Origin of the sequence: Pacificoceanicola niger (assembly GCF_048553275.1) — a bacterium.
Taxonomy (GTDB): Bacteria; Pseudomonadota; Alphaproteobacteria; order Rhodobacterales; family Rhodobacteraceae; genus Pacificoceanicola.
The window spans coordinates 110,235-167,905 of record NZ_JBLZMW010000009.1 but is presented as its reverse complement, the minus strand read 5'-3'; the positions used below and the strand labels follow the sequence as shown (position 1 = coordinate 167,905).

Annotated in this window: 50 protein-coding genes (2 of these 50 cut by a window edge); 30 read left to right on the top strand and 20 right to left on the bottom strand. The window is 63.7% G+C overall.

Translation table 11 applies throughout. The features are described from left to right. From ACN2XU_RS13305 to ACN2XU_RS13260, 10 genes are all read left to right on the top strand, one after another. Nucleotides 1–293, top strand: partial view of an L-serine ammonia-lyase gene (locus tag ACN2XU_RS13305; protein WP_419410933.1) — the end only. The gene continues 1,081 nt to the left of window position 1, outside the view; the window shows 293 of its 1,374 coding nt (coding positions 1,082–1,374); the start codon falls outside the window, past its left edge; its stop codon occupies nucleotides 291–293. A gap of 167 nt (nucleotides 294–460) precedes the next feature. Beyond that, complete coding sequence (locus tag ACN2XU_RS13300) at nucleotides 461–1,645, top strand: BaiN/RdsA family NAD(P)/FAD-dependent oxidoreductase (protein WP_419410932.1); 1,185 nt, start codon at nucleotides 461–463, stop codon at nucleotides 1,643–1,645. Nucleotides 1,646–1,743: 98 nt separating this feature from the next. After that, nucleotides 1,744–2,364, top strand: coding sequence for a cell wall hydrolase (locus tag ACN2XU_RS13295; RefSeq protein WP_419410931.1), 621 nt, complete (start codon nucleotides 1,744–1,746; stop codon nucleotides 2,362–2,364). Between the two features lie 101 nt (nucleotides 2,365–2,465). Next, nucleotides 2,466–3,410 (top strand): dihydroneopterin aldolase, encoded by a 945-nt coding sequence (locus ACN2XU_RS13290; protein ID WP_419410930.1) that lies wholly within the window; start codon nucleotides 2,466–2,468, stop codon nucleotides 3,408–3,410. A 78-nt stretch (nucleotides 3,411–3,488) separates the two neighbouring features. After that, on the top strand, nucleotides 3,489–4,505 hold the full coding sequence (gene folP, locus ACN2XU_RS13285) for a dihydropteroate synthase (protein ID WP_419410929.1): 1,017 nt from the start codon (nucleotides 3,489–3,491) through the stop codon (nucleotides 4,503–4,505). Nucleotides 4,506–4,508: 3 nt separating this feature from the next. Further along, nucleotides 4,509–5,855 carry a phosphoglucosamine mutase gene (glmM, locus tag ACN2XU_RS13280; RefSeq protein ID WP_419410928.1) on the top strand — a complete coding sequence of 449 codons (1,347 nt, stop codon included), beginning with the start codon at nucleotides 4,509–4,511 and terminating at the stop codon, nucleotides 5,853–5,855. Nucleotides 5,856–6,392: 537 nt separating this feature from the next. Then, nucleotides 6,393–8,018, top strand: a complete 1,626-nt coding sequence (locus tag ACN2XU_RS13275; RefSeq protein WP_419410927.1) for an alpha-D-glucose phosphate-specific phosphoglucomutase — start codon at nucleotides 6,393–6,395, stop codon at nucleotides 8,016–8,018. Nucleotides 8,019–8,033: 15 nt separating this feature from the next. Further along, nucleotides 8,034–8,927 carry a DMT family transporter gene (locus ACN2XU_RS13270; RefSeq protein WP_419410926.1) on the top strand — a complete coding sequence of 298 codons (894 nt, stop codon included), beginning with the start codon at nucleotides 8,034–8,036 and terminating at the stop codon, nucleotides 8,925–8,927. Between the two features lie 104 nt (nucleotides 8,928–9,031). Continuing rightward, nucleotides 9,032–10,306 (top strand): phosphopyruvate hydratase, encoded by a 1,275-nt coding sequence (eno, locus tag ACN2XU_RS13265; protein WP_419410925.1) that lies wholly within the window; start codon nucleotides 9,032–9,034, stop codon nucleotides 10,304–10,306. 163 nt (nucleotides 10,307–10,469) lie between these two features. Further along, the gene (locus ACN2XU_RS13260; protein ID WP_419410924.1) at nucleotides 10,470–11,771 is read left to right on the top strand and encodes a sensor histidine kinase; all 1,302 of its coding nucleotides are present in this window, start codon (nucleotides 10,470–10,472) and stop codon (nucleotides 11,769–11,771) included. Nucleotides 11,772–11,795: 24 nt separating this feature from the next. Here the strand turns inward: ACN2XU_RS13260 and ccmE are convergent, their stop codons facing one another. Continuing rightward, entirely contained in the window at nucleotides 11,796–12,245 is a 450-nt protein-coding gene (gene ccmE / locus ACN2XU_RS13255) for a cytochrome c maturation protein CcmE (protein ID WP_419410923.1), read from the bottom strand. Between the two features lie 213 nt (nucleotides 12,246–12,458). After that, nucleotides 12,459–13,487: an N-acetyl-gamma-glutamyl-phosphate reductase gene (gene argC, locus ACN2XU_RS13250; RefSeq protein ID WP_419410922.1), complete on the bottom strand. Its 1,029-nt coding sequence runs from the start codon at nucleotides 13,485–13,487 to the stop codon at nucleotides 12,459–12,461. A 232-nt stretch (nucleotides 13,488–13,719) separates the two neighbouring features. On the opposite strand from argC, the gene ACN2XU_RS13245 reads away from it, so the two are divergent. Beyond that, complete coding sequence (locus ACN2XU_RS13245) at nucleotides 13,720–14,454, top strand: hypothetical protein (protein WP_419410921.1); 735 nt, start codon at nucleotides 13,720–13,722, stop codon at nucleotides 14,452–14,454. A 48-nt stretch (nucleotides 14,455–14,502) separates the two neighbouring features. Here ACN2XU_RS13245 and ACN2XU_RS13240 read toward each other — a convergent pair whose 3' ends face one another. From ACN2XU_RS13240 to ACN2XU_RS13215, 6 genes are all read right to left on the bottom strand, one after another. Continuing rightward, nucleotides 14,503–15,081 carry a PqiC family protein gene (locus ACN2XU_RS13240; protein ID WP_419410920.1) on the bottom strand — a complete coding sequence of 193 codons (579 nt, stop codon included), beginning with the start codon at nucleotides 15,079–15,081 and terminating at the stop codon, nucleotides 14,503–14,505. Between the two features lie 4 nt (nucleotides 15,082–15,085). Beyond that, entirely contained in the window at nucleotides 15,086–17,524 is a 2,439-nt protein-coding gene (locus tag ACN2XU_RS13235) for an MlaD family protein (RefSeq protein WP_419410919.1), read from the bottom strand. Beyond that, complete coding sequence (locus ACN2XU_RS13230; RefSeq protein ID WP_419410918.1) at nucleotides 17,521–18,180, bottom strand: paraquat-inducible protein A; 660 nt, start codon at nucleotides 18,178–18,180, stop codon at nucleotides 17,521–17,523. Before ACN2XU_RS13230 ends, ACN2XU_RS13235 begins: the two co-directional genes overlap by 4 nt. Beyond that, the gene (locus ACN2XU_RS13225) at nucleotides 18,177–18,809 is read right to left on the bottom strand and encodes a paraquat-inducible protein A (RefSeq protein ID WP_419410917.1); all 633 of its coding nucleotides are present in this window, start codon (nucleotides 18,807–18,809) and stop codon (nucleotides 18,177–18,179) included. Before ACN2XU_RS13225 ends, ACN2XU_RS13230 begins: the two co-directional genes overlap by 4 nt. Before the next feature lie 156 nt (nucleotides 18,810–18,965). Next, nucleotides 18,966–19,778: a glutamate racemase gene (locus ACN2XU_RS13220; RefSeq protein WP_419410916.1), complete on the bottom strand. Its 813-nt coding sequence runs from the start codon at nucleotides 19,776–19,778 to the stop codon at nucleotides 18,966–18,968. A 36-nt stretch (nucleotides 19,779–19,814) separates the two neighbouring features. Beyond that, a complete protein-coding gene (locus tag ACN2XU_RS13215) occupies nucleotides 19,815–20,720 on the bottom strand; it encodes a lysophospholipid acyltransferase family protein (protein ID WP_419410915.1) in 906 nt (301 codons plus the stop codon). Between the two features lie 179 nt (nucleotides 20,721–20,899). Here ACN2XU_RS13215 and ACN2XU_RS13210 point away from each other — a divergent pair, with 179 nt between their 5' ends. Continuing rightward, the gene (locus tag ACN2XU_RS13210) at nucleotides 20,900–22,519 is read left to right on the top strand and encodes a hypothetical protein (protein ID WP_419410914.1); all 1,620 of its coding nucleotides are present in this window, start codon (nucleotides 20,900–20,902) and stop codon (nucleotides 22,517–22,519) included. A 54-nt stretch (nucleotides 22,520–22,573) separates the two neighbouring features. On the opposite strand, the gene ACN2XU_RS13205 is transcribed toward ACN2XU_RS13210, so the two are convergent. Beyond that, nucleotides 22,574–25,993, bottom strand: coding sequence for an indolepyruvate ferredoxin oxidoreductase family protein (locus ACN2XU_RS13205; RefSeq protein ID WP_419410913.1), 3,420 nt, complete (start codon nucleotides 25,991–25,993; stop codon nucleotides 22,574–22,576). Nucleotides 25,994–26,159: 166 nt separating this feature from the next. Here ACN2XU_RS13205 and ACN2XU_RS13200 point away from each other — a divergent pair, with 166 nt between their 5' ends. Then, nucleotides 26,160–27,065: a LysR family transcriptional regulator gene (locus tag ACN2XU_RS13200; protein WP_419410912.1), complete on the top strand. Its 906-nt coding sequence runs from the start codon at nucleotides 26,160–26,162 to the stop codon at nucleotides 27,063–27,065. A 247-nt stretch (nucleotides 27,066–27,312) separates the two neighbouring features. Continuing rightward, a complete protein-coding gene (locus ACN2XU_RS13195) occupies nucleotides 27,313–27,864 on the top strand; it encodes a DUF6151 family protein (protein ID WP_419410911.1) in 552 nt (183 codons plus the stop codon). A 21-nt stretch (nucleotides 27,865–27,885) separates the two neighbouring features. Here ACN2XU_RS13195 and ACN2XU_RS13190 read toward each other — a convergent pair whose 3' ends face one another. From ACN2XU_RS13190 to ACN2XU_RS13180, 3 genes are read right to left on the bottom strand one after another with little or no spacing between them, the layout of a single operon-like run. Then, nucleotides 27,886–28,638, bottom strand: a complete 753-nt coding sequence (locus ACN2XU_RS13190; protein WP_419410910.1) for a maleate cis-trans isomerase family protein — start codon at nucleotides 28,636–28,638, stop codon at nucleotides 27,886–27,888. After that, on the bottom strand, nucleotides 28,635–29,771 hold the full coding sequence (locus tag ACN2XU_RS13185) for a M24 family metallopeptidase (RefSeq protein ID WP_419410909.1): 1,137 nt from the start codon (nucleotides 29,769–29,771) through the stop codon (nucleotides 28,635–28,637). The genes ACN2XU_RS13190 and ACN2XU_RS13185 overlap by 4 nt, the downstream gene beginning before the upstream one ends. Further along, a complete protein-coding gene (locus ACN2XU_RS13180; protein WP_419410908.1) occupies nucleotides 29,768–30,808 on the bottom strand; it encodes a pyridoxal-phosphate dependent enzyme in 1,041 nt (346 codons plus the stop codon). Before ACN2XU_RS13180 ends, ACN2XU_RS13185 begins: the two co-directional genes overlap by 4 nt. Nucleotides 30,809–30,959: 151 nt before the next feature. Between ACN2XU_RS13180 and purL the strand changes: the two genes are divergently transcribed. From purL to ACN2XU_RS13165, 3 genes are all read left to right on the top strand, one after another. Next, nucleotides 30,960–33,119, top strand: a complete 2,160-nt coding sequence (gene purL, locus ACN2XU_RS13175; RefSeq protein WP_419410907.1) for a phosphoribosylformylglycinamidine synthase subunit PurL — start codon at nucleotides 30,960–30,962, stop codon at nucleotides 33,117–33,119. A 149-nt stretch (nucleotides 33,120–33,268) separates the two neighbouring features. Beyond that, on the top strand, nucleotides 33,269–33,754 hold the full coding sequence (locus ACN2XU_RS13170; RefSeq protein WP_419410906.1) for a DUF6653 family protein: 486 nt from the start codon (nucleotides 33,269–33,271) through the stop codon (nucleotides 33,752–33,754). Between the two features lie 45 nt (nucleotides 33,755–33,799). Further along, nucleotides 33,800–34,486 (top strand): M48 family metallopeptidase, encoded by a 687-nt coding sequence (locus tag ACN2XU_RS13165; protein WP_419410905.1) that lies wholly within the window; start codon nucleotides 33,800–33,802, stop codon nucleotides 34,484–34,486. A gap of 132 nt (nucleotides 34,487–34,618) precedes the next feature. Here ACN2XU_RS13165 and ACN2XU_RS13160 read toward each other — a convergent pair whose 3' ends face one another. Further along, on the bottom strand, nucleotides 34,619–35,761 hold the full coding sequence (locus ACN2XU_RS13160; protein ID WP_419410904.1) for a YhaZ family DNA alkylation repair protein: 1,143 nt from the start codon (nucleotides 35,759–35,761) through the stop codon (nucleotides 34,619–34,621). Between the two features lies 1 nt (nucleotide 35,762). After that, a complete protein-coding gene (locus ACN2XU_RS13155) occupies nucleotides 35,763–36,542 on the bottom strand; it encodes an SDR family oxidoreductase (RefSeq protein ID WP_419410903.1) in 780 nt (259 codons plus the stop codon). A gap of 171 nt (nucleotides 36,543–36,713) precedes the next feature. Between ACN2XU_RS13155 and ACN2XU_RS13150 the strand changes: the two genes are divergently transcribed. Further along, the gene (locus ACN2XU_RS13150) at nucleotides 36,714–37,727 is read left to right on the top strand and encodes a Hint domain-containing protein (protein WP_419410902.1); all 1,014 of its coding nucleotides are present in this window, start codon (nucleotides 36,714–36,716) and stop codon (nucleotides 37,725–37,727) included. Nucleotides 37,728–37,732: 5 nt separating this feature from the next. Here ACN2XU_RS13150 and ACN2XU_RS13145 read toward each other — a convergent pair whose 3' ends face one another. After that, nucleotides 37,733–37,987, bottom strand: a complete 255-nt coding sequence (locus ACN2XU_RS13145) for a DUF7218 family protein (protein WP_419410901.1) — start codon at nucleotides 37,985–37,987, stop codon at nucleotides 37,733–37,735. 146 nt (nucleotides 37,988–38,133) lie between these two features. On the opposite strand from ACN2XU_RS13145, the gene ACN2XU_RS13140 reads away from it, so the two are divergent. Beyond that, complete coding sequence (locus ACN2XU_RS13140; RefSeq protein ID WP_419410900.1) at nucleotides 38,134–39,213, top strand: transglutaminase-like domain-containing protein; 1,080 nt, start codon at nucleotides 38,134–38,136, stop codon at nucleotides 39,211–39,213. On the opposite strand, the gene ACN2XU_RS13135 is transcribed toward ACN2XU_RS13140, so the two are convergent. Together ACN2XU_RS13135 and ACN2XU_RS13130 are read right to left on the bottom strand one after the other, a co-directional pair. Next, entirely contained in the window at nucleotides 39,180–40,049 is an 870-nt protein-coding gene (locus tag ACN2XU_RS13135; protein WP_419410899.1) for an ATP-grasp domain-containing protein, read from the bottom strand. The two genes, ACN2XU_RS13140 and ACN2XU_RS13135, sit on opposite strands and share 34 nt — an antisense overlap. Nucleotides 40,050–40,370: 321 nt before the next feature. Continuing rightward, nucleotides 40,371–40,958 (bottom strand): hypothetical protein, encoded by a 588-nt coding sequence (locus ACN2XU_RS13130; RefSeq protein ID WP_419410898.1) that lies wholly within the window; start codon nucleotides 40,956–40,958, stop codon nucleotides 40,371–40,373. A gap of 178 nt (nucleotides 40,959–41,136) precedes the next feature. On the opposite strand from ACN2XU_RS13130, the gene ACN2XU_RS13125 reads away from it, so the two are divergent. Then, complete coding sequence (locus tag ACN2XU_RS13125; protein WP_419410897.1) at nucleotides 41,137–42,747, top strand: peptide chain release factor 3; 1,611 nt, start codon at nucleotides 41,137–41,139, stop codon at nucleotides 42,745–42,747. Between the two features lie 147 nt (nucleotides 42,748–42,894). Next, a complete protein-coding gene (locus ACN2XU_RS13120) occupies nucleotides 42,895–43,575 on the top strand; it encodes a VPLPA-CTERM sorting domain-containing protein (RefSeq protein WP_419410896.1) in 681 nt (226 codons plus the stop codon). Between the two features lie 185 nt (nucleotides 43,576–43,760). On the opposite strand, the gene ACN2XU_RS13115 is transcribed toward ACN2XU_RS13120, so the two are convergent. From ACN2XU_RS13115 to ACN2XU_RS13105, 3 genes are all read right to left on the bottom strand, one after another. Further along, nucleotides 43,761–45,560 (bottom strand): OmpA family protein, encoded by a 1,800-nt coding sequence (locus ACN2XU_RS13115; RefSeq protein WP_419410895.1) that lies wholly within the window; start codon nucleotides 45,558–45,560, stop codon nucleotides 43,761–43,763. Between the two features lie 123 nt (nucleotides 45,561–45,683). Further along, nucleotides 45,684–46,934, bottom strand: coding sequence for a vWA domain-containing protein (locus ACN2XU_RS13110; RefSeq protein ID WP_419410894.1), 1,251 nt, complete (start codon nucleotides 46,932–46,934; stop codon nucleotides 45,684–45,686). Between the two features lie 71 nt (nucleotides 46,935–47,005). Continuing rightward, complete coding sequence (locus ACN2XU_RS13105) at nucleotides 47,006–47,917, bottom strand: AAA family ATPase (RefSeq protein WP_419410893.1); 912 nt, start codon at nucleotides 47,915–47,917, stop codon at nucleotides 47,006–47,008. Between the two features lie 211 nt (nucleotides 47,918–48,128). Between ACN2XU_RS13105 and ACN2XU_RS13100 the strand changes: the two genes are divergently transcribed. The 9 genes from ACN2XU_RS13100 to ACN2XU_RS13060 all read left to right on the top strand — a co-directional run. Continuing rightward, complete coding sequence (locus ACN2XU_RS13100; RefSeq protein ID WP_419410892.1) at nucleotides 48,129–49,160, top strand: glycosyltransferase family 2 protein; 1,032 nt, start codon at nucleotides 48,129–48,131, stop codon at nucleotides 49,158–49,160. Beyond that, a complete protein-coding gene (locus ACN2XU_RS13095) occupies nucleotides 49,157–49,795 on the top strand; it encodes a hypothetical protein (protein WP_419410891.1) in 639 nt (212 codons plus the stop codon). The genes ACN2XU_RS13100 and ACN2XU_RS13095 overlap by 4 nt, the downstream gene beginning before the upstream one ends. Beyond that, nucleotides 49,795–52,131: a glycosyltransferase family 2 protein gene (locus ACN2XU_RS13090; protein WP_419410890.1), complete on the top strand. Its 2,337-nt coding sequence runs from the start codon at nucleotides 49,795–49,797 to the stop codon at nucleotides 52,129–52,131. Before ACN2XU_RS13095 ends, ACN2XU_RS13090 begins: the two co-directional genes overlap by 1 nt. A gap of 3 nt (nucleotides 52,132–52,134) precedes the next feature. Then, on the top strand, nucleotides 52,135–52,836 hold the full coding sequence (locus ACN2XU_RS13085; protein ID WP_419410889.1) for an FkbM family methyltransferase: 702 nt from the start codon (nucleotides 52,135–52,137) through the stop codon (nucleotides 52,834–52,836). Between the two features lie 4 nt (nucleotides 52,837–52,840). Then, entirely contained in the window at nucleotides 52,841–53,905 is a 1,065-nt protein-coding gene (locus ACN2XU_RS13080) for a glycosyltransferase family 2 protein (protein ID WP_419410888.1), read from the top strand. Nucleotides 53,906–54,061: 156 nt separating this feature from the next. Continuing rightward, nucleotides 54,062–54,952: a phosphoadenosine phosphosulfate reductase gene (locus tag ACN2XU_RS13075; protein ID WP_419410887.1), complete on the top strand. Its 891-nt coding sequence runs from the start codon at nucleotides 54,062–54,064 to the stop codon at nucleotides 54,950–54,952. 130 nt (nucleotides 54,953–55,082) lie between these two features. After that, the gene (pyrC, locus tag ACN2XU_RS13070; protein ID WP_419410886.1) at nucleotides 55,083–56,117 is read left to right on the top strand and encodes a dihydroorotase; all 1,035 of its coding nucleotides are present in this window, start codon (nucleotides 55,083–55,085) and stop codon (nucleotides 56,115–56,117) included. Between the two features lie 97 nt (nucleotides 56,118–56,214). After that, the gene (locus tag ACN2XU_RS13065; protein WP_419410885.1) at nucleotides 56,215–56,886 is read left to right on the top strand and encodes an orotate phosphoribosyltransferase; all 672 of its coding nucleotides are present in this window, start codon (nucleotides 56,215–56,217) and stop codon (nucleotides 56,884–56,886) included. A 195-nt stretch (nucleotides 56,887–57,081) separates the two neighbouring features. After that, nucleotides 57,082–57,671: the start of a replicative DNA helicase gene (locus ACN2XU_RS13060; RefSeq protein WP_419410884.1), read on the top strand. The gene runs 895 nt beyond the window's last position; only the first 590 of its 1,485 coding nucleotides appear in the window; it begins with the start codon at nucleotides 57,082–57,084; its stop codon lies beyond the right edge, outside the window.

The following is a 57,671-nucleotide window of genomic DNA, read 5'->3' as shown; positions in this document are numbered from 1 at the left end:
TGGGCGGCACCCCACAGCAGATTGAAAACGCAGCGGAAATCGCACTGGAGCATCACCTTGGCATGACCTGCGACCCGGTCAAGGGCTTGGTGCAGGTGCCCTGTATCGAGCGCAACGGCCTTGGCGCGATCAAGGCCGTCTCCGCCGCCAGCCTCGCCCTGCGCGGCGACGGTCAGCACTTCGTCCCGCTCGACAGCGCCATCGAGACCATGCGCCAGACCGGCCGCGACATGCACGAAAACTACAAGGAAACCTCGCTGGGCGGGCTGGCGGTGAACATTCCCAACTGCTGAGCCGCGCAGGGCACGCGGGCAAACACCCCGGTCTTGGATGCCTGGACAAGGAAGACTCCCGACGCCGCGCCGCCCGGCCCTCCGTCCCGGCGGCCGGACCGCGGCACCACCACCGAAGCCCGTGCAAGCCTCTTGCGCGGACAGAGCAAAAGTGACACCCCGCGATCATGCATGTGAACACGCTCATACTCGGTGCCGGGGCGGCGGGCCTCATGGCGGCGGCCCATGCCGGGCCGGACACGCTGCTGATCGACCACGCCAAGACTCCGGGTGAGAAAATCCGCATCTCCGGCGGTGGGCGCTGCAATTTCACCAACATGCACTGCGACGCGGGCGCCTTCCTCGGGGAAAACCCGCATTTTCACAAATCCGCCCTCGCCCGCTACACGCAATGGGATTTCCTCGATCTCGTCGGCAGGCACGGCATCGCCTGGCATGAGAAAACCCTGGGCCAGCTCTTTTGCGACGGGAAAGCGACGCAGATCGTCGCCATGCTCCGCCACGAGATGGACAAGGCGGGGGCCACGCTCTGGCTGCAGACCGCGCTCAAGGGCCTGACCCACGGCGATGGTCGCTTTCGCGCCGCGCTCGACCGCGAGGGGCGGCGCGAGACCGTCACCGCGACAAACCTGATCGTCGCCACCGGCGGCAAATCCATCCCGAAGATGGGCGCAACCGGCCTTGCCTATGACATCGCGCGCCAGTTCGGCCATGCGGTCACCGACACCCGCCCCGCGCTGGTGCCGCTAACCTTTGACAAGACTCGCTTTTCCCCGATTTCCGGCGTCTCGCTGCCGGTCCGCGCCTTCAATGACCGCACCGGCTTTGACGAGGCGCTGCTGTTCACCCATCGCGGCCTGTCGGGGCCCGCGATCCTGCAACTTTCGTCCTACTGGCGCGAGGGCGAGGAGATCGCGCTCGATCTCGCCCCCGGTCAGGATCTCGAAAGCCACCTCAAGGCGCAGCGCGGCGCGCAGGGCCGCCGCGCCCTGACCACCGAGCTTGCCGCCCTGCTGCCCGCGCGGCTTGTCGGGTTGCTGGCTGGGGAAATGGATCTCACCGGCAATCTCGCCGACCTGCCCGACCGCCGGATCACGGCCCTCAGCGAGACGCTGCACGGCTGGACGCTCAAGCCCACCGGCTCCGAAGGCTACCGCACCGCCGAAGTCACGCTGGGCGGCGTCGCCACCAACGACATCAGCTCCAAATCCATGATGTCGGACAGCGTTCCGGGGCTCTATTTCATCGGCGAGGCGCTCGACGTGACCGGCTGGCTCGGCGGTTACAACTTCCAATGGGCATGGTCCTCGGCCGTCGCCGCTGGCCGACACATTGACGCACGGGTAACCTAAAAAATCGCTCAAACTTTACGCAAAATGAGTCTTCGGCTATAGGGCACGAGTTCCGGACCGCGCGTCCGGGGCGTGAAACAGTGACGAGAGACTAGCCGATGTGGCGCGCGATAACCCTGGCACTACTCCTAGCGATTCCCGCGATTCCCGCGACCGCCGAGATGAACACCACCGCCAAGCGTCTTTACCTGCTTGAGCAAAAGGCCCTTGGCCGTGCCGGTTCCGCGCATCTGAGCCAACTCGTGACCCCCGCATCGCTTGACATGGGCACCGGGGCGAAGTCCATCAGCTATTCCAACGACTGGCTTGCCCGCCAGCCGCGGGCCCAGGGCGGGCCGGAATGGCGCTGCCTCTCCGAGGCGCTCTACTTCGAAGCGCGCGGCGAGACCGCCAAGGGGCTTTTTGGCGTCGCCGAGGTCATCCTCAACCGTGTCGACAGCCCGCGCTATCCCAATTCGGTCTGCGCTGTCATCAATCAGGGCACCGGGCGCAAATTCGCCTGCCAGTTCACCTACACCTGCGACGGCCACCCCGAACACATCAACGAACCGGCCGCATGGGACCGCGTCGGCAAGGTCGCCAAGCTGATGCTCGAAGGCGGGCCGCGCACGCTGACCCAGGGCGCAACCTTCTACCACACCACCGCCGTGCGTCCGAGCTGGGCAAAAAAGTTCCGCAAGACCGCAAAGATCGGCGTTCACCTGTTCTATCGCCGCTGATTGGTCGTTAAGACGCCATGAATGGACGCCCTTCGCCGGGCGGACGGACCTCGGGTCGTGTTTGAAACGCCCAGACCGTCGCAGACCACCGGGAGTTCTTCATGGCCGATGACATCCGCCTCGCCTTCGCGCATCCATCCGAACGCGCCATCGCCACCGCCGGGGACGATCCGCGCGACCGCATCAGCCTGCGCGATCACATCGTCGCGGCAGAGATAGGCGCGTTTCAGGCCGAACGCGGCACCACACAGCGCCTGCGCTTCAACGTCGTGGTCGAGGTCAGCCCGCTGACCGGCACGATCGAGGACGATGTCGACCGCATCCTCTCCTACGACCGCGTCACCGAAGCCATCGCCTACGAACTGGCCGCAGAGCGCCTCAACCTGCTCGAAACCCTGGCCGAACGCGTCGCCGAGCGCATCTTGCTCGAACCCCAGGCCGCCCGCGTCTTCCTGCGCATCGAGAAACTCGACCGGGGGCCCGGCGCCCTCGGGGTCGAAATCGCCCGCACCCGCCGCGACTTCGGCGAGCACCTGAACACGCTGGCGGACGGCGCCGCACAGGAGCGCCCGCACCCGCGCATCGTCTATATCTCCAACGCCGCCATGGCCCACCCGGAGCTCGGCGCCTGGATCGACACCCTCGCCGCGCGCCGCGCGCCGGTGATCTTCTGTGTTGGCCGTCCCGACTTGCCCGCGCCGCAGACCGGCCACACCATGACCCAGCGCCGCATCGACCTGCTGGCCATCGAACAAAATGGCTGGATGCTCGCCGCGCGCGATCACCGCTGCAAGGTCGTGGCCACGCGCACCGAACTCGACTGGGCGATGAAGAACGGCCAGATTTGCGTCTGGGCCCCGTCCAAGATCGTGCTCGACGCCACCGCAGGCCCCAAGGCCCAGCCACGCGACAGCGTCGCCCTCGCCGCCTGGTTCGCCGGTGAAATGGAAGCCTGCGAGCTGGTCGTCATCGGCGAAGCCCTGCCGGACGGCGGCGGCCTGCCCATGCGCGCCGTTGCGCCGGGCGCGCAAATCTTCGAAAACTGATCCGGTGCCGCGGCATTCGGGGGGCGGCACGCGGCATTCCCGCTTGCCAACCCGAGGTCAATAGGCCAGTCAACCGCCATGTGTACAGACTATTTTCGTCCGTTGATCCGCTTTGAAACGCCGCGCCCGGAGGGCGCGCTGGCTGTTGCGGGCGGGCCGGGCTGGTTCACCCATGCCGCCCACCACACCCGTGACGGCGCGGTCACGCAAATCCCCCTCGCTCAGGTCCCGCAGGACTGGCGCGACCGGATCGCCGCCCCGCGCGCCGCGATCGCCGGAATGGTCTTCGACAGGCCGCGCCTGATGGGCATCCTCAACGTGACCCCGGACAGCTTCTCCGATGGCGGCCAGCACAACATCGCCGCGCGTGCGCTCAATCATGCCCTGTGCATGGCAGACGCTGGCGCGGACATCATCGACATCGGCGGCGAAAGCACCCGCCCCGGCTCCGTCACCGTGCCCGACGAGGCCGAGATCGCCCGCGTCGAACCGGTCATCCGGGCGCTGCGCCACGAAATCAGCGTGCCGATGTCCATAGACACCCGCAAGACCGCCGTGGCAGAGGCCGCCGTGACCGCCGGCGCATCGCTGGTCAACGATGTCTCGGGGTTCACATACGATCCGGCGCTGGCGCATTATTGCAAGGATCACGCCCTGCCGATCTGTGTCATGCACGCGCAGGGCGATCCCGAAACCATGCACCACAATCCGCGCTACGAGGATGTGCTGCTCGATGTCTATGACTTCCTCGCCGCGCAGGTGGCCATGCTTGAGGAAATCGGCATCCCGCGCAGCCGCATCCTCGTCGATCCCGGCATCGGCTTTGGCAAGACCCTGCAGCACAACCTGACCCTTCTGCGCAATCTGGCGCTCTTCCACGGCATCGGCTGCCCGGTCCTGCTCGGCGCGTCCCGCAAGGGCTTCATCGGCAAGATCAGCGGCAGCAGCCCGGCCGCCGCCCGTATGCCCGGCTCCGTTGCCGTGGCGCTGGCCGGAGCGGCACAGGGTGTACAACTCATCCGGGTGCATGACGTGACCGAAACCGCGCAGGCGCTGAGCCTCTGGCGCGCCATCACCCTTGGCTACGAGGATTAGACCATGACACGCAAACTCTTCGGCACCGATGGCGTGCGCGGCACCGCCAACACCTACCCGATGACCCCGGAAATGGCGCTGATGCTCGGTGCCGCCGTGGGCCGCCACTTCCGCCGCGAACACCAGGGCGTGCACCGCGTTGTGATCGGCAAGGATACCCGCCTCAGCGGCTACATGTTCGAAAACGCCCTCACCGCCGGGCTCACCTCCACCGGCATGAACGTGCTGCTGCTCGGCCCGGTGCCAACGCCCGCCGTCGGCCTGTTGACGCCCTCCATGCGCGCCGATCTCGGCATCATGATCTCCGCCTCGCACAACCCCGCCGATGACAACGGCATCAAGTTTTTCGGCCCCGACGGCTTCAAGCTCTCGGACGAGGTCGAAGCCCGCATCGAGGCGCTGGTGACCGAGGGCCCGCGCCCCGCCGCGCCGCAGAACATCGGCCGCGCCAAACGCATCGACGATGGCCGCTTCCGCTATCAGGAGCGGGTGAAATCCACCCTGCCGCACGGCATGCGCCTTGATGGCGTCAAGGTCGTCATCGACTGCGCCAACGGGGCCGCCTACAAGACCGCGCCGGAGGTGCTCTGGGAGCTTGGCGCCGATGTCATCCCGGTCGGCACCGCGCCCAATGGTCTGAACATCAACGCCGAGTGCGGCTCGACCAAGCCGCAGATCGCCGCCGAAACCGTGGTGGCCCATGGTGCGGATGTGGGGATCTGTCTCGATGGCGATGCCGACCGCATCATCCTGATCGACGAGACCGGCAAGGTCGCCGATGGCGATCAGATCATGGCGCTGATGGCCGCCCGCTGGGCCGAGGAAGACCGTCTCAAGGGCGGCGCCCTCGTCGCCACCGTGATGTCCAACCTCGGGCTGGAACGGTTTCTGGACGATCGCGGCCTGCGGCTCGAACGCACGAAGGTGGGCGATCGTTACGTGGTCGAGGCGATGCGCGCCCATGGCTACAACCTCGGCGGCGAGCAGTCCGGCCACATCGTCATGACCGATTACGCCACCACCGGCGATGGCCTCATGGCCGGCCTTCAATTCCTCGCCGAGATGGTCCGCACCGGGAAACCGGCCTCCGAGCTGACCCGCAGCTTCGAGCCGGTGCCGCAACTCTTGAAAAACGTGCGTTATGCGAAGGGCAAGGCACCGCTTGAAACCCTCGCCGTGCAACAGGCCATCGCCTCCGCCGAGGCCGACCTGAAAGGCCACGGTCGCCTGCTGATCCGCAAATCCGGCACCGAGCCGCTGATCCGGGTTATGGCCGAATGCGAGGACGAGGCCCTGCTGAGCCGCGTCGTTGACGGCATCGTGGCAGAAGTCAAAGCGGTCGCGGGGTAAAGGCCGAAAAAGCTCCGACTTTTTCGGCCGGTGGCAAAGTCGCAGTTTTTCCCGCAAAACTGTCGACGCCACACCCCTAACATTCCAGGCTCAGCCCCCCGGCTTTTTCGGCGGGTGGCAAAGTCGCAGTTTTGCCCGCAAAACTGTCGACACCATACAGACGTCAATCCGGTCGCAGCCCGCGAAAAACGAACCCGTTAACCACTTTTCCGCACAAATTCGTTGAATTCCGTGACGGAGCCCCATTCCCGAAAATCCAAAACCGGGTCTTGTACCAAACCCGCGCCGAATCGTACCAAACGCAGGTTAATGCGCCTGCGGAAGAGGTAAACAAACGTCACAGCCTTGCGCCTTGATCCGCGTGGGCCACAACACCTGCCCCGCGCACCGCAGCCTGAGCACCGTTAACCCCGTCGCGCGCTGCATTAACCCGCCCGGCCCTGGCCGCGGGTTAACGCGGGGCCGCGCAGGCCGCTTGCACCCCGCTCCGATCCACGCGATACCTTAGGGAACGTTAGCGGAAGCAGGGCCCTTGCCATGACCATCCAGACCGTCGCCACGACGCCAATCGAAGGCCAGAAGCCCGGCACATCGGGTCTTCGCAAGCAGACGAAAACTTTCCAAGAGCCTCATTTCCTTGAAAATTTCATTCAGTCGATCTGGACGGGCATTGGCGGCGTCGCGGACAAGACGCTGGTGCTTGGCGGCGACGGGCGCCACTTCAACGCCGAGGCCGCACAGGTTGTCCTGCGCATGGCCGCCGCCTCCGGCGCGGCGCGGGTGATCGTCGGTCAGAACGCCCTGCTCTCCACCCCCGCCGCCTCCAACCTCATCCGCAAACGTGGCGCAAACGGCGGCATCATCCTTTCCGCCAGCCACAACCCCGGCGGCCCGGATGGCGATTTCGGAGTCAAGTACAACACGGCAAACGGCGGCCCCGCGCCCGAGACCGTGACCGAAAAAATCTTTGCCGCGACGAAGGTTATCACCGAATACGCGATCTATGAGACGCAGGACGCCGACCTGTCCACGCTGGGCGAGCAGACCATGGGCGACATGGTGATCGAGGTCGTCGACCCCGTCGCCGACTACGCCGCGCTCATGGCGGAGATCTTCGACTTCGACGCTCTGAAAGCCCTCTTCGCCTCCGGCTTCCGCATGCGGTTCGACGCCATGCACGCCATCACCGGCCCCTACGCCCACGCCATCCTCGAAGACACGCTCGGCGCGGAAAAAGGCACTGTGATCAATGGCATACCCTCCACCGACTTTGGCAAGGGCCATCCGGACCCCAACCCGATCTGGGCCAAGCCGCTGATGGATGAGATGATGGGGGCGAGCGCCCCGGATTTCGGTGCCGCCTCCGACGGCGACGGCGACCGCAACATGATCGTCGGCAAGGGGCAGTACGTCACCCCCTCCGACAGCCTCGCCGTGCTCGCCGCCAACGCAACGCTGATCCCGGCCTATTCCGGCGGGCTGAAGGGCGTCGCGCGCTCCATGCCGACTAGTCTGGCGGTAGATCGCGTTGCGGCGTCCCTTGGCATCGACTGCTTCGAGACGCCGACGGGATGGAAGTTCTTCGGCAACCTGCTGGACGCGGGACGTTGCACCCTTTGCGGTGAGGAAAGCGCCGGAACCGGCTCCGACCATGTGCGCGAAAAGGATGGCCTCTGGGCGGTGCTCTTCTGGCTCAACATCCTGGCAAAGCGCAAGATTTCCGTCAAAGACCTGATGGTGGAGCATTGGCGGGCCTATGGCCGCAACTACTATTCCCGCCATGATTACGAGGGCGTCGACGCCGCAGGCGCCAATGCGCTGATGGACGATCTGCGCGCCCGCCTCCCGGACCTGCCCGGCACCGACGTTGCCGGTATGACCATCGCTTCGGCTGATGATTTTGCCTACGACGATCCGATCGACGGATCGCGCACCGAAAAGCAGGGCATCCGCATCGGCTTCGAAGGCGGCGCGCGGCTGGTGCTGCGCTTGTCCGGGACGGGCACGGTGGGCGCAACGCTGCGGGTCTATCTTGAAAACCTGGAAACCGAGGCGCTCGACAAGGATGCCCAAGAGGCCCTCGCGCCGGTCATCGCCGCCGCCGAAGCCCTCGCCGGGATCAAGGCGGGCACCGGACGTGACGCCCCCGACGTGATCACGTAAGGCACTCACCCCCCCTTGGACACAATACGCGCTATCTTATTGATGATCCTGTCCATGGCGCTGCTGGCCGGGACAGACACCTTCATCAAACTTGCCACCGCCACGGCCTCCATCGGACAGACCCTGCTCGGGCTGACCATTGGTGGCACGCTTTTGTTCCTCGCACTCGCGCGCATTCGGCGCGTGCCGATCTTTACCCGCGACGCGCTGCTGCCGATGATCATGCTGCGCAATCTCTTCGAGATCATCGCCGCCGTGGGCATGGTCGTCGGGGTCGCCAACACCGCCCTGCCGGTCTTTGCCGCGATCATTCAGGCCGGTCCGCTGATCGTGACCATGGGCGCTGCGCTGTTTCTCAAGGAAGAGGTCGGCCCGCGCCGCTGGGCTGCGGTCATCGTCGGGCTGACAGGCATGATGGTCGTGATCCGGCCATGGGACGCGTCATTCACGGGGTGGGAGCTGTTCGCCGTCCTGGGCATCGCGGCCCTCTCTGCGCGGGATCTGATCACACGGCTGTCGCCGCCGCATATCACCGCGCTGTCGATCTCGACATGGGGCTTCGCGGCCACGCTCCTGCCCGGCATCGTGCTGCTTGCCATCGCGGACAGGCCGCTCGTGACCGATGCGAAAACCCTCGGCTATATTTTTGGCGCCGTGCTTGTCACCACCTCCGGCTACCTCGCCATCACCACCGCGATGCGCCTGGCTCCGGCCTCTGTCGTCTCGCCTTTCCGTTACACGCGGCTGATCTTTGCGACGATTCTCAGCATCGTCGTTTTCGACGTCTGGCCCGATGGCTGGACGCTACTCGGCGGCGCGATGATCCTTGGCGCAGGGCTATACAGCTTCTTGCGCGAGCGGCGCCTGGCTCGGGAAGCCCTCGCGGCACCGGTTGCCGCTAACGGTTAGCGCAACCCCTGAAAACAAGGGTCCGTTAGCGATAACGGAAAACTTTACATTCGCTCAGCGGCTGGTATGACTTGCGGCAAACGTATCGCCAAAGGGGGCCTCCCATGAGCACCATCATCGACATCCACGCCCGCGAAATCCTCGACAGCCGTGGCAACCCCACCGTCGAAGTCGACGTCACTCTCGAAGACGGCACCCTTGGCCGCGCTGCCGTGCCCTCGGGCGCCTCGACCGGTGTACACGAGGCGGTCGAGCGTCGCGATGGCGACAAAACCCGCTACATGGGCAAAGGTGTGCTCGAAGCGGTGGCAGCGGTGAATGGTGAAATCGCGGAGGCCATCGTTGGCTTCGATGCCACCGAGCAGGTCGCCATCGACCTCGCCATGATCGAGCTTGACGGCACCGACAACAAGGGCCGCCTTGGCGCCAATGCCATTCTTGGCGTCTCGCTTGCCGTGGCCAAGGCCGCAGCCGAGTACACCGGCCAGCCGCTGTTCCGTTATGTCGGCGGCACTTCCGCCTGTGTCCTGCCGGTTCCGATGATGAACATCATCAACGGCGGCGAGCATGCGGACAACCCGATCGACATCCAGGAATTCATGATCATGCCGGTGAGCGCGGAGAACATCCGCGAGGCCGTGCGCATGGGCTCCGAAGTGTTCCACACCTTGAAGAAAGAGCTCTCCGCCGCAGGCATGTCCACCGGGCTTGGCGATGAGGGCGGCTTTGCTCCCGAACTGGGCAGCACCCGCGACGCGCTGGATTTCATCATCAAATCCATCGAGAAAGCCGGCTACAAGGCTGGCGAGGACATCTATCTCGCACTCGATTGCGCGGCCACCGAGTACTTCAAGGACGGCAAGTACGAGATGAAGGGCGAAGGCAAAAGCCTCAGCTCTGCCGAAAACGTCGACTACCTGGCCGCGCTCTGCGACGATTACCCGATCATTTCCATCGAGGACGGCTGTGCCGAGGACGACTGGGACGGCTGGAAGCTGCTCACCGATAAGCTTGGTGACAAGATCCAGCTCGTCGGCGACGATCTCTTCGTCACCAACCCCGCGCGCCTCGCCATGGGCATCGAAAAGGGCTGCGCCAACTCCATGCTGGTCAAGGTGAACCAGATCGGTTCGCTGACCGAAACGCTGCGCGCCGTCGAAATGGCCCACCGCGCCCGCATGACCAACGTCATGTCCCACCGCTCGGGCGAGACCGAGGACGCCACCATCGCGGACCTCGCCGTCGCCACCAACTGTGGTCAGATCAAGACCGGATCGCTCGCGCGCTCCGACCGGCTCGCCAAGTACAATCAGCTGATCCGCATCGAAGAAATGCTCGGCGAAACGGCAGAATATGCCGGGCGTTCGATCCTGCGTTAATTCACGCGCCATCGCGCAAACTCGAAGAGGCGCCGCTCAGGCGCCTCTTTCTTTTGGTGAATACTCTGTTTTCGCCGTTAAATGACAGGAATATTCCCGACTTTGCTCTTCTTTTTTCGGTTTTTCCACGTATGGTTTCTGGTGAACAAATTTAAGTTATAGAATGATTGCGATGGTCACCCAGCCGTTCCGTGCGCGCCTTGATGCCCTCACGCTGGCCGAATTCGGTTCTGGCGTAGAACTGGTATTAAGGCTGTCGCTTGTGATCGTGGCCTCTTTCCTTCTGGCGTTTCTGGCCCAACACACCCTTCTGCTGGTCTGGCTGGCCAGTTTGCTGATTACCCAATCGCTTCTGGCCATCGTCTTGACCCGGCGTCTTGCACCAAAGCTGGCAGGCGCGCAGGTCCAACTCGGCTTGGCGCTCTACGCCTTGTCGCAACTGATCTTTATCGGCGCGCCGCTCTATCTCATCAACTCTGGCAACCCAGGGCTTGTACTGGCCGGGGCGCTGACCCTCGTGGCAACCCTTCTGTGCAAGCTGCAGCACGCACAAGATGATCATGCCATCGCCCGGATCAACGCCGGGCAATTCATTATTGCGGTGCTCAGCATCGTGCTGATCGTCCTGCCCGAGGTGACCGATAAGGTGAGCCAGGTCATTGTGCCGCTCTCCGCCGCCGCTGTAATCGCGTACTATATCGTCGGCATGCGCGAAAACCGATTGCGGCAGCAGGCCTATCGCGAGTCTCGCATGCGCTATGCCCAATCGCAAAAGGCCCGCGCCATGACCCAGTTCGTCGGTGGCGTGGCGCATGATTTCAACAATATCCTGACCGCGATCATGGGCAATCTCGAACTCGCCCGCATCCTCGACGATCCCAAAGAGCGCGAGGATGCGCTGGACCAGGCCCAAAACGCCTCAGAACGCGCCGCCATCACCGTACAGCAACTTCTGGCCAGCAGCGGTCGATCCCGGCTTCGGCCTGAAACCCTGACCGCCGCCGACTTGCACAAACAGATGGAACAGGTGTTGCCCGACCTTCTGGAGCCCGGCATCACCCTGCAGTCCGCGGCGCGCGAAGCGGAGTTTGCGGCCTTTGTCGATCGTGACATGCTGGAGACTGTGCTGATCCAGCTATGCCTGAATGCGCAGGACGCGATGAAAGGGTCCGGCAATATCTGGCTGCATTCGCGCAAGCAGAATGAGCGCCCGAACACCGACAATGCGCCGGACGCATCGCCGCCCTATCTGGCAGTGTCCGTCCTGGACAACGGCCCGGGCGTCGAGAGCGATTCGCTCGACATGCTGTCAGAGCCCTTCTTCACCACAAAAAGCACAGGTCAGGGCCCCGGACTGGGCCTTTCTGCGGTGCAGGGCTTCGCACGCCAATCCGGCGGCGCGCTCTTGCTCGAAAACCGCCCGGAGGGCGGCTTTTGCGCCACGATCCTGCTGCCCCGCGCCTGATCCCGCCGGGCGGGTGGCCTGCGATCAGGAGCCTGGCTCCTTGTAGACCCCCTGCGCCTTCAACGCATCGACGACTTCCTTGGGCATGTACGTCTCATCGTGCTTGGCCAAGATCTCATGCGCTTCGAACACTCCATCCACATAACGCCCGGTGCCGACCATCCCCTGGTTCTCTGCGAAAAGGTCCGGCAACACGCCGCGATAGACAACCGGCACGGTCGCCCCGCCGTCTGTCACGTTGAAGCGGATCTGCTCGCCAGCACCGCGAACCAGAGACCCCTCCTCGACCAGCCCGCCGATGCGGAAGGTCTCTGACGCCACGGGCGGCGCTTCGACCACCTGGCTGGGCGAGCGGAAGAAATTGATGCCATCACGCATGGCATAGCCGATCAGCGCCGTCGAAACGACCAACGCCGCGGCCGCAAGCGCGATCACCTGAATACGGCGTTTCTTCTTAAGAGATTTCAGAGCCATGGGCCGGCCTCCCGTCCAGATCAGCGGTCCCGATCTATATAGTCGATCTCGAATGCGAAACGAAGCCCCCGCGCGATTTGCCGCGCTCATTCGCTTCATCGGTCCTAAAATAGCCCGGGGGAGCGCCGCAGGCGTGGGGGCAGCACCCCGACCGGGCCTTTCCGTCAGGAAAGGCCCGGCGAGTTGTCCAAAGCGCAGCTTTGGGCGAAACCGTTACGGAAAGCAGGGCGCGAGCATAAGACCGGCCCGCTCGTCTTCGCCGAGCATCAGGTTTGCGTTCTGCACCGCCTGCCCGCTTGATCCCTTGCACAGGTTGTCGAGCGCCGCCACGATGATCGCCCGCCCCGGGATACGGTCGCCGCTCACGCCGATATGGCAAAAGTTGGAGCCGCGAACGTGGTGCGTGCTCGGGGTCTCGCCCTTCGGCAGAACCGAAATGAACGGCTCATCGGCATAGGCCGCCTGCAGCGACGCAAGCACCGCGTCGGCCTCGCCCTTGACATAGCAGGTGGCCAGGATACCCCGGTTGAACGGCCCGAGATGCGGGGTGAATTGCACTTTCACCGCGCGGCCCGCCAACTTGGAAAACTCCTGGTCGAACTCGCCCTGGTGCCGGTGCGTGCCACCGACGGCATAGGCGTTGGTGCCTTCGCTGAGTTCCGCATGAAGCAGGTTTTCCTTGAGTGAGCGCCCGGCCCCGGACACCCCGCATTGCAGGTCGAGAATGATGTCATCAAGGTCAATAACCCCGGCGCTGATCAGCGGGCGCAGAATAAACTGCCCGGTCGCCGCGTTGCAGCCGGTCCCAGCCACCAACCGCGCCCCGGCGATCTCCTCGCGGTAGAACTCGGTAAGGCCGTAAACCGCCTCTTTCTGTATCTCCGGCGCCGCATGCGGATTGCCGTACCACTTTTCGTATTCCGCCGGATCACGCAGCCGGAAATCCGCGCTCAGATCGACGATCTTGATGCTCTTTGGGAGCTTCGAGATGACCTCCTGGCTGGTCTTGTGCGGCAGGGCGCAAAAGCACAGGTCGATCTGATCGAAATCGATCTCTTCCCAGGTCACCAGATCCGGCAGGTCGAGATGACGCAGGTGCGGAAACACCGATGCCATGGGCTGACCGGCTTTGGAATTGGCGGCCAAAGCCTTGATTTCAAACGAGGGATGCGTCGCAATGATGCGAACCAGTTCGGCCCCGGTATAGCCGGAGGCGCCGATGATGGCGATGGAATGGGTCATGGTCGGATCCTTTGGATCAAGGCACGCGGGTAGAAAGCCGCGCGGACATAAAACAGGGATTTGGGAGGCGTGACAAGCCGGGGGCGCGGCGCAAGGCCGCGCGCGCAATCATCGTCGCAGATGCATCGGTGATGTGGCACACATTGGATGTCTCCTTAGCAGTGCGATAGCAGCAGGCGGGTCGGGAATCAATGGACTTGATCGGCGCGCGGCCTGCGCCCATCCTGTGATCATGGCGAAACCCTCGTTCCACAAACCCGTGCCGTTCTGGCGGCTGTACCTGCGGCTTGGCGGCTGGTTCAGTGTCGCCTTTTTCGTGGTCCTTGCCCTGTTGACGGTTGGCAGCACCCTCGCGCACGGCCTCGCCGAGCGCTTCGAGACCGAAGGCCGCAAGACGCAGGCCGAGGTGCTGAACAAATACATCACCGAAAGCACCGACAGCGACGGCGCCACCACCTATACCCGCTGGTTCGCTCTGGCCTACACCACAAACACCGGCGCCGATTTCGAAGTCGACCGCAGCGTCTCGACGGCGCTGTTCGAAACCACTCAGATCGGCGGGTTCATCCCGATCCGCTATCTCGAAACCGAGCCGGAGCGGATCGAGACCAGCGAAGGGTCCAACCGCACCGCCGGCACGGTCATGCAGATCATGGGTCTTGTCGATGGCCTGCTGTTTCTCGGAGCGATGTGGTACTCCGGACGGCGGGCCGTCGCCGCCGTGCGCGCCCGGCGTTACGGCAAGCAGGAAAGCGTGAAAGTGGAGGAGCTGCATACCACGGCTGTCAGGATAAACGGAAAGCGCCGATACCGGCTGAAGTGGCGCGATGGCATGGGCCGCACCGGCTACAGTCTGATGTATCCCAAGGATCAGCTGCTGCGCTTTCCGCCAGGGCACCCCATCGTGGTCTATCACGGCCTCAAAAAAGCGTTTTGGGAGGGAGATGTCGGACCACGGCAGACGTGATCCGGCCCCCTGCAAAATCAGCTGTCCGAGGCCGTCTGCACGCGTCGGTCAGCGCAGCCCCTGCCGTGCCACGAATTCCGCCAGTTGGCTGACCGCAGCCGCCCTGGCAGCAGCGATCGCACCCGGCGTCATCTCTCCTGTCACCGGCACGTCAATCTCGAAGCGGCGCGCCCGGTCCGTGCCGTAATCCTCCGGCGCGACGAACATCTGCCCGGTCATCCGGAACGATGCTGCGCTGGTGGCAAAGAAATCCTCGACACGGATGTCCACTTTGACGTCCGGCAGATCGCGGAACGGCCAGGGCTCCGGCGCCACCAGCCGTCCTGTGATCGCATCGAGATCGCGCGCAAGCTGCAGTGTGACCGCCCGCCCCGGCTCATCGGCCCAAAGCCCGCCGGAGGGCGCAATCGCACCGCTCGCGTCGCGCATCACGATCTCCTCGTCCTGCGCATAGGTCGGCAGCGTCACGGTGGCGACCTCGATCCTCGCGTAGCGCACGGACACCCGTGCATCCGGCAGGGCCGCGCCGCCGCCCACCGCCGTTGGTGCCGCGTCAAAGCGCAGTTGTTCGCCGCTACAGGCCGCCAGAAACACGGTCAGGCTCAGGAGTGAAAGGGATTTCATCATTGCATTACCGTCCGGTCAGAAGAGAGTTGGGATTGCGCGCAATCTGCCGCGCGAGGCGGTCTATGGACTGCGCGGCGGACTCGATCTCGCGGATCGCGGCGCTCATTTCCCGGCCAAAGTCGGAGCCCCGCGAATAATCGCCCAGCGTCACACCCGCCTGCGCCGCCACACGCGCGATGCGGTCGGCCAGCGCCGGCAAAGAGCCCGACGCCTGCGCGAGGGCTTCCGCCGCCGAGCGCGCCGAGACCAGCGTGGCGTTGGCGTTCTCCACCAATCCGCCCTGTTGCACGTCTTCAAGCGTGCTGCGCAGCTCCGCCAGCGTCGCGTTCAGCTCGCCAGGGAGCTGTTTGGTGCTGTCCTGCGCGATCAGCGCCTCCGCGGTATCCATCAGCTCCGCCGCCCGGTCTGTCAGCGTCTGCAGCGACAGGTCTTCGACATCGCTGAGGATGTTTTTCGCCTGCTGCGACAGCTCCGGCAGATCGCCCGCCGCCGCGTCGATCTTGGACACCGCACCCGAGACCTGCGCGATGATGCGCTCTTCGTCGACTTGCGTGAGCAAGCCATTCAGCCTGTCCGAGGCCTGCTGCAAACCGCGCGCCAGATCGCCGATCTGTCCCGGCAGCGCCGCGATTTCCGCGCTTCCGACGATCCCGTTGACCGAAGCAATCGCCGCCCGCAGATCCGCGGGCATGGCGTTCAGATCCGGGTTCGACACCAACGCATCGGCACTGCCGAGCATCTCCGAAAGCTGCGCAGACAAATCCGACAACGGCAGGGCCTCGGCCTTGCCAAGCACCGCGCTGGTCTGCTCGCTCAGCCCCGGCAGGGTCTGTGCTGTCTCGTCGATGTTGGCGATCAGGTCCGACACCGCCGCCACGATGGCACGGTCCTGCACGTCCCCGAGCAGGGTGTTGAGCGTCGCCGAGGCCTCTTCGAGCCCGGTTGCCACCTGCCCGATCTGTGCCGGAAGGGACGCAACCTCGTCGCTTTCGGCCACGGAACGGATCGCCGCGAGGGTCGCACGCAGCTCCTCCGGGGCCTCCTGAATGCCGTCGCTGTTCAGCAGCCCCCGCGCATCGGCGAGGAAATTGACCGCATTATCAAGCAGCTCTTCCACCGGCAGTGCATCCACGCGGCTCAAAAGCCCCTGCGCCGAGGCCGCCACGTTCGCCACCTTCGACTCCGTGGTCGGGATCAGCGGATAAGGCTCCGCATCGCGCATCAGTTCCGCATCCGGCGCATCGGGCAAATCGACAAGGTCGATCTTGAGGCCGCCGGTCAGCAAGGAGGCATTGGTCAGCTGCGCCCGCAGTCCGCGCCGCACGCGGGTCTCAAGATAGTCGAGAAAGCCCTCTTCGGTGGAATCCTCCAGCCCGATCCGCCCCGGATTGAGCCGCACCGTCGCCACAAGCCGCACCTTGTCATCCCCGAACCGCGCCGCATCGACGAGACCGGAAATCGTGATCACCTCGCCCATGCGCAACCCGCCAAGCTGCACCGGCGCCCCGGCACTCAGCCCGGCGAGGTTCTCGTCGAACACCATCATCAGATCGACACTGCCGCCGTCGCCTTCAAGGAAGTAATCCTCGCGCGCGGTCTCTTCGTCGGGATGCAGCTCGAATTCGGCTCCATCGGCGATTTGCGTTCCGCCAGAGCCAAGTGTTGCAAAGGTCACGCCGCCGCTGATCAGCGAAGCCAGAGAGTTGAACTGAAGCCGGGCCCCGCCCGCATCGAGCGAAAAGCTGAAGCCGGAGATGTCCCAGAACCGGGTGTTTTCCGTCACCAGCGCGTCATAGGGCTCAAGGATGACGACCTGCGCCTCCACCGCCAGCCCATCCGGCGAAACCTCCGTCGCGCCAAGCCGGCCAACCTGAACCCCACGATAGAGGATCGGCGTATTCTCCGAGGGCAGACGCTCGTCCGAACGCAGGGTGAAGGTCGTGCCCTTTTCGCCAAGCGCCAGCATCGGCGCCTTCGGCGAGCCTTCGAAACGATCCTGCGCCTGCCCCGCCGTGCCGTCCCACGCGCCTTCGATATAAACACCGGACAGCACAGTATCGAGACCCGAGACCCCCTGTGCGGTCACCTCGGGACGGACCACCCAGAAGCGGGACGCCGCATCGACATAGGGGGCCACGGATTTGTCGAGCCGGATCGAGACGATCACCTCTTCGAGGTTGTCGGAAAAGCCCACCGCCTCGACCAGCCCCACGGCAATGTCGCGGTAGCGCAGCTCGGTCTCGCCGGCGTGCACGCCATCTGCGTTGACAAACCGCACCTCGATCAACGGGCCGCGTTCGTTCCAGTTCTGCAGCGCAACCCCGAGCGCCACGACAAGGGCAAGGATCGGGATCAGCCAGACCAGGGAAAACCGCGGACCGGTCTTCGGAGGCTCGATCGGAACGTCGGCGGGAGCGCCGTGGGCGTGATTGTCAGACGTCATGGCGTGCCTTGGCTTTCAATGGTCTTGCCGTCCCAGATCAGCCTTGGATCAAAGCTCTTGGCGGACAACATGGTAAAGATGACGGACAACGCGAAAGTCAGCGCCGCCGGACCGGGATGGATATTCGCCACCACCGACAACTGCACCAGCGCGCTGAGGATGGCGACGACGAAAACGTCGATCATCGACCAACGGCCGATGAATTCGACCGCTTCGTAAAGATGCAGACGCTGCAGGCTGTTGCGCGGGCTTTGCCGCCATGCGGAATAGCTCAGATAGGCAATGGCGGCGAATTTGGACACCGGGATAAGCACGGATGCAATCAACACGATGGCCGCGATCACCCATTCGCCATGCTGCGCGATCTCGATGGCGCCGCCGACAATCGTGCCCTGCTGTTTGGACACCAGCGTTTCGGTGACCAGCATCGGATAGAGGTTGGCCGGAACATAGCAGATCAGCCCCGCCAGCCACCATCCCATGACCCGCTGCAGGCTTGTTTCGTCGCGCGACGACAGGGCGCTGCCACAGCGCGCGCATCGTTCGGTGCCCATTGGCCAGACCCGCGAACACGCCCGGCAGGCGACAAGGCCCGCCTCACGCGCCGTTGTCGCCGCTGTCATCGCTTCCGCGCGGGTGTCCGACGCCGCGCTCATTCCGTCTCCTCGATGGCGTTCCAGATCGACCATGTGCACAAATACCGATCGTTGATGATCACAAAGATCGACAGGGCGGTAAACATCCAGAAGGCCGGACCAAAGTCCAGCCGCGCCAGATCCGACACCTTGACCAGCGCCACCGCGCACCCGATGGAGAAAACCTCCGTCATGGCCCAGGGTTTCATTTCCTCGGCCAGGTGAAAGGCGCCCTTGGCATGGCGCAATGGCGGGCGGTTCAGCTCGATCGGCGCAATCACATAGATCAACAGCGCCGTGCGCATCAGCGGCACCAGCACGATCACCATGACCGAGGCCACGGACACCAGGACCAGAGTGCCGGATCGGAAACTGGTCGCGACATCGAGCAGCGACACCCGATTGCCCAGGCCCGCCGCGTGGATTTCGAGAAACGGAAAGAACACCGCCGCAATCACAAGGATCAGCACCGCAGTCGAGAGCGCCAGCACCCGCACCCCGGCGCTCTGCCGCGTCGAGATGAGCACCGTGTGGCAGCGCCCACAGATCGCGCGCGCGCCCTCGCCCGGAAGCCGGGCGGTGTAGAGCGCATCACAATTCGGGCAAGCGATATACTGGGCCAGAGTGTCTGGCCGATTGCCTTGCGGCATGACGGATCCGTTCAACAAAACCGGCCCGCAGCGGGCCGTTCTTAACCATATTGGCCAAGGAAGTAGGGCGCAAGCGCAGCATCGCCAGTGCCCGCCGCCCAAGACTTGCCTTTTTCCCGGCCCGGTTTCCGCAACGAAACCCGGCATCACCGCCGGTCAGGCCTTGGTAAAATCGATTTTCCGTTTGAGGAACTGCGTGGCGTGACGCGACACTTTCGCAGGATCGCCCGTGGTCAGAAAACAGCTCTTCTCGCCGGAGCCAAGCATCGCCGGGTGCCGTACGAGATAATCAGCCAATGACTCCGCCACCAGCCGCGCCTGCGAATAGACCGCCACATCGGGCCCCAGCGCATCCTGAAAAATCTCCTGCATCAGCGGGTAATGGGTACAGCCCAGAATGGCGGCCTCCGGCGCTGGCATCTTGCGCTTGAGCGCGTCCACATGGCTGCGCACAAGGGCCTCCGCAAGGATCATGTCGCCCTCTTCGATGGCATCGACCAGCCCGCCACAGGCCTGCGCCTCCACGTCCACACCGATCGCGCGGAACGCCAGTTCACGCTGAAAGGCACGGCTGCTGACGGTCGCGGGCGTGGCGAACAGCGCCACGTGCTTGACCGCCACCTCACGCGGGGGCGAGTTGTCGCCCCACTGCCGCTCGGTCAGCGCCTCGATCAGCGGAACAAAGACGCCGAGCACCCGCTTCTCACGCGGAATCCAGCGTTCCTGCATCCGCCGCAGCGCCGCCGCGCTGGCCGTATTGCACGCCAGAATCACCAGGTCGCAGCCCTCGTCCCAAAGCCGCTCCACCGCGCCGCAGGTCAGGTTGTAGATATCGTCGGAATCGCGCACGCCATAGGGCGCATGGGCGCTGTCCGCAAAATAGGCAAAAGGCACATCCGGCAGGCGATTTGACACCGCATCCAGCACCGTGAGCCCACCAAGCCCCGAATCGAAAACGCCCACTGCCATGTCTGTCACTCCTGCAACGCGCCCGGTTCGGGCGCCTCAATAAAACCGTTTCGACGGTGCGGCGCCGGTGCGGTGCTTTTCCTCGAACTCGAACCCGTAGGCATAGGATTTGAGCGGGATTGGCGATAGCTCATACGTGGCTTTTCTGAGGAAATCCATAAGCGCGCGCGGGTCGCTGCGATGTTCCGCAATCCGCTCCGGCGCAATCGGCGCGCCGACGACCACGCGCACCGGCGTATCCACCCGCTTGCGAAACTCCTTGAGCAGCAGGCCCATGCGCAACGTCACATGCAAATGGCTGGCCAGCTGGAACAGCCGGGAGGTGTGGCCGTCAAAATAGATCGGCACCACCTGCGCCCCGCTTTTGGCAATCATCTTGGCGGTAAAACTGCGCCATCCGGGGTCCATGGGCGTTGAAAACGGCGTCGCGGAGGTGGCCACCGTGCCACCCGGGAAAATCCCGATACAGCCGCCCTGCCCGAGATACTCCAGCGCCGCCCGCCGGGTTTCGACATTCTGCTTCAGCGCGTCCTTCGAGCCATCGAAATCCACCGGCAGCACAACGCTGTCCAGCTCTTCGGCCTTGCGAAAGACGCTGTTCGCCAAAATCCGGAAATCGCCCCGGACCACCGACAGGATGTGCCCCATGATCAGCCCATCGAGAATGCCGTAAGGATGATTGGCAATCACCACCAGCGGCCCCTCTTTGGGAATATCGTCCAGAGAGCCGCCCATCACCTCAAGCCCGAGGCCATAACGCTCCACCATCACCTGCCAGAAATTCCGCCCTGCGGCGATTTCCGTCTCGTATCCACTGGCCCGGCGGATCAGCCCGATCCGGCCCGTGGCATTCTCCATCAGCCGGATCATGGCCCGCCCGCCCCGCGTGCTGGCCGAGTAACTGTAGGAAATATCACGGGCAATCTGCCCCCGGTCCCGCATCTGCCGCTCTCCCGTTCCTTGTTTTCCCTGATTACCGCATCCACCAAACCTGTAACAGAAAGATTGCAGATTTGTGACGCAGATCACACTGGCGAGTCGTCCCCACAGTATACAACCAATAGTATTGTGATCGCCGTCTGGCCAACCCAGGCGGGATCAGACAAGAAAGGGGACATTTCATGAAAATCCGCACCGGCCTGCGCGCGGGGGCCGCCGTCATGGCGCTCACCGCGCCCGCCGCCGCCGACACCCAGATCAACGGCCTGCAACAGATGATGCTGTTCCGCAGCTTCATTCAGGACGACGCCCTGTGCGAAACCGCCGTGGTCGATGGGCGGGCGATGATCACGGGCGCCAATGCCACGTCCGGCGCCGCCGCCTGCCCCGACGCCTTCGCCTGGGCGCAGTTCGTCAATGCGGTCTCCGACGAATTTTGGACTTGGGGGATTGATCAGACGATCTGGCCAGAGGAGCCCTGGCCGCTCTGCACCGCCGAGATCACCGCAAATTGCTGCGATCCCAACGCCGCCGTCGACCCCGCCGCCCAACCGGCGAACTGTCCCGTCTACCGCGCCGATTACGATCCCATCAGTCCGCTGCCGGCCACGCCCAATGGCACGCCGTCCGGCGAAGTGGTCAGCCATAACGGCCTGAACGAAGACGATAATATCGACCCGGGCCGCCTTCTGCGCGATCTAGAACTGGAGCTGGTCTTCCGCAACCGCGCCATGACCGATTATATCTACCGCAACGATCTCTATTCCCGCGAGGGCCTTGGTTCGCGCAATCGCGCGCAGAATGCCGCGCTCAAGGACGGCAATGTCGGCGCGGCCCACAGCCTCGAAGTGCGTTTCCCGCTCGACGCGACCATGGTCAAGGTCGATTTCCTGCACCAGGACATCATGCTCGCCCGTGAGTTGATCATGGACACCGGCGGCCCCGTCCCAAACAATCCCGAATACCCCTATCTCACGGTCTATCTCGACGGCGATGGCGACGCCGATCAGGTGCCGGGCTTTTACTACGTAGTCGCCATGACCAACGCTTCCAAGGACCTGCCAACCTGGCATTGGTACGCCATGGAGCACGTGGCCAACGCCGGGCGCTGCGACTACATCGGCTGCAATGACAGCTTCGGCTATACCGCCAATGGTGCCGCGCAGGCCGGTGCGAATTTCGGCGATCACTACGTGCCCCCCGCGATCATGCTCAACAACGACAAGACAGAGGACAATGACCCGCTCTTCGCCACGGGCGGCACCTATCTGCCCGCGGACACCGGCGAGCAGATGACCGAAGCGTTGGCCATGCTCTTCGAGGGGACCGGCGTCGGCGCCGCCCCCCAGGACCCCGATCCACGCGTGATTTCCGCCGATGATCCGGCGTGGAAAAATTACTATTTGAAAGGCACGCAGAGCAGTTTCACCACCGTGGGCGGCGTTCCGACTGGCATGGGCGCGACCGTGACAGAGGGTGGTTTCGTGAACTCTGCGTCCTGCACAACCTGCCATTCGCAGGCCGCCGCCGACATGAACGGCACCACGACAAAGGTCGGCGTCGGCGCCACATGGCGGCCCAACCTGCTTGGCTATGCCCAGGTCGCCATGGGCACGCCCAGCATGGATTGGTTCTATCAAACGGGGCTGGTTGACGGCGGGCCGGGCATGGCCGCGACGCAAATCGACTTTGTCTGGGGCATTTTGAACGCCGCCTGCCAGAGTCCTGCAGGCTCGCATGGTCAATGCGACAGCTATCCCGACGCGCCCACGGTGATCCGCGCCACGGGCTCCGGAGAGTGACCCGACTGCGGGCGGCCTGATACGGGCCGCCCGCCTTTTCTCTCACTGGCCGCGCTACTCCGCCGCCTGCTTGAGCGGCGCACCGCCCGATTTCAAAACAGAAAGGAGCTCTTCGCGGCGCTTCGCCGCCTTTGCTTCATTTGCCTGTTTCACCGGACCGAAACCCCTGATCTGCAAGGGCAATTCCGCGAGCGCGATCAGCGCATCCATGGTGTCCGCATTGGCTTTGGGCAGCCATTCGGCCATATCCGCCTCGTACTGCCGGATCAGCGCGCGTTCCATCTTGCGCTCTTCGGTCCGACCGAAGGGATCAAGCGGCGTGCCGCGCAGCCCTTTCAACTTTGCCAGCACTGCAAAGCCCTTCAACATGCTGGACCCGTATGCTTTTTTCACTGGCCGCCCGTCCGAACCCTCCTTGGAGAAGATCGGCGGCGCGAGGTGGAAGGTCATCTCGAAATCGCCATCAAACGCCTCTTTCGCCTTGGCGTGGCTCTCCAGATGCAGTCGCGCCACCTCGTATTCGTCCTTATAGGACAGCAGTTTGTGATAGCCCTTGGCCACCGCGTCTTTCAGCCGATCCTCCGATGCGCTATCGACCAACTTGCGATAGCGCTTGGCCAGCCGCTTACCCTGATACTTGATCAAATGATCGGCCCGGAAATCTACCTTTTCCGCCAAAGACTTGGGCAGTTTCGTGATATTCGGCGCAGCAAGCGTTGCGGCCTCCTCAGGGAAGAGCGCCGCCCAGCGACCCACCTCAAAGGCCCGCAGGTTCCGATCCACCGCTGCTCCATTGAGCCGGATCGCCTCGGCGATGGCCTCATGGCTCAGCGGAACAAGGCCGTTCTGCCATGCCGCGCCCAGGATCATCATGTTGGAGAAGATCGAGTCCCCAAGCACCACACGGGCCAATTCAGACGCATCGAACAGGCTCAGACGATCTTGAAGTCTTGCTTGAAGAGCGAGCTGCAACCTATCGGATGGCAAGGAAAATTCTGTGTTCCGCGTAAAGTCTCCGGTGATAATTTCATGGCTGTTGACCACCGCGCCGGTGCGTCCCGTGGTCATCAGGCCCAAGGTCTTCGCCCCGGCAGAAACCACCAGATCGCCGCCGATCAGACAGTCAGCCTCGCCTGTGGCCACACGCACTGCACTGATATCGCCTGGCTTTTCGGCGAGGCGCAGGTGAATATGCACTGCGCCCCCCTTCTGTGCGAGACCGGCCATTTCCATCATGGCGGCGCCCTTGCCGTCGATCTGCGCCGCCTGGGCGAGCACAGCGCCAATGGTCACAACCCCCGTGCCGCCGACCCCGGTGACCACGACATTATGCGTCCCGTCGATCGTCGGAAGCTGGGGCAAGGGCATCTCGGGCAGCTCCAGAGAGGTCGTTGCGGACTTTTTCGGAGTGGCGCCAGACAACGTGAGGAAAGACGGGCAAAACCCTTTCAAACAAGAGAAATCCTTGTTGCAGCTCGATTGGTCAATGGCCCGTTTCCGGCCCAGTTCCGTCTCCACCGGCACGATCGACACACAGTTCGACTGAACCCCGCAATCGCCGCAGCCCTCGCAGACGTCCGTGTTGATAAAGACCCGCTTGTCCGGATCCGGGAACTTGCCACGCTTGCGCCGCCGCCGTTTTTCGGCCGCACAGGTCTGGATATAGAGCAGGACAGAGACGCCCTCGAACCCGGCAAGGTCTTTCTGCACCTTGTCGAGATCGGCGCGCTCTGAAATCTCCGCCCCCGACGGGAAAGACTTCAGATCAATTTCTTCTTTCTCATCATAGACAACTGCCAGCTTCTTCACACCCATCGCCGTCACTTCCTCGGCAATGCGCTGTGGAGACAGACCACCCTCGTTGGGCTGACCGCCGGTCATGGCGACCGCGTCGTTGTAGAGGATCTTGTAGGTAATTTTCGTGTCGTTCATCAGCGCCGCGCGGATCGCCTGCACCCCGGAGTGGTTATAAGTTCCATCGCCAAGATTTTGAAAAACATGACTTCTTTTGGAAAACGGTGCCTCGCCGATCCAGTTGGCTCCTTCGCCGCCCATATGGGTGAATCCGATGGTTTCGCGGTCCATCCATTGCGCCATATAGTGACAGCCGATCCCGGCATAAGCTCTGCTGCCCTCCGGCACCTTGGTGCTGGAGTTGTGCGGACAGCCGGAGCAGAAGTAGGGCGTGCGCGCCGCGATCTCCTCGGCGCTATCCGCTTTCGTAGCGTCCTCAATGGCTTGCAGACCGGCCTTCACGCGATCCGTTCCGCGCCCTTCCTCGATCAGGATCTCGCCCAGCTTGCGCGCGATCCAGATCGGATCAAGCGCGCCGCGCGTCGGAAACAGCTCCTCCCGGTGCATCGCGCCTGAGCCGCCCTTGTACCATCCATAAACCCGCCGCCCGCGCCGGTCGTCAAAGATCGCTTCCTTCACTTGGACTTCGATCAGCTTGCGCTTTTCCTCAACAATCACGATGAGGTCGAGGCCCTCCGCCCAATCGTGGAAACCTTGCATGTCAAGAGGGAAGGTTTGTCCGACTTTATAAGTGGTTATACCGAGATGTTCAGCCTCTGCCTCATCAATCCCGAGCAAGCTCAGAGCATGAATCAGATCGAGCCAGTTCTTGCCCGCCGAGACAAACCCGATCTTGGCACCCGGCTTACCCCACATCCGTTTGTCCATGCCGTTGGCGCGGGAGAACGCCTCTGCAGCGAAGCGTTTGAAGTCGATCATCCGCGTTTCCTGCGCATGGGGCGTATCGACCAACCGGATGTTCAGGCCGCCTTCGGGCATCACGAATTCCGGCTCCACCAGCGACACCCGATCCGGACGGCCATCCACCACCGCGGTCGCCTCGATGGTGTCCTTCATCGTTTTCAGCCCGACCCAAAGGCCGGAAAACCGCGACAAAGCCCAAGCATAGATCCCGTAGTCCAGGATTTCCTGCACACCCGCCGGGGAAACCACCGGCATGTAGGCATCGACCATCGCCCATTCGCTTTGATGCAGAACCGTGGAGGATTCGCCCGTGTGGTCGTCGCCCATCGCCATGATGACACCGCCATGAGGCGAGGTCCCGGCCATATTGGCGTGCCGCATGACATCGCCGCTGCGGTCAACCCCCGGACCCTTGCCGTACCACAGGCCGAAAACGCCATCGAACTTGCCTTCGCCGCGCAGCTCGGCCTGTTGGCTGCCCCAGAGCGCAGTGGCCGCCAGGTCTTCGTTCAGCCCTTCACGAAAGAGAACGTCCGCCTCCGTCAGGACTTTCTCGGCTTTGCGCATCTGCAAGTCCACGGCCCCAAGCGGCGAGCCGCGATACCCGGTGACATAGCCGGCCGTGTTTACCCCCGCAGCGGCGTCGCGCGCCTTCTGCATCAGCATCAACCGCACAAGCGCCTGCGTGCCGTTCAGCAAAACCATGTCCTTCGTAAGATCGAACCGGTCATTCAAGGAAATCTTCGCGGTGCCCATCGACGCCTCCCATCGCTGATTATGCATGCATGTTACCATGATAATAGGTCACAAATGCTGACCTTAACAAGGGCAATTCGGTTACTTTATCAGGTTACATTAACTATACGATGCAACTATGCATTCATTTCAAAATGCGCCGCATATCGGGAAAGATGGCACCAGGATGGATTGGGACAAGCTTAGAATATTTCACGCAGTTGCCGACGCGGGCAGCCTGACCCATGCCGGGGACTCGCTGCACCTGTCACAGTCGGCGGTGTCGCGGCAGATCCGGGCGCTTGAGGAATCGCTGAACACCACTCTTTTTCACCGTCACGCCCGGGGTCTCATTCTCACGGAACAGGGTGAACTGCTCTTTGACGCCACGCAATCCATGCTGCGCCGGATCGACACCGCCACGGCGCGCATCCGCGACAGCGAGGAAGAAGTCTTTGGCGAATTGAAGGTCACCACGACTCATGGCTTTGGCGCGCTCTGGCTGGCGCCGCGTCTCACCAAGCTCTACGAAAAATACCCAGATCTCAACATCGACCTTATGCTGGAAGAGCGCGTACTGGACCTGCCCATGCGCGAGGCCGACGTGGCGATCCGCATGAAAGAACCGAGCCAGGCCGATCTGGTACGCAAACGGCTGATGTCGATCAAGATGCGTCTCTACGCATCGCCCGAGTACCTTGCCGCGCATGGCACGCCGGAGAAGATGGAAGACATGCGCACCCACCGGTTGATCTCGCAGAACGTGAAATCGGCTCAGGTGAGCGCGGGCATGCAACTTGTTCAGGAGTTGATGACCCAGGACATCGAGGCAACATTGACGGTGAACAACTACTTCGGCGTGTTGCAGGCGGTTCTGTCCAACCTCGGGGTTGGCGTTCTGCCCGATTACATCATCGAGGACTTTCCCCACGTTGTGCGGGTCCTGCCGGAGGTCGAATCCAACGAGGTGCCGGTGTTCCTCGCCTATCCGGAGGAGCTGCGCACCTCCAAGCGGGTCTCGGCGTTCCGGGACTTCGTTCAGGAAGAAATCATCGCGCATCGCCGCTCGCGAAGAGCGATGGGCGCGGACTGAACTCCCTCAATACGGGTGTTGTATGCGCACCACGCATAGCGGGAATGCTGCTTCGGCTGCGGGTTATCTCTTGATTGAATCATTCTCGATGCAATATTTGGCACATGGACGATGAAGCGCTGATTAGCGCATCATCTTCATACCTCCCTGTTGGACTATGGCCGAGCTTTTTGCTCGGCCTTTTTTTTGCTTCATTGCATCGCGGCACCTCGCTAGGGTGCCGATCAGAGTGATCTGAGGAACGAGCATGTCGAAATCACGAAAATTGCAGTGCAATTGCGGTCAAATGCAGTGGCAGGTTGAGCGTGCAGAGGCCGGCACACATTTGGCGTGTTACTGCAAAGATTGCCAGACCTATGTCAATCACCTTGATCAGGCGGCGCGCTTTCTGAACGACAATGGTGGGACAGAGTTGGTGCAGACCGTGCCATCCAAAATCCGAATCCTCGCAGGGGCAGATCAATTGCGCAGTCTTCGGCTCACGCCGACCGGCTTGCTGCGGTGGTACGCGGGCTGTTGCAACACGCCCATCGCCAACACGCTCAACACCCCCGGCTTTCCCTTTGTCGGCATGGTGCTTCCGGTGGGCGCGCAGGGCTTCGGCCCGCTCGTGGCCGAAGTCCAGACAACTGCAGCCAAGACCCCGGTGCGCGCACATGGAAAGGTCCGGATGGGGCTTGGCCTGCTCAGCCGGGCTCTGATGGCCAAACTGCGCGACGGCGGCAAGAGCAGCCCCTTCTTCGACGCTGCGGGCGCGCCGGTGGTCGCACCGGTCATCGTATCGGAGATGCACCCCTGACTGCGCGCCGCGCACGCGCCCTCACGCCTGTTCCAACAATCGCCCGCGCCCAGGCACCCGGTCCATGATCCCGGCCTGACGCAGCATATGCCAGCCAAGCACCTGGTTGGAGGACAGCACCGGCCGACCGACCGCCGCTTCCAGCGGCGCAATCACGTCCAGCGTGCGCAGATTGGTGCAGGACATGAACAGCACCTCGGCCTGCGTGTCCTCCATCAACGCCGTGCCCGCCGCCATCAAGGACGCTTCGTCGATCCGCGCCACGCGGCTTTCCTCCGCCTCGTCGAAACTGCCGAAGACCGGCGTTTGCACGCCCGCGTCCGAGAGCACCCGGCGCAGCCCGTCTGAAACCTCCGCCACATAAGGCGAGAGCAGAGCCAGCCGTGTGACCTTAAGCGCCGTACAGGCCGCCACAAGCGCCGAAAGCGGCTCTGTCACCGCGCGGGTCGCCACGCCGCCGCGCACAAGGTCGGCGACCCTGGCCGCCCCGATTACCGACGTGCCGGAGGTGCAGCCATAACAGACCACGTCAAACCCGATGGGACGCGGCAACCGTTCCGCCGCGTCCGGCAGCCGCGCCGCCATTTCATTCAGGCTGTCGGTTGTGACCTCGACGCCGGAAAGAATGCGCGAAACATAGAGGGCAACGCCGGTTTCCGGCAGCAAACGCCGAAAATCATGCTCCAAAGTCTCATCCGACTGCAAAACAATCAATCCAAGGTTGGCTCGCCGGCCAAGGTTTGGGCCAAGTGTAAACTCGAAAACCCGGCTCACGTCAGCACCGGCAGATCACGCGGCGCATCCGGAGAAAGCTGCTCGCAGCCTGTTGCGGTGATGGCAAAGACATCCTCATGCACCATGATCCCGCTCCCCGGCAGCGTGATCCCCGGCTCCAGCGTGATCACCATCCCCGGCTGCAACACCGTGTGATCCCCGGGAATGAGCGACAGGCCTTCGGTCAGCTGCATGCCCAGCCCATGACCCAGCCGCCCGGCCTCGCTGCCGCCGACGATCCTGTGCATGGCATGGTACAAGGCCGCTGCAGTGGTGCCGGGGCGCGCGATCTGACGCGCCGCCTCCGTCGCCTCCAACAGGCGCGCCCAGGCCGAGACCGCTTCTGGCGCAGCCCGGCCAATCGCCCAATTCCGGTCAAAGTCGGAAAAGTAGCCATTCCGCATGAGCCCGGTGTCCAGCATCAGGACATCGCCGGTCTGCAACGGCGTCTCTGACGCGGGTGAAATCACGTCGTCATAGCCAAGCGGTCCGGCGCCACCGGCCAGATATGGCACACAATCCGCCCCCTCTTCGAGGCAAATCGCCTGAAAACGCCGAAAAACATGCGCAATCGGCACGCCAGGCCGGGCAATCTCGCCCACCCGGTCAAAGGCACGGCCCGCAATGGCACAGGCCTCGCGGATGCAGGCGATTTCCGCTTCGGATTTGATCGCTCGCAGCTCCGCCATCAATCCGCCGTCGCTGACAATCGCCAGCGCCCCCAGCTCTGCCTTCAGCAGATCGTAATCCCTGAGCGGCATCCGCAGCACGCTCTCACGCCCCATGGGCATGCCAATCTTTCCGGACCCCGCGTGCTCGCGCAGGCAATCGGCCAGAAGGCTTACGCCATCATCCACCGGATCGGGCGAAGACCATGTGCGGATGTCGGTGATCCATGTCTTCGCCATCAGCGCCGCGCCAATCGAGGGGATCACCGCCACCGGATTGCCCCATGCAGGAATGACCAGAAACCACGGCCGCGTCGGGCTTTCCCAGAACCGCGTCAGGAACCCGGTGAAATAGCGCACCTCCGCCTCGGTCGTGAGCAGCAGTGCCCCAAGCCCGCGTTCGGCCAATCCCGCCTGCGCCCGGCGCACGCGGGCTTGGTACTCCCCGACCGGGAAAACGCTCATGCCGCCTCGCTCAGAATGGCCAGCACCCGCGACGAGGGCGTCAGCCCCAAAAGCTGCGGATCGGCCAGAGCCGCCGCCAGTCCCGCCGCGCCGGACGGCGTGCTTTCCAGCCCCGCCCCCGCAAGCAGCGGCAAGACCGCCATCGCCTCGGCGTCGGAAATCAGCACGAATTCATCGGTATCCCGCGCCAATCCGCGCAGCGCGATCAACGACGGCGCCTTGCAATCGAGCCGCCCCATCGACGACACCGGCCCGGCGGTCTCCACCGCCTCGCCCGCGCGAATGCTCTCATATAGCGCAGGCGCGGCTTCCGGCTCCACCACCACGATCCGCGGCTCCTCGCCCCATTGATCGCGAAACAGCGCGGCGCAGGCCCCGGCCATCCCGCCAACCCCGGCCTGCAGCAGGATGTGGGTCGGCGCCACGTCCATCTGGACCACGCATTCCGCCGCCATGGCCAGGTAACCCTCCATCAGCAGGTGCGGCAAATCGGTATAGCTCTCCCACGACGAATCGCTGAGCAAGGTCCAGCCCTGCGACGCCGCCGCGTCAAAGGCCGCCTGCATGCTCTCTTCGTAGTCTTGACCGGAGCGGATCACCTCCGCGCCCTTTTCGCGCAGCCGCATGGCAAACTCCTGCGGCACGGTCTCAGACAGGTAGATCACCGACCGCGCGCCGAAAATTGCCGCCCCCGCCGCAACGGACAGGCCGTGGTTGCCCGCGCTCGCGGTGACATAGCATTCCCCGGCAAGCGCGCTGCGCGGATCGCCGCTCTGCGACGCCGCCGCATGGGCGATGACATAGGCCGCGCCAAGTGCCTTGAAACTGCCCAGCCCCATGCGGCCCCGCTCGTCCTTGACAAAAACCCGGGCCACGCCCATCGCCTCGGCCAAGGATGTCGCCTCGGTCATGGGGGTCGCGGCATGGGCCGGACAACGCTGCAACAGCGCCAAGGGGGCGTCGGCGGCGACACTGGGCAGCGGAATATCCGCGATCTCCAGGCCCTGCCCCCGGTATGGATTGTCGATGATCTGCATAGCGCCCCCGCGTAACCATTCGCATCACAGCCCGAATTCCCACACCCGGTCAATGCTGCGCAGCCTTTTCGCACCTCAAACCCTTCCCCATCGCCTTGCCTTGTCGTAAAGAGCGCCGGACGCCACTCGTGGGACGATTTTGGGGGACCACATGCAAGAACCTGCCATCACCGAAGAGCTGATCGAAGCGCACGGGATCAAGCCCGATGAATATGCCGAAATCCTGCGTATCATGAACCGCGAACCCACATTCACCGAATTGGGCATCTTTTCGGCCATGTGGAACGAGCATTGCTCCTACAAGTCTTCGAAAATCCATCTGAAGAACCTGCCCACTACCGGCCCGCAGGTTATCTGCGGCCCCGGCGAAAACGCCGGTGTGGTCGACATCGGCGACGGTCAGGCGGTGGTGTTCAAGATGGAAAGCCACAATCACCCCTCTTATATCGAACCCTATCAGGGCGCGGCCACCGGCGTCGGCGGCATCCTGCGCGACGTGTTCACCATGGGCGCCCGGCCGATCGCGGCGATGAACTCGCTCTCCTTCGGTGAAAAGGATCACCCCAAGACCCGGCAGCTGGTTCATGGCGTGGTCGAGGGTGTCGGCGGTTACGGCAACTGCTTCGGCGTACCGACCGTGGGCGGCGAAGTGCGCTTCCATCCGGCCTACAACGGCAACTGCCTGGTCAATGCCTTCGCGGCGGGCCTCGCGGATACGGACAAGATCTTCTACTCGGCGGCCAGCGGCGTCGGTCGTCCCGTGGTCTACCTCGGCGCGAAAACCGGCCGCGACGGCGTCGGCGGCGCGACCATGGCCTCCGCAGAGTTCGATGAAACCATCGAAGAGAAACGCCCCACCGTTCAGGTCGGCGATCCCTTCACCGAAAAGCGCCTGATGGAGGCAACGCTGGAGCTGATGCAGACCGGCGCGGTGATCTCCATTCAGGACATGGGCGCGGCGGGCCTGACCTGCTCTGCGGTGGAAATGGGCGACAAGGGCAAGCTTGGCATCCGCCTCGACCTCGAAAAGGTGCCGCAGCGCGAAACCGGCATGACCGCCTACGAGATGATGCTCTCCGAGAGCCAGGAGCGGATGCTCATGGTTCTGGACCCGGCCAAGGAAGCCGAGGCCAAGGCCGTCTTTGACAAATGGGACCTCGATTTCGCCATCGTCGGCGAAACCATCGACGAGGACCGTTTCCTGATCGTGCACAATGGCGAGGTCAAGGCGGACATGCCGCTCTCGCGCCTGTCCTCTTCCGCCCCCGAATACGACCGCCCGTGGGAGCCGACGCCCGAGGCCGCGCCGCTTGGCGACGTGCCGCAGATTGATCCCATCGACGGGCTGAAGGCGCTGCTCTGCGCGCCGAATTACTGCTCGCGGGCATGGGTCTACGAGCAATACGACAGCCAGGTCATGGCCGACACCGTGCGCATTCCGGGCTTTGGCGCGGGCGTGATCCGCGTTGCGGGCACCGACAAGAAGCTCGCCTTCACCTCCGACGTCACACCCCGCTACGTCAAGGCGAACCCGGTCGAAGGCGGCAAGCAGGCGGTGGCCGAAGCCTATCGCAACCTCACCGCCGTCGGCGCGCTGCCGCTGGCGACCACCGACAACCTGAATTTCGGCAACCCCGAGAAACCGGCCATCATGGGCCAGTTCGTCGGCGCGCTGGATGGCATCGGACAGGCCTGCCTCGCGCTCGACATGCCGATCGTTTCGGGTAACGTCTCGCTTTATAACGAAACCGATGGCGTCGGTATCCTGCCGACCCCCACGATTGGCGCCGTGGGCCTGATCGCGGCGGACGAAGAGCCGATCCTGGGCTATGCCCGCGACGGTCATGTAGCGCTGCTGGTCGGGGACACTGGCGGGCACCTTGGACAATCTGCGCTGCTCGCCGAGGTCTTTGGCCGCGAAGAGGGTGACGCGCCGCATGTGGACCTTGCCGCCGAGAAAGCCGCAGGGGATTTCATCCGCGCCAACCGGGACCACATCAAATGCTGCACCGACCTCAGCGATGGTGGCCTCGCGCTGGCCGCCTTCGAGATGGCCGCAGCCTCCGGCGTCGGCGTGCACCTCGATAGCGGGGACACCCCGACCCTCTTTGGCGAGGATCAGGCCCGCTATCTCATCGCCTGCAACTTCGACCAGGCGGAGGCGCTGATGACCGCCGCCGGATCGGCCGGTGTGCCGATCACGACCGTGGGCAAATTCACCGGCGAGATCGTTAAGTACGGCAGCAGCGAAGCGCCGCTGTCAGAGCTTTCCGCGATCCACCGCGAGGCCTTTGGCAAGACCTTCGGCTGAGCCGTTCCAGACGGAGGAAAACCCGCAGGCCAAAGCGCCCTGCGGGTTTTTTCGTGCCTGCCGCGCAGCACGTGGCGCCACGCGGCCCCTTCCCGGACCGGTGCAAAGCCCGTAGGTTGCTGTACGAATGGACCACCGCTGAGAGTGCCATGTCCGGAAAATCCGCCTTCGCGCGCACCGAATCCCTGCTTCGCATGAGCGACGCCACATGGCAGCGCCACACCAACCCTTGGAGTGGATGGTCCCGGCTGAGCATCCTGCCCCTGCTCGCGCTCGCCGCATGGTCGCGGATCTGGCTAGGCTGGTACGCGCTTGTCCCGCTGACGCTGGTTCTGCTGTGGACATGGCTCAACCCGCGCCTGTTTGCCATGCCGCAAAACACCGACAACTGGATGAGCCAGGGGGTGCTGGGCGAGCGCACATGGATCGCCCAAAGTGGCAACCCCGCCCTCGCCCACCACCGCCCGGTGATCCACACCCTCACCGCGCTGACCGGCGCCGGCGCGCTGGTCCTGATGCTCGGGCTGATCTTTCTCAGCCCGGCGCTTACCCTTGCGGGACTGGCGGTCGCCATGTTGGGCAAACTCTGGCTGCTCGACCGCATGGTCTGGATCCGGAAGGACACGGCAGAGTGACTGCAAGCCCTTTCCTTGGCCGCCCCGAAGACCCATATTCACAGCATGCTGAAGTTCACACCCATCCTGCTCGCCATCGGCTATGCCTTCGTCATGTACCACTTCTCGGCGTGGCGCACCGGCAAGGAGCTTGACGCGAAATCCACCGAACTGGCGGATGCCAAACTCAAGGACCTGACCGACCGCATGGCCGCCGCGCTCGATCTGCCGCGCATCCGCGTGAACATCTACGAGATTGAACCGGTCAACGGCCTCGCCGCGCCGGACGGGCGCATCTTCATCACGCGCGGCTTCTACGGCCGCTACCGCGCGGGTGAAGTGACCGCTGAAGAAATGGCCAGCGTCATCGCCCACGAACTGGGCCACGTGGCGTTGGGACACTCGCGCCGCCGGATGATCGACTTCTCCGGCCAGAACGCCCTGCGCACAGCAATGGCGATGATCCTGTCGCGCTTTTTGCCCGGGATCGGCGTCTATATCGCCAATGCCCTCACTTCCCTGCTGGCCGCCCGGCTGTCGCGCTCGGACGAATACGAGGCGGATGAATATGCTGCTGCCCTGTTGGTAAAATCGGGGATCGGCGTGGAGCCTCAGAAATCGCTGTTCCGCAAACTCGAAACGCTGACCAACGCGCGCGGCGGCGCGGTCCCGGCCTGGCTCATGTCGCACCCCAAAACCGAGGAACGCATCGCCGCGCTGGAAAAGCTGGAAGCGAAATGGGCCAAGGCCTGAAACGCTCCGGACGGGTTTCGCCGCGCTGACGCGCGACGACCGCCGCGCGCTTCGCGCGCGGCTGCGGGGGCTCTGCCCCCGGACCCCCGAGGTATTTGAAGACCAAAGACGGGGCACGCGCAGCGCCTGTGTTTATGCCGCTGCGCGGACGTCAAAGGCGGCTTCGGCCACGTCCTGTCCGTTGACCTGCACGATCACCGCATGCGGCCCCGGGTAGAGGCGGAAGGTCGTCGCGTCGCCCTTCAGACCATGGCGTTTGCTCAGGGTCAGAGGCTTGCCTGCCTGCAGGGTGGCCGTCTTGAGTTTGAAGACCTTCTCCGCCGTGCCCTTCGGGCGATGAAAGCGCAGGCGGTAATCGACCAGCACCGGCCGCGCGACGTCCGACCGCAGCGTCACCGAGAATTCCAGCGCCGTGCCGATCTGCGGCTCAGGGGTTGTGATGCTCAGCGCCGCTTCGACCGGAGCGGGCGTGAAGCCGAGCAGATCGAGCGCCCGGCGTTCCCCACGCTTGACGGCCGTGCGCAGGGCGTGGCGGGTGAGCCAGTCCATTTCCTTTGGCGCCTGCCGGCCCTCCGCCCGCCATGCCGATAGATGGCTCACCACCCGGTCCGGCATGATCTTTGACAGATCGTTCATGTGATTGGCCACCGAGCGTGTCACGTAGCGCGTGTCATCCGCGTGGAGCCGGTCGAGAAACCGCAGCGGCACACCGGGGTCGAGCGTGATGTTCCGCGCCCAGGGCAGCTTGGGGCGTGTGCCTTCGCTGACCAGCCGCCGCACGTGGTAGTTGTCATCCTCCGCCCAACCATCCAGCCGCCGCAGCGTCTGCTCCGGCCAGGCGTTGAGGAACGGACGGATATAAAACTCCATCGAAAAGCGCCGGGTTGCGGCATGCAGCAGATCGAGCGCGCGCTGTGGCGCCGCCATCCCGTGGCGCACCGCAAGCACGCCGGGCACCGCATGGATGAATCGCCCGAAGTCATTGTCGTTCAGGGACGGATCGAGCGCCGGGGGCATGGCGGCCTCCAGCACTTCAGCCATGGCCCCGAACCCTGCAGGCAGCTGTGGCTCAAGGCAATCGGCAATCCAGTCGAGCCGCTCCAGCAGTCCGCGCCCGGCCAGACCGGGCACGCAGACCGCCAGAAACGCCTCTGCGTCAAATCCCGGCAGCACGGAGAACTCTGTCGCCAGATCCGTCAGGCTGCCCTCATTGAACAGCTGACCGGCCAGCGAAAACCCCGCGCCGCCGCCCTTGCCGTCCGGTCCGCGCGCCACGTCAGATGGTGGCGAGTGTCGCGCCGCCGTCGAGCAGGATGTTCTGCCCGACGATAAAGCCTGCGTGCTGCGAGCACAGGTAGGCGCACATCTGGCCGAATTCTTCCGGCGTCCCATAACGCCGCGCCGGGATCGTTGCCGCGCGCTGAGCCTTGGCCTCGTCCATCGAAATGCCCTGGCTCTCGGACACACCGGTGTCGAGCGAAACGGCGCGGTCCGTGGCATGAATGCCCGGCAGCAGGTTGTTCACGATCACGCCGTGCGGAGCGACCTGACGCGCGGTGCCCGCCACATAGCCCGTGAGGCCCGTGCGCGCCGCGTTCGACAGGCCCAGAACCGCGATCGGCGCCTTGACCGATTGCGAGGTGATGTTGACCACCCGGCCCCAGCCCTTGTCGATCATCTTCGGCATCAACGTGCTCATCAGCGCGATGGGCGTGAGCATGTTGCCATCCAGCGCCTTGAGGAAATCCTCGCGCTGCCAGTCGGACCACATGCCCGGCGGCGGCCCGCCCGCATTGGTCACGAGGATGTCCACATCGCCGGCCGCCTCCAGCACCCGCGCGCGCCCCTCTTCGCTGACGATATCCGCCGCCACGGTCGTCACGTTCACTCCGAAGCGGTCGCGAATCTCCTGCGCCGTGGCCTCAAGCGCGTCGGCGCCGCGCGCGTTCATCACCAGATCGACACCAGCCTCGGCCAGAGCCTCGGCACAGCCGCGCCCCAGACCCTTGCTCGATGCACACACGAGCGCCCGTTTACCGCGAATTCCCAGATCCATGGATCTCTCCCTGATTTATCTTGCCTCCAAATGCCTGATGCCACGCGCAAACCGCTTGCGCCCAGCGTCGGTAAATGGCCGAATACGGGGCCATATGATGACACATTCCCCCTATACACAATGGGGTGTTCCATTGAATTTCCGGGCATCCCGTCCGATCCGGTGCCAAGCATGAGTGACCCCGCCTTTCGTCCCAGCCAGAGCCTGACCGTGCTGCGCGGTGAGCATCTGCGCGTGATCAATGGCGCCAACCTCGGCGATCCTCTGAGCTTTGCGGATGAGCTGGTGATGGAGGACATCTACCGCCTCTCGCCGCTGGCCAATCCCGCGCCGCTGGCCCTGTCGCGTCTTGCGCGCTCGCCCTTCACCATCGCCGGGCACAGCGAGAGCGGCACCCCCGGTGCCGATCTGCATCTCGATTGCTGCCTGACCTTCATGAGCGGCGATGGCAGCACCACCGAATGCCTCGTGCTGGTCGAAACCGATGCCGAGGGCAATGTCGCGCAGGTCTTCGCCCACCCGCTCGCGCCGATGAATGCCAGGACCGATTACGTCCTGGTGCGCGCGGATCAGGACGGCGCCCTGCAACGCTTTGCCCAGATCGCCTGCGTCTCCTTTGCCAGGGGCACCGCGATCACCATGGCCACCGGCGCGCAAAAACCGGTCGAAGACATCAAGGCCGGCGACCGGGTGCTGACGCGCGACGCGGGCGTGCAGGAAATCCGCTGGATCGGGCATCAGACCGTCCGCGCCATCGGGGCGCTCGCGCCCATCCGCATTGCCGCCGGAACACTCAACAACACACGTGACCTGATCGTCTCGCCGGATTTCCGCCTGTTCATCTACCAGCGCCGCGACACTCTGGGCGCGGGCCGTTCGGAGGTGCTCGTGCGGGCGCGACATCTCGTCAATGGTACCTCGATCACCTGCGTCGAGGGAGGGTTTGTCGACTACTACCAGATGCTCTTCGACGATCATCAGATCATCTACGCCGAGGGCATCGCCGCCGAGAGCATGCTTGTCAACGACCGCACCTCCGGTGTGCTGCCGGACGCGCTGCACGACGATCTGGCAACGCTGATCCCGGGACACCGCCGCACCGACATTTCCGACTTCGAGATTGGCGAACATTTGCTCGCCCGGCCCGACATCGCCGAACGCCTGAGGAAATCCTCAGAAGGCTGAGGGGCTCAATGCTCCCGCAGCGCCTTGATCAGAGCGTCCTTGTCCATGTCCGAGCGCCCCTCGATGCCGATCTCCTGTGCCCGCGCGTAGAGGTCGGCCTTGGTCCAGTCCTCATACGGGTCTGCCTTGCCGCCCTTGCGTGACGGCGATATCTCATCGTTGGCTTGGGCATTGCTGATCCGGGCCGCCTTTTCCTTGGACATGCCCTTGTCGCGCAGCGCCTCGTAGGTCTCTTCATCCTTGATCGACGGATTGGCCATCTGAACTCTCCTTGACTGCCGTGCGAAACCGCACTTCACCGGATCAACCCGCGCACTCGACGCCGGTTCCACCACCTTGCACTCAATCGCCCGGTTGCATAAAGCTTCGGAAAATCCCGCAGCATTTCTTACAGGATACCCTGTCCATGACACTCGACCGCCGCGCCTTTCTTGCCACCACCGCCGCCTTCTCCTTTGCGCCGAGCCTGCTCAGTGCCGCCTATCAGCCCGCCTCTCAGACATGGCGCAGCTACACGCTGACCACCCGCGTCACCCTGCCCCGAAACGGCAAGACCGCGCAGGCCTGGATTCCGCTGCCCGCGCATAGCGATGCCCAATGGACCCTGCCGCAGGACAACCGCGCGAGCGGCAATATGGACGCGCTCGAAATCGTTCAGAACCCGGAAGAGGGCTATGCGCTGATGCACGCCCGCTGGAACGCCGGGGATGAACCGGCCGAGCTGACCGTGATTTCCACCGTGCGCACCCGCGATCGCAGCCCGGAGCAGGCCGCGCCCGCCACGCTCTCGGATGCCGAATTCGCCCAGCACACCGCCCCGACGCGCCTGATCCCCACGGACGGCATCGTGCTGGAAACCGCGCAGGACATCGTCGCCGGGGCCACCTCCGAGCGCGAAAAAGCCATCCGCATCTATGACTGGGTGGTCGAGCAGACCGAGCGCAACCCGGAGACCCGCGGCTGCGGCCTTGGCGATATCGCCTCGATGCTGCACATGGGCGATCTGACCGGGAAATGCGCCGATCTGAACGCGCTTTATGTCGGCCTCGCCCGGGCCGCCGGCCTGCCCGCGCGCGATCTCTATGGCCTGCGCGTCGCGCCCTCCGCCTTCGGCTACAAGAGTCTCGGCGCCGGATCGGCCGATGTCACCAAGGCCCAGCACTGCCGCGCCGAGGTCTTCCTGCCGCAAAGCGGCTGGACCCCGGTCGACCCTGCCGATGTGCGCAAGGTGATCTTGCAAGAAGCGCCCGAGGCGGGCCTCACGGATCCGCGTGTGCAGGACGCCCGCGCGGGCCTCTTTGGCCACGCTGAGGGCAACTGGATCGCGCTGAGCACAGCCCATGACGTGCACCTGCCGGGCAGCGCGGACCCCACGCCCGTGCCGTTCCTGATGTACCCGCAAGCCGAGGTCGACGGCATCCGCCGCGACGAGCTTGACGCGGACAGCTTCGCCTATGCGATTGCGGTCGAAGAAACCACGGCCTGATCGAACCGGTCCGTCGCCGCAACCAGACGCGGCGACGGCCTCTCGCGCGCCAGTGCCGTGAGGCAGGCCTCAAGGTAGCGCGGCAAGTCCATCACCAACGTCGCCCCGACCCTGGGATTGATCTCGTAGAGCACCGGGCAACCGTCTGCCTCGGCAAAGTCGATACAGACAGTTCCGTTCCGCAGGCCCATCCGTTCGGCGATCTCCAGCCACAGCGCCAGATACGGCGTCTGCTGGTGTGCCACGCTGGTGAGCGGTTGGTGCGCATGTCCCTTGATCAGCCCGGCCCGGCCCATCTCGTATCGCACCGAAAGCGCATGGATCAGCCGCCCCTCGTGAAAGCTCAGATGCGCCGCCCATTCGACGCCGGTGGAGACGATGCTCTGCAGGAACATATGCCGGGGATCGAAGCCCTGCGCGTCGTCGGGACAGCTCAGAACACTGATCCCCTGCCCCCATTCACCGCAACGCACCTTGCACAGCAGCGGATAGTCCGACGCCTGTTTCGGCAAGGACGTGTGCAGCCGCGGCACCAGATAGCCATAGCCCATATTCTCCAGCCATTGGTTCAAAGCCAGCTTGTCGCGGCACAGATCGCGCGCGGCAAGGTCGGGCAAAAGCGCCGTCACCGCGTCTGGTCCGAGAACCCGGAGCACATCATGATCCGCAAACGTCAGCGGAACCACCAGATCCGCGTCGCGTGGATCGACCGTACTCAAGTCGGCCATGGTGGGGATGAACCGGCTGCCCGCAAGCGCCGCTTCGATGCCGGCTTTCCACGGCAATCTTGATCCGAACAGAACCGCGATGCGATCCCGGGCGCGCCCGATCATCATGGGATACTCCTCTACTCTGCCTCACGTGGCCGCGACGCGTTACAGGTCCGAAGTTGGCCTCCGGTACCCCGTGTTGCGGGCAATCGGGCAGAAGTTAACGCTGTAATACATCGAAAAGTACAGTAGCCCGCGCCGCTTTGTCCGCAGCAGATGCGCCGGAACCACAGGTTGCCGCATCGTCAACCCCGCTGCGAGGGCATCCCCCGGCGCAGTTTTCAATCCCGCGGCGGCGGCCTTGGGTCGGAGCCGCGCCACCACCCGAACTCCGGCATGCCCGTCCAAGCCTCATTCGGTTTCATGCCGCTCTTGGCAGCGCAAACCTCAGGCCGTCGTCTTTGTTTCGCCGAAACTGGCGCCCATGTCGTTCATTGCTCCCCGCAAGACTTCGAAGGCGCGTTCCGTCTCGCGCTCGCCAAGGCCGGACAAGAGCGTGACCTTCTTGTTTCCGTAGGTCAGATACACAATGCCGGATATCGTCCGTTGCATGTCCATCCCGGCGGCCTGCGCCTGGCTTGTGATCAGGGTCGTCCCTTCGTTTCCGAATTGCCAGCCAATATCGTCGATATCGCCGAAGATGTAGGTTTTGTTATCCTTGGTCACGCCATCACGATCGACAACGATCCTTCGGGGCAGCTTCTTGTTCCCCCAGCGATAGGCCAACCACGAAGCAACAATCGAAATAACGAAAACCGTAATGGTCACTTGAAAGACTTCCTCAGCATCACGCCCACTGTCGAGACCGGAAATAAGCGCCATAACGCCGCTGATAGCGGCGGCGAAGAACAGAACGAACAAAGCCATGGTCATGAGGGTAAAACGCAACCTGTTGACCGAATGATAGGTCACCGTGATGCGATCATCCCGTTTGTCGACGTCGAAATCCTGTTTGGCGCGAACCACCTTGGCCATAATTGGAAAACTCCTTCAAATGCTTATCCGATATGTCTGTGTTGTCAGCCATGCTGCAAAAAACCGCCCTTCCTGTCCATACAATTGAGACCGTTTTCCCGCGTCTTCCGCGCCCGCTGATCAACGATGCCGCCGAGACACATTGCCCCCTTCTTCGTTTCGCTGTAACGGGAGCGCCATGCTTGACAACCGTCCCGCCCTTCCCGCCGAAATCGCCCGCCGCCGGACTTTTGCGATCATCTCGCACCCGGACGCCGGCAAGACCACGCTGACGGAAAAGTTCCTCCTTTATGGGGGTGCCATCCAGATGGCCGGACAGGTGCGTGCCAAGGGCGAGGCGCGGCGCACGCGCTCGGACTTCATGCAAATGGAGAAGGACCGGGGCATTTCTGTATCTGCCTCCGCCATGTCGTTCGATTTCAAGACCGGCGACAAGGATTTCCGCTTCAACCTCGTCGACACCCCCGGCCACTCGGACTTCTCCGAAGACACCTACCGCACCCTGACGGCGGTGGACGCGGCGGTGATGGTGATCGACGGCGCGAAAGGCGTGGAAAGCCAGACCCAGAAGCTTTTCGAGGTTTGCCGCCTGCGCGATCTGCCGATCCTGACCTTCTGCAACAAGATGGACCGCGAGGCTCGCGACACCTTCGAGATCATCGACGAGATTCAGGAAAACCTCGCCATCGACGTGACCCCGGCATCCTGGCCGATCGGCATGGGCCGTGATTTCCTCGGCACCTATGACATGCTGAACGACCGGCTCGAACTGATGGACCGGGCCGACCGCAACGTGGTGGCGGAATCGATCAAGCTTGACGGTCTGGATGATCCGCGCCTTGCCGATCACATCCCGGCGGCGATGCTGGAGCAGCTGCGCGAAGAGGTCGAAATGGCCCGCGAACTGTTGCCCACGCTCGATCCGCAATCGGTGCTCGAAGGGCACATGACGCCGATCTGGTTTGGCTCCGCGATCAACAGCTTTGGCGTGCAGGAGCTGATGAAGGGCATCGGCACCTATGGCCCCGAGCCGCAGCCGCAGAAGGCCAGCCCACGCGAAATCGCACCCGAGGAAACCAAGGTCGCGGGCTTCGTCTTCAAGGTGCAGGCCAATATGGACCCCAAGCACCGCGACCGCGTCGCCTTTGTGCGCCTTGCCTCCGGGCATTTCAAACGCGGCATGAAGCTGACCCATGTGCGCACGAAAAAGCCCATGGCGATCTCCAACCCGGTGCTCTTCCTCGCCTCCGACCGCGAACTGGCCGAAGAGGCCTGGGCCGGTGACATCATCGGCATCCCCAACCACGGCCAGCTGCGCATTGGCGACACGCTGACCGAGGGCGAAGCGCTGAAGGCCACGGGCATCCCCTCCTTCGCGCCGGAACTGCTGCAAACGGTCCGCGCAGGGGACCCGATGAAGGCCAAGCACCTTGAAAAGGCGCTGATGCAATTCGCCGAGGAAGGCGCGGCCAAGGTCTTCAAACCGATGATCGGCTCCGGCTTCATCGTCGGCGTCGTCGGAGCGCTGCAATTCGAAGTGCTGGGCAGCCGGATCGAGCTGGAATATGGCCTGCCGGTGCGCTTTGACGCCTCGCAGTTCACCTCCGCGCGCTGGGTCAATGGCGACAAACTGGCCGTGGACAAATTTATCAACGCCAACAAACAGCACATCAGCTATGACCATGACGGCGACGTGGTTTACCTGACGCGACTGCAATGGGACATCGACCGGATCGAACGGGATTATCCGGATGTGACCCTGACGGCGACCAAAGAGATGCTGCAATAGGCAAACCGCTTGTTTCGGGATTGGACAGGCGAGGCGCGGTCAAATCCCACCGGGTGCACGGTCCGGATCAGATAGAGAGAAAGTCCGCATTCCCAAACGCGTCAAGATTGTGTAGTCTTCCGGAATTAACTTTTACAGGAGCTATTCATGACTTTGAAATACTGGGCAATTACGACAGCTGCCACCACTGCCGTTTTCATGGCGGGTGCGTCTTCTGCGGCCACAATCACCGCCTTTGACGCGGCGGGCAACACCCTGGTCGGGGTCGGCGGCAGCGTAAACGTCGCTGAAAGCGTCGTGGGTTCCACCGGCACCTACAATGTCAGCAACGGCATCACCGGCGCCGGACGTGCAGACTTGCTAGGCTTTGGTGTGTCCAACATCGACACCATTCCGACTCTGAATGGTGGGTTCGGCGGATCCTGCGCGAACGCGACCACCAACCCGGACTATAGCCAGATCTGCTACAACACGATGGCAATCACCGCTGCGAATTGGGCCACGGAAACCGTCGAGACCAGCTACGGAGAGGCAACCTTTCAAGAGGTATTCGGCAGTTTCGCGTCGGTGGCAGGCACGGACACCGTCTTCAACTATTTCTATGCCGAAGACGGCTCGCTCGGGTCCGGCGGGTCAATTGCCAACTTCTTCGGTTTCCAGGGCATAGCCACGGCATCGAGCATCATCGGCGCTTTCGAGAGCAATACCGGGGTCGGCTATTTCACCGCAGGCGCCGCCGCTGCACCCGAGGTGCCCCTGCCCGCCGCAGGCTGGATGCTCATCGTCGGTCTTGGCGGCCTCGCCGCCGCCCGCCGCCGCAAAGCCTGAGCCAAATGCAAAACCGCAACGGCCGCCCCAATCGGGCGGCCGTTTTCAGCTTGCACGGGATTGTGGCGCGCGATGGTCATGCGCCACGCCGCGCGCTCCCAAACGCAGGGACACGGAAAAACCGGCGCCACAGGACGGGCGCCGGTCATTCCCTTTTCACGAAGACGGCAGAAGGCCGTTGGAACTCAGTTCAGCAAGGGCGTGATCCGGCGTACCGCCGCGCGGCGGTTCACCCGTTCCGCATCCTCTGTCTCGACGAGCAGATCGGTCTCGCCATAGCCCTGCAGGACCATGTTTTCCGGCGGAACCTGGAAATACTCCGTCAAGGCCAGTGCCACGCTCTCCGCCCGCCGATCCGACAGGGCAAGGTTGTAGCTGTATTGGCCGACCGCATCCGTGTGGCCCTCGACCAGGAATACCTCACCGGGGTTGCGCTCGATCAACCGGCGCATGGCATTGCCGAGCTCGGCCAGTTCCTCGGCTTCCTCGGCCCGGATCGCGGCGGAATTGGTCTGGAAATTGATCGTATCAACACTGATTTCCGGCACAAGACGACGCACCGCGTCGATGTTCCGAACCTGGTTCAGTGAGAAACGGCGACCGACAGTTTCGGGCTCCTGCGCGGCAAGCGCGGCAGCCAGTTCGTCGGCTGCGACCTCGCGGAAGTTGACGGTATTGCGCTCACCCACCTGCGGCAGCTCGTTCACCACAACCTGTTCGCTTTCGAGGGTGTCGTCGAACAGCACGACCTCCGTGCCATCGGCCAGCGTTCTCGCACGGCGCAGCACCCGGCCATCAGCGGCGCGGATGGTTTCGACCACGGTGCCGTCCTCATAGGTCACGACATTGCGCGTGGAGCCATCGTCATAGCGATAGGTCTGCACATCGGCGCCCGGACGGCGCAGCAGCGCATCGTCGTTACGCAGAACCCGCAGTTGCCCATCGCTCTCGACGACCACCCGGTCGCCGCTGTTGGACACGACGCGGTCCCCATCGTTCAGAATATCCGCCAGAGCCGCCGCTCCGAGTCCAAGCAGCGCAGCACCGGCAATGGTGCGCGCGGTATCATTGCCGCTGTCATCATCACGTTCGCCCGCTTCGGGGGTGAGCTTGCCTGTCAGAACATTGGTGACGAAATCCTCGGTCGAGCGGCGCACGTCGTCCTCGCTCACCTGCTCCTCGGTCATCTCAGGCTCGGCCGCATCCGAAGCGCCATCACCCGAGGCCGCCGCGGCCGCTGGACGATCGGAATCGCGGGATACGGCATCGGCCTGCTCCTGTCCGCTCAATTCGCGCACAATCGCCTCGACATCCTCCGGGGTCGTGTTCGGCTGCACCGCGTCAGGCGCATCGGCAATGGACTGATCCGGTGCGGGTGCGGCTGTGTCTGCCGCGCTCTCGGCGGGCTCCTTGACCGGCGGTCTCACGGACTCCGTGACGGCGGGTGCCTCCGGTGCGGGGTCAGCCGGAGCCTCGGCAACGGGCGCTTCCGGCTCAACCTCTGCAGCCGGAGCATCGACGACGGGTGTTTCAGGCTCGACCTCGGCAGTCGGAGCCTCAGCCGCAGGGGTTTCCGGTTCAGGCTGCTCAGCGGGAGCCTCTGCAACCGGCGTTTCCGGCTCGGTCTGCTCGGCCGGGGCCTCTGCAACCGGTGCCTCCGGGGTCGGTGGGTTTTCCGAAGCGGTTTCAGCGGAAGGATCGGCAGCAGGCGTTTCAGGCGATTGGGCGGCCTCGGCCTGCCCGGACTGGGCAGCGCCGCGCGTGCTCATTGCATCGGTGACGGCGTCGCAGCTCAACTGTCCCGGCAGCTGACCCTTTTCTTCGCAAAGACGAACCAGCTGATCCAATTGCTCATCGCTCATCTGGTCGAGGCTGGTCAGAGAATCCAGAAGACCGCCGGGCTGGGCACTCTGGGCCTGCGCCGGTGCGGCACCGGACAGGACCAGGGCGACGGCGGATGCGGTTGCAAGCAGCGTTTGTTTCATAGCGTTTCCTCTTTTCGATGCCCGCAGGAGGGGCTTGAGGAAGAAACGCATCACGGCGCGGTCCGGTTGCATGGGCGTGCCCTGCCCCGGCGCCATACCGCCGATCCTCAGGCGAGGAACCGCCTAGAGCAGCTGCATCAGGCGGGCTTTCTCGCCCATGTCATCGGGCCGCGAAATGGCCTCCGCGAGGTCTTCCAGAGAAGCGATCGAGTGGCCCGCGCGAAAGCTGTGTACGTGCGGCAGCATCGCACGAATGCCGGTCGCCTTTGGCGCAAACCCATCCCACCGCAGCAGCGGATTCAGCCATATCAGGCGACGGGCGGACAGGTGCAACCGCTCCATTTCCTTCTCCAGCGCCCCGGCGTCGTCGCGGTCCAGCCCGTCGGTGATGAGCAAGACCACCGCGCCCTGCCCCATGACCCGGCGCGACCAGTCGCGATTGAATTGATGCAGACACTGTCCGATGCGCGTGCCGCCCGCCCAATCCTGCGCTTCCGCGCCTGCAGCCTTCAACGCCGCATCGACGTCGCGGGTGGCGAGATGGCGGGTGATGTTGGTGAGCTGCGTGCCGAAGGTGAAGGCGTGCACTTTTGCCCAGCCCGCGCCCTTTTCATTGGCCACCGCATGCAGGAAATGCAGCACCATGCGGCTGTACTGGCTCATCGAGCCGGAAATGTCGCACAGCACAACGAGGTTGGGCCAGCGCGGACGCGGCTTGGCCCGCCGGATCGCCTGCAACTCACCGCCCCGGCGCAGCGCATCGCGCAGCGTGCGCCGGTAATCCAGACGCGCGCCGCGCGGCGCGGCCATGGAGCGGCGCGACTTGATCGGTTTCACCGGCAGCGTCAGCCGCGCAATCATGCGCTTCGCCTGGGCGATTTCCTCGGTGGACATCTGTTCGAAATCGAGCGTGCGCAGCTTTTCTTCGGCGGACATGGTCTGTGAGGCGTCGATCTCGATCTGCTCACCCTGTTCCTGCTCCTCGGCAGCCGGCACCTCGGGCATGTGATCGCCCAAAAGCGCCTGGGCCGCGCGTTTCTCGGCTGCGGCGGCCAGCTTTTCCTCCTGAACCCCGCGCACCGCAGGCAGCATCATGCTCATCATGTGTTCGAGGTAACGCGGATCGCGCCAGTAAAGGCGGAAGATCTGGGCAAAGACCACCCGGTGCTCGGGGCGGTTCACGAAGCAGGCATGCAGCGTCCAGTAGAAATCCATGCGGTCGGTGAAGCCCGCCGCTTCGACCGCGCGCACCGCGTCGATCACCCTGCCAGGACCAACCGGAAGCCCGGCCCGGCGCAGCGCGCGGGCGAAATGAATGATGTTCTGCGCGAGCCGCGGGTGCTCGGGAATGTCTATGGGGATGTATTCAGCCATGGTTCAGGCCATTTTGGGGCTCTGCCCCGCGCCTGTGGCGCTCCCCGGGATATTTGCGCAGACGAGAAACATCAGGCTGCATCCAGAGACTTCTTGACCTCGTCGAGAATGCGCTTCGCTTCGCCGCCCTGGATCTTCTGAATGTCGTCCTGATATTTCAGGATCGCGCCGAGCGTGTCGCTGATGACCTCCGGCGAGAGGTTTACAACGTCAAGCGCCAGAAGGCATTTGGCCCAGTCGATGGTTTCGGCGACGCCCGGTTTCTTGAAAATGTCCTCGGTGCGCAGGGATTGGACGAAGGCGACGATCTCGCGGCTGAGGTTCTCGGCCACTTCGGGGGCGCGGGCGTTGAGGATTTCCACCTCCCGGTCGAACTGCGGATAATCGACCCAGTGGTAGAGGCAGCGGCGTTTGAGGGCGTCGTGCACCTCGCGTGTGCGGTTCGATGTGAGAATGACGATGGGCGGCTCCGGCGCTTCGATGGTGCCGATCTCCGGGATCGTCACCTGAAAGTCGCTCAGGGCCTCCAGCAGGAAGGCTTCGAAGGGCTCGTCGGTGCGGTCGAGCTCGTCGATGAGGAGGATCGGCGCACCATTTGCATCCGGCCGCATGGCCTGCAGCAGCGGCCGCTCGATCAGGAAGTCCGGCCCGAAGAGTTCATGGTTGAGGATGTCGCGGTCGGCACTTCCCTGCGCCTCTGCGGTGCGGATGGCGATCATCTGCGCCGGGAAGTTCCATTCGTAGACAGCCGAGGAGGCATCCAGCCCTTCGTAACACTGTAGCCGGATCAGACGCCGACCGAGGCATTTGGCCAGAGCCTTGGCGATCTCGGTCTTGCCGACGCCCGCTTCGCCTTCGAGAAACAGGGGACGGCCCAGCTTCAGCGACAGGAACACAACCGTGGCCAGCGCCCGCCCGCAGACATAGCCGGTCTCGCTCAGGGTGCTCTGAACCTCGTCAATCGATTGGGGAATTTGCTGCATCTTGGGCCTCCTTGCCGTTACGGAGTGCCCGGCCTGCGCGTGGCGGTCAATAGCGCCAAGGTCGCAGTCGCCATTGAACAAGGCGCGCTATTATTGACGCGTAGACCCCTTGGTGCGATGTTTGGTGGCAATAATCAGCCGGGGATCACCCCGCAGCCAAATCATGTGTCCGGACGAGCAGAATGTCCTTTTCAGACGCGGGAGTGCCGCCATGCGCATAACCGCCGTGACCTGTGTCAAGAACGAAGGCCCGTTCCTGTTGGAGTGGATCGCCTTCAACCGTCTGCTGGGCGTGACGGATTTTCTCTTTTATTCAAACGACTGCACGGACGGGACGGATGCACTGCTGGACGCTCTGGCGGCGCGCGGCGGTGTGCGGCACCTGCCCAACCCCGCCGAGGGGCGCAACTACCAGATGGAGGCGCTGAAGGATGCGGCGCGGCAGCCCTTGGTGAAGTCGGCGGATTGGGTCTGGATCGCGGATGTGGACGAGTTTCTCAATATCCATGTCGGCGATCACACCATTCCGGCACTGATCGCGGCCTGTGGCGATCCGCAGGCGATCAGCGTGACCTTCCAGTTCTTTGCCAATTGCTGGGTCGAGGCTTTTGCCGACCGGCCGGTGATCGAGCAGTTCACCCGCAGCCACAATCCCGACCTGTGGTGCGATCAGAGTGCGATCGAGGTCAAATCGCTCGTCCGGGCCGATTTCCCGCTGCAATACTACGGCGCGCATCGTCCGTTTTTTCGCAATGATCTGCCCCGCGCGCGCTGGCCCGACTGGCGCGATGGGTCCGGGCGCCCTGTGCCGCCGAAGTTCCTGACTGCCGCGACGCCGCGCCGCATCCGCAAGTTTCCTGCCCATGGCGCCCGGCGGTTCGCGACGCTGAACCACTACGCCTTGCGCTCGCTCGACAGTTATCTGGTCAAGAATGATCGGGGGGATGTGAACCGGGAGAACCGCGATTTCGACGACGTCTATTGGCGCGAGCGCAATGATCCCGCCTGGGAGGATCGGAGCATCGGGCGCTATAGGCCTGCGCTGCGCGCGGCGATGGATGAATTGCTGGACGATCCGGAGATCAGCGCCTTGCATCGGGCCTGCGTTGACGCGCATATTGCCAGACGGGACGCCCTGATGGCAAACCCGGACTATGCGGCCATGTACGCGCATTTGCGCGCCTTGCCAACGTATCCGCCAGCGGAGCAGGCGCTGATCGACGAATTGGAATTGGAGGGATGAGGCGGGTCAAACTGGTCAACCTCGGGCTGCCGAAGTCCGGCACCACCACGCTGGCCGAGGCTTTGACACAAGGCGGCTGGCGCGCCGCCGATCACAAGGTGCGCCGCATCCATTCGCGCAAACATGGGCTTGGCGGGACCTTCATCGCGCGGCAGCTCTACAACGGATATTTCAACTCTGGCAATCCGTTTGAATTCCTCGATCTTTATGATGCGCTGACGGAAATCAGCGTTTTGAAGGCGGATGTCTCGCTCTGGCCGCAATGCGATTATCCGATGATCAAGGCGATGCGGATGGCTCGGCCCGAAATGCTGTTCGTCGCCACATGGCGGCCTGCGGCGGAGCTTTCGGACAGCATGCGGCGCTGGAACAACCTCGGAAAGGATCGGCTGCCCTCCGGTGCCCTGCCTGGCCTGCCGCGCGGCTATGGCGAGACGGATGCGGAGCGCATTCGCTGGATCGAGGGGCATTACGCCATGCTGCGGGACATTTTTGGCGATGATCCGCGCTATCTCGAACTTCCGGTCGCGGCAGAGGATGCGCGGGAGCGGCTGGCCGCCCATACCGGGCTTGAACTGCCGTGGTGGGGCCGCGCCAATGTGAATGCGGACAATCCGGCGGAGGGCGCGGGCTGATGCGGATAGTCCTGCACATCGGCCCCGACGGTCCGTTGACCGACCGCATGCAGCGCATCATGGATGGCAAGCGCGGACAACTTGCCCGAAAGGGCGTGCTCTATCCACGCACACCCGGCGGGCGCAACCACACCCGGCTGTTCATGGCGGTCAGCGATCCGGAGCGCGTCGACACGCTGCGCTTCAATCGTGGTTTTGCCGATCCGGAACGGCAGGACGCGCTGCGCGAGGATGTGCTGCGCGGGCTGCGCGGCGAGGTGGCGGGCAGCGAAGCGGAGGCGATGGTGCTCTCCTGTCATCAGCTTGGCACCGGTCTGGTGACGCAATCCGAATTGACGCGGCTGCGCGAGCTTTTGTCCGAGTTTTCAACCGAGATCACCGTTCTTGCCCATCTCGATGATCCGGCGCGGATGCTGCTGCGGCGCTATGCCGGACAGGTTTTCGACGGGCGCGGCAGCGGGCTTGAACAGGAGCTGGATCTGCTCGGAGCGCCGGATTTTCGCGCCGCGGCGCTGGCGGCACAGCCTGATCCGGACCCGGATGCGGCGCTGTTTCCGGAGGTGCAGGGTCCGGCCTTCTGGCTTGATTTCAAGGGGTTGCAGACCGCATGGGAGGCGATTTTCGGCGAAGGATCGGTTCGATTTCGCAGCCTCGACATCGCGCGACTGTACTCCGAGCGCGGTACCGAGGAAATCCGCGAAAGCTTTGAGATCGCGCCGCGCATCGGCAAGGCGGAGGCCGAGCCGGTCCCGTCCCTGCCCGCCGCCGCGTGGCTGACCCGATGCCGGATGTTCAACGATGTGTTGCAGCAGTTGATCGCAAGGCGCGACCTGATCGTCCCGCGCCCGCTCTGGCGCAAGTTCATGAGCGAATTGAAGCAGCATGGCCCCGCCGTGACCCCCGGCAGCCTCGCCGCCGTCTCCGCGCGCTTCGCTGCGGATATTCAGGCTCTGAGCAAGGAGCACCCCGGGCTCGTCATGGCCCAGATGCAGCCGGACGCGCCGGCTGCCCCCTATCAAGAGGCCGATCCGCAATCCGGTTTTCGCGCGACGCAATATCTGGCGGCCTGGGAATGGCGGATCAAGCAAGGCGACAAGGAGGCCCGCGCGGAGGCCACGCCCGACGCCGACGCTCTGGGCAAGATCGACGATCAGCTCAGCCCCGCCGCCCGCAGCCTGCTGCCGCCTCGTGCAAAGCAGGCCTATGCCCATATCAGCCGCTCTGTGTTCGCCCCGCACAATCGGCTCGGCTCCGTCGATGAAGAACAGCTTGCCGCTGCGTTCCCCGAGGTGCCACGCGCAGCGCCGCAGGGATCGAGCGGACGCGTGATCGTCGGCTGCATGAAGAACGAGGCGCCTTATATCCTTGAGTGGATCGCCTATCACCGCGCCATCGGCGTCGATCAGTTCATCATCTACACCAACGATTGCGAGGACGGCACCGACGCGTTGCTGGACCGGCTTCAGGCTCTTGGCTTCCTTGAGCATCGCGATAACGCGCAGTGGACCGGCAAATCTCCGCAGCAATTCGCGCTCGACGCCGCACAGCAAGAGCCGTTGGTGCAGAATGCCGACTGGCTGATCCATATCGACGTGGACGAATTCATCAATGTGCGCTGTGGCGATGGCACGCTGGATGCGTTTTTCGAACGGGTTCCGGACGCCACCAATATTGCCATGACATGGCGGCTGTTTGGCCACAACGGCGTGACGGCGCTCCGCGACGATCTGGTGATCGACCAATTCGACACCTGCGCCCCGGCCTATTGCCCCAAGCCGCATACGGTCTGGGGCTTCAAGACGATGTTCCGCAACATCGGCGCTTATCAAAAGCTGTCGTGCCATCGCCCGAACAAGCTGACCAAAGGCATGGAAAGCCAAGTGAAATGGGTCAATGGCAGCGGCGAGGACATGACGGCGGAGGCGATCCGAAACGGCTGGCGCAGCTCCAAGCGCTCCATTGGCTATGACCTGCTGCAACTCAACCATTATGCCCTGCGCAGCGCCGAGAGTTTCCTGATCAAACGGCAGCGCGGCCGGGCGCTTCATGTCGATCGCGCCATCGGGCTGAATTACTGGGTCCGCATGGACTGGTCCGGGGCACGCGACGTGACGATCAAGCGCAACATTCCCCGTGTGCGCGCCGAAATGGCCCGGTTGATGGCCGATCCGGAGGTGGCGCGTCTGCACGACGCAGGTTTTGACTGGCACCGGGCCAAGGCCGCCGAATTGCACGCCATGCCGGAATTTGCCGACCTCTATGCGCAGGCGATGGCGCTGCGTCTGACCGAAACCGAGCGGGTCGCCTATGCGCTGTCGCTCGATATGGAGAGCTGAGCCATGGATGGAACACAGGAGCCCCCGCGCGACCCCTACCTGATGTCTCGCGGCATGAAGATCCCCAAACATCCGCAGCTGACCACCGGCCGGGTGCGTGGCGCGATCAAAGCGGACGAATACGAGCGCAAGGAGTGCGACGCGGTCATGCGGGTGGTTCGCCCGACCGACATCGTGCTCGAACTTGGCGGCGGGATCGGCTACATGTCGACGCTGCTTGCCGCCATCAAGAAAGTCCAGCGCGTGGTCAGCTACGAGGCCAACCCGGCGCTGATCCCCTATATCCGCTCGGTCCATGCGGCCAATGACGTCACCAATGTCGACCTGCGCAACGCGCTGCTGATGCCGCAGGCCGGGCCGAAGGTGCCCTTCTACATCCGGCGCAACTTCCTTGCCTCGTCCATGGATGGCGGCGTCGACAGCGCGGAGATCACCGCCACGGAACAGATCGAGCAGCATGGCATAGGCGCAGTGCTGGAGACCGAGCAACCTTCGGTTCTTGTCTGCGATATCGAGGGCGCGGAGGCGACGCTGCTGCCCGCCGGGGATTGGTCCAAGCTGCGCTGTGCCATCATCGAGCTGCATCCGCAGTGGATCGGCCCGGAGGGCGTTCGTGCGGTGTTCGACGCCATGCACGCGGGTGGTCTGACCTATTTTGCCAAGGCGTCCGAAGGCAAGGTCGTCTGCTTCCGGCGCGATTGGTAGCGCGATGAAGATCACCGCCGTCCTGTGCCTGCGAAACGAGGGCGCTTTTCTGCTCGATTGGCTGGCGCATCATTTCGCCTGCGGTGTCAGCCATGTTGTCGTTCTGTCGAATGACTGTCAGGACGGCACCGATGCCATGCTCGACCGCCTGTCCGTGATCGCGCCCGTGACGCATGTTCGCAACGACGGCCCCTATGACAAAGGCGGCATCCAGTTCACCGGGCTGAAGCTGGCGGACAGCGTCCCGGCGGTACAGGAGGCCGATTGGCTGCTGGCGCTGGATATCGACGAATTTGTCAACGTGCACGTTGGCGGGCGCAGCCTGCCGGACCTGATCAACGCCGTGCCGGATGCGACGGCGATCACCCTGACATGGCGGCTCTTTGGCAATGCGGGCGTCACCCATTACGAAGACAGGCCGGTCCCGGAGGTCTTTACCATGGCGGCACCCGAGGTCATGTTCTGGCCGTGGCGGGCAGCGATGTTCAAGACGCTGTATCGCAACGACGGAACCTACGGCAAACTCGGCGTGCACCGCCCGCGCAGCCCGGACAGGGCGCGGCTCGATCAGGCGAGGTGGGTCGATGGCAACGGCAGTCCCCTGTCCGATGGCTTTCGCACAAAGCGCATTTTTTCCGACTATGGCCGCCCGATGTATGGGCTTGCCCAGCTCAACCACTATGCGCTCGGAGCGATGGAAAGCTATGTTCTCAAGTCCGACCGGGGCCGCGCGGTGCACGCGAAGGATCGGCTGGGAATGGATTACTGGGTCGAGCGGAACTGGTGCACGGTGGAGGATCGCAGCATTCTGGCCCTGGCCGAGCAAACACGCGCCGAACGCGAGACGCTTGGCCGCGATCCGGCCCTGGCGGAGCTGCATCGCGCCGCGGTCGCATGGCGCAAACAGCGCTTTGAAACGTTAATGACGGAAGAGCCCATGCGCGCGCTCTTTGCCCGGCTTTGCATGACCCCGCCGTCCCGCCCGATCACGCGCGGCACGGCGCAGGTTCTGACCGGGCATGCGCTGCGCGATCCGCAGAACCGGCCCGCGGCAGACACGCGCCGTTAACCTTATCGCCCGCAATATTTCGCGCATTTTGCACAATTTGGCCCGAAACTCGGGGCATTGTTTCCTGTAAACCGTGCCGATACAGGGACGGAACCAAGGATCGTGCAGCGTACAATGTCAGAGTCTCAAAGCAAATTTCCGCCGGATTTGACTGGCTTGTCCCGGAGCGACTGGTTTGGTGCCCTGCGCAAGATCGGTCAGGACACCGGCTTTGCCGAACCTCTGGGCAGCCACCATGCGGGCATTTTCGTCGAGGATGGCGATACGCTGCTGGTGACGTTCGAGACGACGCTGGGGATTCAGGCGCTGTCGAAGACCCGCACGCCGCTCGGTTTCGAGATGACCGGCGCGCTGGGATGGTCCTCGCTTTCGGTGCTGGCGCATCGCGATACATGGTTTCGCGACCCGCGCGTCTTTACCTTTTTCGATCAGCTCACCGATGATGGCTTTTTTGATGATTTCGAAACCGTCATCTTCTACGGTGCCGGTCCGTGCGGTTATGCGGCGGGGGCCTTTTCAGTGGCCCATCCCGGCTCGCGCGTGCTGATGCTGCAGCCGCAGGCCACGCTCGATCCGCGCGTTACCGAATGGGACGACCGGTTTACCGAACTGCGGCGGCTGAACTTCACGTCTCGCTATGGCTATGCGCCGGACATGATCGACGCGGCCAGCGGTGCCTACGTGCTGTATGATCCGCGCGAGCGGCTCGACGCCATGCATTCAGCGCTGTTCGAAAAGAAGAACGTCACGCGGCTGCGCATGCCGTTCATGGGCGGTGCCTTGCAAAGCGATCTGATCGCGCTCGATCTTCTGCGGCCCCTGCTTGAAGCTGTCGCCACGGGCACGCTGGATACCGCCCGCTTCGCCGCAATGATGCGGGCGCGGCGCGATTACCCGCCCTACTTGCGCAAACTGTTGTCCAAGCTCGACGCCGAAGAGCGCCCCGCCCTGGCGCGGATGCTCTGTGCCAATGTGGTCGGGCGCATGCATGCCCCGCGCTTCCGCCGCCGCCTCGCGCAGCTTGACGGCACAGAAGACGCAGTCTGAGCTGCAATCCGGCATTTGCCATTCTGCCGCATACCCCGGTGACGCAAAGCGGCGCGGCGGGGGCCCGCACCGGACGGAGGCCCGCCAAACCCTCTGGCGATAACCCCTCGCCCATGCTAACGGGCAGCGCATGACACAGCTCACGATCCGCCGCCCCGACGACTGGCACCTGCATCTGCGCGACGGCGCCATGCTAGCCGGTATTGCCCCCGAAAGCGCCCGCCACTTCGGCCGCGCCATCATCATGCCGAATCTTGTCCCGCCCGTCGTGACATCCGAGCAGGCCGCAGCCTACCGCGCCCGCATCCACGATGCGCTGCCGCTGGGGGCGGACTTCACGCCGCTGATGACTCTCTACCTCACCGAACAGACCGACGCCGCCGATGTCGTTCAGGCGCACAAGGACGGCATCATCTCGGCGGTCAAACTCTATCCGGCGGGTGCCACGACGAACTCGGCCTCCGGCGTGACGGACTTCGACAAGGTGCGCGGCGTGCTCGACGCCATGGCCGAGGCCGGCGTGCCGCTCTGTGTGCATGGCGAGGTGGTGGACCCCGACATCGACATATTCGACCGCGAAGCCGTGTTCATCGACCGCGTCCTCGATCCGATCCGCAAGGCGACGCCGGGCCTGCGGGTGATCATGGAGCACATCACCACCAAACAGGGCGTGGATTATGCGCGCTCCGGCGGCGAAACCTTGGGCGCGACGATCACCACGCATCACCTCGTGATCAATCGCAATGCCATTTTGGTCGGGGGCATCAAGCCGCATTACTACTGCCTGCCCGTGGCCAAGCGCGAAGAGCACCGCCTTGCCCTGCGCGAGGCCGCCACATCGGGCGATGCGACGTTCTTCCTTGGCACCGACAGCGCGCCGCACATTGATCCGCTGAAGGAAAATGGCTGCGGCTGTGCCGGGTGCTTTACCGCGACGAACACCATGTCAATCCTTGCGGAAGTCTTTGAACAGGACGAAGCACTTGAAAACCTGGAAGCCTTTGCCTCGCTCAACGGCCCTGCGTTTTACGGGCTGGAGCCCAACGGCACGACGATCACCCTGACCAAGGGGGATCCGGTCGCCTATCCGACCAAGATCGAGACCGGCGACGGGCCGGTCACTGTATTCGATCCGATGATGCCGCTGCACTGGCGCGTGAGCTGAGGACGCAGGCGGCGCCGCCCCGGGCCCTTCGGGAGGCTCCCGAAGGGACATGGACAATAAAGAAGACCAAAGACACGAACGCCGAAAGGACCCCGTGATGATCCCCTCGACCTATCCCTCCGCCGAAGAAATGGCCCGTCTGACCGCCCGCATGCTGTGGGAAATCGAAGCGGTGAACTTCATGCGCGATGAACCGTTCAAGCTCGCTTCCGGGCAGCTTTCACCGGTCTACATCGACTGCCGCAAGCTGATTTCCTTTCCGCGCATTCGCTCGACCCTGATGGATTTCCTCACGGTCACCGTGATGCGCAATGCCGGTTTCGAGGCCTTCGACAATATCGCCGGTGGCGAGACGGCAGGCATTCCCTTTGCCGCGCTGGTGGCGGAGCGGATGGCACTGCCGATGACCTATGTGCGCAAAAAGCCCAAGGGCTATGGCCGCAACGCCCGCATCGAAGGCGCAATGAGCGAGGGCGAGCGCGTTTTGCTGGTGGAAGACCTGACCACTGACGGCGGCTCGAAGCTTTCCTTCGTCGACGCGATCCGCGAGACCGGCGCAAGCTGTGCGCATACGGCGGTGATCTTCTATTACGGCATCTTCCCCGAGACGATCAAAACCCTCGGCGATCACGGCGTATCGCTGCATCACCTGTGCACCTGGTGGGAGGTTCTGGCCGAGGCGCCGGAGAAACACGCCGGTGTTCTGGGCGAGGTCGAGTCGTTCCTCAAGGACCCGCACGCCTGGCGCGCCGCGCAGTCCCAGAGCTGATAGAACAGAAAGTTTCGTCGTGGCGAACAAGCCACGACCCGCTCATCCGGCAACCAGATGTTGACCGCAGCCACGCTCGAATGCCAATATACGGTATGCTGGATGGGCCCACAGCTTATCCCCAGAGATATACAGATTGCCCCGCGCCCGCGGCCTGAGATAGGAGACGGGCTCCGAGCACTTGGGGGAGTGGATATGAACGAGATAACAACAATCAACCCGACAGGTTTGCAGGTCGAAGCGGCGGAAACCATGCCGCATTCCATCGAGGCCGAGCAGCAATTGCTGGGCGCGATCCTGACCAACAACGACATTTATGACCGCGTCGCGTCGGTCATCAACGCCAAGCATTTCTACGATCCGGTGCACACCCGGATCTACGAAGTCGCGGCAGCACGCATCGCCAAGAACAACCTCGCCTCCCCGGTGACGCTCAAGGCCTTCATGGAAGATGACGAGGGCCTGAAGGAGCTTGGCGGGCCTGCCTACCTCGCCCGGCTCGCTGCCAGTGCGGTCAGCAGCTTTGCCGTGCGCGACTATGCGCAGATGATTTATGACCTCGCCATTCGCCGCGATCTGATCGGGCTTGGCCGCGAGATCAGCGAAAAGGCCGCCAAGGTCGATGTCGCCTCCGAGCCGCGCGAGCAGATCGTCGAGGCCGAGCAAAAGCTCTACAAACTCGCCGAACAGGGCCAGACCGAAAGCGGTTTTCAATCCTTCCTCAAGGCGGTGACCGAAGCGGTGAACGTGGCCAATGCGGCCTATCAGCGTGATGGCGGCATGGC

Coding starts and splice junctions, on each gene's coding strand:
- ACN2XU_RS13300 (WP_419410932.1), top strand. CDS start 461: ATGCATGTGAACACGCTCATACTCGGTGCCGGGGCGGCGGGCCTCATG.
- ACN2XU_RS13295 (WP_419410931.1), top strand. CDS start 1,744: ATGTGGCGCGCGATAACCCTGGCACTACTCCTAGCGATTCCCGCGATT.
- ACN2XU_RS13290 (WP_419410930.1), top strand. CDS start 2,466: ATGGCCGATGACATCCGCCTCGCCTTCGCGCATCCATCCGAACGCGCC.
- folP (WP_419410929.1), top strand. CDS start 3,489: ATGTGTACAGACTATTTTCGTCCGTTGATCCGCTTTGAAACGCCGCGC.
- glmM (WP_419410928.1), top strand. CDS start 4,509: ATGACACGCAAACTCTTCGGCACCGATGGCGTGCGCGGCACCGCCAAC.
- ACN2XU_RS13275 (WP_419410927.1), top strand. CDS start 6,393: ATGACCATCCAGACCGTCGCCACGACGCCAATCGAAGGCCAGAAGCCC.
- eno (WP_419410925.1), top strand. CDS start 9,032: ATGAGCACCATCATCGACATCCACGCCCGCGAAATCCTCGACAGCCGT.
- ACN2XU_RS13260 (WP_419410924.1), top strand. CDS start 10,470: ATGATTGCGATGGTCACCCAGCCGTTCCGTGCGCGCCTTGATGCCCTC.
- ccmE (WP_419410923.1), bottom strand. CDS start 12,245: ATGGCTCTGAAATCTCTTAAGAAGAAACGCCGTATTCAGGTGATCGCG.
- argC (WP_419410922.1), bottom strand. CDS start 13,487: ATGACCCATTCCATCGCCATCATCGGCGCCTCCGGCTATACCGGGGCC.
- ACN2XU_RS13245 (WP_419410921.1), top strand. CDS start 13,720: ATGGCGAAACCCTCGTTCCACAAACCCGTGCCGTTCTGGCGGCTGTAC.
- ACN2XU_RS13240 (WP_419410920.1), bottom strand. CDS start 15,081: ATGATGAAATCCCTTTCACTCCTGAGCCTGACCGTGTTTCTGGCGGCC.
- ACN2XU_RS13235 (WP_419410919.1), bottom strand. CDS start 17,524: ATGACGTCTGACAATCACGCCCACGGCGCTCCCGCCGACGTTCCGATC.
- ACN2XU_RS13230 (WP_419410918.1), bottom strand. CDS start 18,180: ATGAGCGCGGCGTCGGACACCCGCGCGGAAGCGATGACAGCGGCGACA.
- ACN2XU_RS13225 (WP_419410917.1), bottom strand. CDS start 18,809: ATGCCGCAAGGCAATCGGCCAGACACTCTGGCCCAGTATATCGCTTGC.
- ACN2XU_RS13220 (WP_419410916.1), bottom strand. CDS start 19,778: ATGGCAGTGGGCGTTTTCGATTCGGGGCTTGGTGGGCTCACGGTGCTG.
- ACN2XU_RS13215 (WP_419410915.1), bottom strand. CDS start 20,720: ATGCGGGACCGGGGGCAGATTGCCCGTGATATTTCCTACAGTTACTCG.
- ACN2XU_RS13210 (WP_419410914.1), top strand. CDS start 20,900: ATGAAAATCCGCACCGGCCTGCGCGCGGGGGCCGCCGTCATGGCGCTC.
- ACN2XU_RS13205 (WP_419410913.1), bottom strand. CDS start 25,993: ATGGGCACCGCGAAGATTTCCTTGAATGACCGGTTCGATCTTACGAAG.
- ACN2XU_RS13200 (WP_419410912.1), top strand. CDS start 26,160: ATGGATTGGGACAAGCTTAGAATATTTCACGCAGTTGCCGACGCGGGC.
- ACN2XU_RS13195 (WP_419410911.1), top strand. CDS start 27,313: ATGTCGAAATCACGAAAATTGCAGTGCAATTGCGGTCAAATGCAGTGG.
- ACN2XU_RS13185 (WP_419410909.1), bottom strand. CDS start 29,771: ATGAGCGTTTTCCCGGTCGGGGAGTACCAAGCCCGCGTGCGCCGGGCG.
- ACN2XU_RS13180 (WP_419410908.1), bottom strand. CDS start 30,808: ATGCAGATCATCGACAATCCATACCGGGGGCAGGGCCTGGAGATCGCG.
- purL (WP_419410907.1), top strand. CDS start 30,960: ATGCAAGAACCTGCCATCACCGAAGAGCTGATCGAAGCGCACGGGATC.
- ACN2XU_RS13170 (WP_419410906.1), top strand. CDS start 33,269: ATGTCCGGAAAATCCGCCTTCGCGCGCACCGAATCCCTGCTTCGCATG.
- ACN2XU_RS13165 (WP_419410905.1), top strand. CDS start 33,800: ATGCTGAAGTTCACACCCATCCTGCTCGCCATCGGCTATGCCTTCGTC.
- ACN2XU_RS13155 (WP_419410903.1), bottom strand. CDS start 36,542: ATGGATCTGGGAATTCGCGGTAAACGGGCGCTCGTGTGTGCATCGAGC.
- ACN2XU_RS13150 (WP_419410902.1), top strand. CDS start 36,714: ATGAGTGACCCCGCCTTTCGTCCCAGCCAGAGCCTGACCGTGCTGCGC.
- ACN2XU_RS13145 (WP_419410901.1), bottom strand. CDS start 37,987: ATGGCCAATCCGTCGATCAAGGATGAAGAGACCTACGAGGCGCTGCGC.
- ACN2XU_RS13140 (WP_419410900.1), top strand. CDS start 38,134: ATGACACTCGACCGCCGCGCCTTTCTTGCCACCACCGCCGCCTTCTCC.
- ACN2XU_RS13135 (WP_419410899.1), bottom strand. CDS start 40,049: ATGATGATCGGGCGCGCCCGGGATCGCATCGCGGTTCTGTTCGGATCA.
- ACN2XU_RS13130 (WP_419410898.1), bottom strand. CDS start 40,958: ATGGCCAAGGTGGTTCGCGCCAAACAGGATTTCGACGTCGACAAACGG.
- ACN2XU_RS13125 (WP_419410897.1), top strand. CDS start 41,137: ATGCTTGACAACCGTCCCGCCCTTCCCGCCGAAATCGCCCGCCGCCGG.
- ACN2XU_RS13120 (WP_419410896.1), top strand. CDS start 42,895: ATGACTTTGAAATACTGGGCAATTACGACAGCTGCCACCACTGCCGTT.
- ACN2XU_RS13115 (WP_419410895.1), bottom strand. CDS start 45,560: ATGAAACAAACGCTGCTTGCAACCGCATCCGCCGTCGCCCTGGTCCTG.
- ACN2XU_RS13110 (WP_419410894.1), bottom strand. CDS start 46,934: ATGGCTGAATACATCCCCATAGACATTCCCGAGCACCCGCGGCTCGCG.
- ACN2XU_RS13105 (WP_419410893.1), bottom strand. CDS start 47,917: ATGCAGCAAATTCCCCAATCGATTGACGAGGTTCAGAGCACCCTGAGC.
- ACN2XU_RS13100 (WP_419410892.1), top strand. CDS start 48,129: ATGCGCATAACCGCCGTGACCTGTGTCAAGAACGAAGGCCCGTTCCTG.
- ACN2XU_RS13095 (WP_419410891.1), top strand. CDS start 49,157: ATGAGGCGGGTCAAACTGGTCAACCTCGGGCTGCCGAAGTCCGGCACC.
- ACN2XU_RS13090 (WP_419410890.1), top strand. CDS start 49,795: ATGCGGATAGTCCTGCACATCGGCCCCGACGGTCCGTTGACCGACCGC.
- ACN2XU_RS13085 (WP_419410889.1), top strand. CDS start 52,135: ATGGATGGAACACAGGAGCCCCCGCGCGACCCCTACCTGATGTCTCGC.
- ACN2XU_RS13080 (WP_419410888.1), top strand. CDS start 52,841: ATGAAGATCACCGCCGTCCTGTGCCTGCGAAACGAGGGCGCTTTTCTG.
- pyrC (WP_419410886.1), top strand. CDS start 55,083: ATGACACAGCTCACGATCCGCCGCCCCGACGACTGGCACCTGCATCTG.
- ACN2XU_RS13065 (WP_419410885.1), top strand. CDS start 56,215: ATGATCCCCTCGACCTATCCCTCCGCCGAAGAAATGGCCCGTCTGACC.